A 54,797-nucleotide genomic window follows, 5' to 3' on the forward strand; every position below is an offset into this window, starting at 1 on the left:
CCGCTCCTCGTACTCCGCACGGTTGCCCGCGCATCTGCCGCGCGACGCGGCGCCTGATGCTGTCGCTTTGTCCGCTATTGAAGCAGGTCGTGCTGTGCCGTGCCCACGGCTTTCGGCGCAATGCCCTGACAAACTCGGATGGGCGGTGCCCCGGACGGGCCGTTCTGGGCGTCCTACCGGCCCTCGGCGCGCAGCGCAGCAGCGGCCGCGCACTAGTTTGGTGAGGTGCTGAGCGCCATTGCGATCGTCCCCGCCACGCCGGTTCTGGTGCCCCAACTGGTGGGCGCGGCGGCGGTCGAAGTCGCCGGGTTGCGTGACGCGGTCATTGCCGCCGCGCGCTCGTTGCCGGCGCAATGGCTGGCGATCGGCGCCGGCCCCCGCGACGCGGTGTTCGGGCCGGACTGCGCCGGGACGTTCGCCGGCTACGGCGTCGACGTCCAGGTGGCACTCGGTGCCGGACCCGTGGGGGAGCCGGTTGAGCTGCCGCTGTGTGCGCTGGTCGCCGGATGGATCCGCGGGCAGGCCACACCTGGTGCGGGGATCGAGGTACACGCCTACGCTGCCTCGCACCCGGTCGGCGAGGCGCTGGCCCGGGGCCGCGCACTGCGCGCCCGACTCGAAGAATCCCCGGATCCGGTCGGTGTCCTCGTGGTCGCCGATGGTCTGAACACGCTCACCCCGACGGCCCCCGGTGGCCATGATCCGGACTCGGTTCCGGTCCAACAGCAGCTTGACGACGCATTGGCCACCGGAGACCTTTCAGCGCTGGCCGAGCAGCCCGAGACCGTCCTCGGCCGGGTCGCCTACCAGGTGCTGGCCGGACTGACCGAACCCGAGCCGGGCTCGGCCCGTGAGCTCTACCGCGGAGCGCCGTACGGCGTCGGCTACTTCGTCGGCGAATGGCTGCCGTGACCCGGCCCATCGCGATCATCGGGCCGACCGGCACGGGGAAGTCGGCGCTGGCGCTGGCAGTGGCCGAACAGCTCGGCGGCGAGATCGTGAATGCCGACGCCATGCAGTTCTACCGCGGCATGGACATCGGCACCGCCAAGCTGCCGGTCGCCGAGCGGCGCGGCATCCCACACCACCAACTCGATGTCCTAGACGTCACCGAGACCGCCACGGTGGCCCGCTACCAGCACGACGCCGCAGCCGACGTGGAGGCCATCGCGGCTCGCGGCGCGGTCCCGGTGATCGTGGGCGGTTCCATGCTCTACATCCAGTCGCTGCTGGACGCATGGACGTTCCCCGCCACCGACCCGCAGGTCCGGGCCCGGTGGGAGGCCCGATTGGCCGAGGTAGGGGCGGCCGCGCTGCATGTCGAGCTGACCCGGGTGGACCCCGCGGCGGGGGCGTCGATCCTGCCGACCGACGGTCGGCGCATCGTGCGGGCCCTCGAAGTCGTGGAGCTCACCGGTCAGCCCTTCGCGGCGTCGGCGCCGAGCATCGGCCCACCCCGCTGGGACACCGTGATCATCGGATTGGACTGGGACACCGCCATTCTCGATGATCGTCTGCAGCAGCGCACTGACTTGATGTTCGACGACGGACTGGTCGACGAGGTTCGTGCGCTGATCGGCAGGGGCCTGCGGGACGGGGTCACCGCGGTACGGGCACTCGGTTACGCGCAGGTGCTGGCCGACCTCGATGCAGGGGGAGACGGTTCGGCGGCCCGCGAGCCGACGTTTATCGGCACCCGGCGCTATGTGCGCCGGCAACGGTCCTGGTTCCGGCGTGACCATCGGGTGGTGTGGCTGGACGGCGCGTCCGACCGGCTGGTGCAGGACGCGCTGCGGGTGTGGCGGCACGTATCCTGATCAGGTGATCTTTGCCAAAGGGCACGGCACCCAGAACGATTTCGTGGTGCTGCCCGACCTCGATGCCGCGCTGTCGCTGACGCCGGCCGCCGTGGCCGCGCTGTGCGACCGCCGCCGCGGCCTGGGTGCCGACGGCGTGCTGCGGGTGACGACGGCCGGTGCCGCACAGGCCGCCGGGGTGTTCGAGAGGCTGCCTGACGGGGTCGCGGCCTCCGACTGGTACATGGACTACCGCAACGCCGACGGGTCGATCGCCCAGATGTGCGGCAACGGGGTGCGGGTATTCGCGCACTACCTGAGGGCCTCCGGGTTGGAATCCGCCGACGAGTTCGTGGTCGGATCGCCGGCCGGACCGCGTCCGGTGGTGCTGCACAGCGTCGGCGCCACCACCGCCGATGTCACCGTCGAGATGGGCAAGGCCAATCAGTTCGGGGCGGGGACCGCGGTGGTCGGTGGCCGAAGTGTCAGCGGGCTGGCCGTCGACGTGGGCAATCCGCACCTGGCCTGTGTCGGGTTGACCGAGGACGAGTTGGCCGCCCTGGATGTGGGTGCGCCGGTCTCCTTCGACACGCAGCTGTTCCCCGAGGGCGTCAACGTCGAGGTTCTGACGGCTCCGGTGGACGGCGCCGTGTCCATGCGGGTACACGAGCGCGGTGTCGGCGAGACCCGATCCTGCGGTACCGGCACCGTGGCGGCCACGCTTGCGGCGCTGGCCCACCAGGGTGCCGATACCGGGACGTTGCGGGTGCGCATCCCCGGTGGCGAGGTCATCGTGACGATCACCGAATCCACCAGCTATCTGCGCGGCCCCTCCGTGCTGGTGGCGCGCGGTGAGTTGAGTAATGAGTGGTGGAAGAACTTGGTCACGTGACAACCTGTAAGTACATATGACTCATCCAGAACACCCCGTCACTCCCAGCACCGGTGAGCTTGCCCTCGAAGACCGCGCCTCGCTGCGCCGCGTCGCCGGGCTGTCCACCGAACTCACCGACGTCACCGAGGTCGAATACCGCCAGCTGAGGCTGGAGCGGGTGGTCCTGGTCGGAGTGTGGACCGAGGGCAGTGCGGCCGACGCAGATGCCAGCCTCGCCGAGCTGGCGGCACTCGCCGAGACCGCCGGCTCGGAAGTACTCGAGGGGCTCATCCAGCGCAGAGACAAGCCCGACCCGTCCACCTACATCGGCTCGGGCAAGGCCATCGAACTGCGCGAGGTGGTGCTGGCGACCGGCGCGGACACCGTCATCTGCGATGGCGAACTCTCACCTGCGCAGCTCAACTCGCTGGAGAAGGTCGTCAAGGTCAAGGTGATCGACCGCACCGCACTGATCCTGGACATCTTCGCCCAGCACGCCACCAGCCGGGAGGGCAAGGCACAGGTGTCGCTGGCCCAGATGGAGTACATGCTGCCCCGGCTGCGTGGCTGGGGTGAATCGATGTCACGCCAGGCCGGCGGTCGCGCCGGCGGCGCCGGTGGTGGAGTGGGAACCCGCGGACCCGGCGAGACCAAGATCGAGACCGATCGTCGCCGGATCCGTGAACGGATGGCCAAGCTGCGCCGCGAGATTCGCGATATGAAGAAGATCCGCGACACCCAGCGCAGCCGGCGGCTGTCCTCGGATTCCGCTTCGGTGGCCATCGTCGGCTACACCAACGCCGGCAAGTCCAGCCTGCTCAACGCGTTGACCGGGGCCGGAGTGCTGGTGGAGAACGCTCTGTTCGCCACGCTCGAACCCACCACGCGGCGTGGCGAATTCGACGACGGGCGGCCGTTCGTGCTGACCGATACCGTCGGCTTCGTCCGGCACCTGCCCACCCAGCTGGTCGAGGCGTTCCGGTCCACGCTCGAAGAGGTGGTCGACGCCGACCTGCTGGTGCACGTCGTGGACGGTGCCGACGACCATCCGCTGGCGCAGATCAATGCGGTCCGGCAGGTGGTCAATGAGGTGGTTGCCGAATACAACATCGCTCCACCGCCGGAGTTGTTGGTGGTCAACAAGATCGACGCGGCCACCGATCTCGGGCTGGCCGCGCTGCGGCGTGCCCTGCCCGACGCGGTGTTCGTCTCGGCGCACACCGGTGACGGGCTGGACCGGCTGCGGGCCCGGATGGCGGAGATGATCCCCCCAACCGACGCCACGGTGGACGTGACCATTCCCTACGACCGTGGGGATCTGGTGGCGCGGGTGCACGCCGACGGGCGGGTGGACGCCACCGAACACACCGCCGACGGAACCCGCATCAAGGCGCGCGTACCCATGGCGCTCGCCGCCAGCCTCAGCGAGTTCGCCACCTTCTGATCCAACTCATCGGGAACCGGCCTCAGGCCGCAGGCTTCTTCTCGGTGGCCTTGGCCTGCCTGGCCTTGCTCTTGGCTCCATCTGCCGCGGTGTTCTGGCCGCCCAGCGCCTTGCGCACGGTGCTACGGATTGACTTTGCCACGTTACGCGCCGGGTGGGCGTCACCGGCCCGCAGCTTGGGCCGCTTGGTCTCGGCGGCCTGCGTCTCGGGGGTTGCGGTGTCCTCGGCATCGGTGGCCGTCGTGGCCAACGGGTTCACCTTGAGCACATTGCGTTTGGGCAATTCCGGAAGCTTGGGCGACTTGGGCGGGACGGCCGAGGCGTCCGAAACCTTCACGACGTCCGGCACGTTGGCGGTGTCGGCGGTGCTGGCGGATTCAGTCGGATCGGTCCAACCGGGCAACGGGTCCAGGCCGGGCCTGAGCGCCGCGTTGATCCCTTCGGGGATGTCGTTGATCAGGTCGGCGGCCAGCTTGACCGGATCGATCTTCGGGAGCAGTTGGAATGGTGTCGGCTTGCCGTAATCAGTTCGGTCGTAACCGGTTTCGATCAGGGTCTGAGCCAGGGGCGAGACCAGATCGACGAGCGGGATCACCAGGGCGGACGTGCCGGTCGCCGCGCCCAGGTCGAGGAACGGTTGCATGATCGGCAAGGTCTTGGCCGGCAGCGTGAGGTAGCGCGTGTCTCCATGTACCTGGCAGTGCGTGGCGGCGGTGCAGTTCGCCTGGGCGTTCTCGATCGCGGCCTTCATCTGGTCGGGTGTGTAGCCGTAGGGGATGTCGGTCGGTAAGTCGTCGCCGTCGGGGGCCAGGTAGGTGGGATGGGTGTACTCGAAACCGGCGAGCGCGTTGAGCAGAGCCAGGGGATTGAGCACCCAGGACGGTGCGTCGGCGACACCGTCGTACTGGAGCGCGATGTCGTCGGTGTTGATCACGCCCTCAGGCGCGGTGTCGGTGGGTGTCGGATTGCCGAACGTTGCATCGAGGATCGGGACGGTGCCCAGCGCCGCGAGCCGCTCGAACAACCCGCCGTTGGGCCGGTTCGGGTTGCCGATCACGACGAAGTTGATCCAGTTCGGGATCACCCCACCGTTTTCGTCGGCGAGCTGGCTCTTCACGATGCTGGTGACGGTGGCGCCCTGGGAGTAGCCGAAGATGACGACGGGATGGGCGTCGTCAGGCGCAACCTGGTCGAGTTGGTGATTGAGGCTGCTCACCCCGCTTGCCACCGACACGTTCCATTTCGCTCCGTCGAGGCCGCCCCAACCGGCGAACGGAAACGGCCAGAACTCCGCGATGTAGGGCACCGGAACCGGTGCGCTGCAGCCGCCGTCGCAGTTGCCACTGGTGTCGACGTAATAGGCCACGGCGTTCTGCATGTAGTTCGGCGACTGTGACGGGTCCTTGGTGCCCGTGCCCGGCACGACAAGTGGTGTCGTTGCGACCATCAACCCGACGGCTGCGGTCAGGGCCGTGGTGATGCAGAGCGCGATGGTGGACGCCAGCACCAGAATCGCCACGAGTAGTGGACGGGCTGCCGATTGGACTGTGGCGCGCATTGGAAACCGTCCCCTCCGGCCGAGTCCGATATCGGCACTGTGGGGGATCCTCGCACCGTCGGACCGCGGCCATGCCGAAATCGGCGAACTCGGAGGTTGTTACCGGCGTGAACGGATGACCGGTGGCTCGTGCGCTCGCAACGGCGGCAGAGCGTCGGTGTACTTCTCGATCTGCACCAGGACATGTGCCCCCGTGCAGCCGCGGGCCAGCGAGGAGGTGCCGACATCGTCGGTGAGCACGTTGGGATTGCCGTGCACGCACATCGAATCGGGATCGGCCGGATCGGCCGGGTCGAACCAGGCCCCGGTCGACAGCTGCACCACCGCTGGGCGCAGCCGGTCGTCGATCACCACCCCGGCCAGGCAGGCTCCGCGATCGTTGAACACCCTCACCACGTCGCCATCGGCGAGCCCTCGGTCCGCCGCGTCCGCGGGGTGGATCCGGATCGGTTCGCGCCCTTGCACTTTCGATGACTGACTGGTGGCGCCCCCGTCGAGCTGGCTGTGCAGGCGGGTCGCGGGTTGATTGGCCAGCAGATGCAACGGATAGCGGGCGGCCCGCGGGCCGCCCAACCACTCAGCCGGCTCGTACCAGCGAGGGTGACCGGCGCAGTCGTCGTACCCGAATCCCTCGATGTCGGCCGAGAAGATCTCGATGCGGCCGCTCGGGGTGGCCAACCGGTGCCCGAGTGGGTCGGCCCGGAAATCGGCCAGCAGCGTCAATCCCGGTTCGGTGGGAAGCCGCAATTGTCCCGCGGCCCAGAACTCGTCGAATCCGGGCACCTCGAAATCCAGCCCGGCAGACCACTTTTCATACATGTGGACCAGCCATTCGCGCGCCGTGCGGCCCTCGGTGAACAGCGAGCCGAAGCCGAGCCGCTCGGCCAACGCCGAGAACGTGGTGTAGTCATCGCGGGAGTCGGCATAGGGCTGGGCCAGCGCGGGCATGGCGACCAGGAGCGGGTCGTTGCGCGAACCCGAGTAGTCTTCGCGCTCATACGCAGTGGTCGAGGGCACCACGATGTCGGCATGCTTGGCCATGGCGGTCCAATACGGGTCGTGCACCACGATGGTGTCCACCCGGGACAGGGCCCGGCGCAATCTCGGAATGTTCTGGTGGTGATGGAACGGATTGCCGCCGGCCCAGTACACACACTTGATGTCAGGGTAGGTGAGTTGCAGGCCGTTGTAGTCGAACGGCTGCCCCGGATGCAGCAGCATGTCGGTGACGGCCGCGACCGGGATGAACGTCTGCACCGGGTTCGGCCCCTGCGGCAGCGCGGGCAGGCCGCAGCGCAGCGGCGCCAACCCCAGCTCGTTCATCGACCCATAGCCGTGCCCAAAACCCCCTCCGGGAACCCCGATCTGGCCCAGCATCGCGGCCAGGGTCAGACCCATCCACGGAGCCTGCTCGCCGTGGCGGATCCGCTGCAGCGACCAACTGACCGTGACCAGGGTGCGTGACGCTGCCATCTGCCGGGCGAGTGCCGTCAACTCCTCGGCGGACAGACCGCTGAGGCGAGACGCCCACTGCGGGCTCTTGGCGACGCCGTCGTCACGACCCAGCAGATAGCGTTCGAACCGCTGGTATCCGGTGCAGTACGTGTCGAGGAAATCGAGATCGGCCAGGCCTTCGGTGGCCAGAACATGGGCGAGTGCGAGCATCACCGCGACGTCGGTGCCGGGCACCGGGGCCAGCCATCGGCAGTCACCGTCGACATCGTCGCGCAGCGGGCTCAGCGACACGATCTGTGCGCCGCGTTCACGCATCCGCCGCAGTGCATCGCGGGCCGGATGTGCCGTGGTGCCACCGTGATTGGTACCGGTGTTCTTCAGCGCGACGCCTCCGAAACACACCAGCAGGTCGGTGTGTTCGGCGATGACACTCCAGTCGGTGGAGCGCTTGAACAGGTCGTCGTGGGTCCCTACCACCCGGGGCATGATCGCCCCGGTCGCTCCCAGGCTGTAGGAGTGGCGGGAAAACGTATAGCCGCCAAGCATTTTCAGAAACCGGTGTACCTGGCTCTGCGCGTGGTGGAAGCGCCCGGCGCTGGCCCAGCCGTAGGAACCGCCGTAGATCGCCTCGTTGCCGTGGGTGTCCACGACCCGCCGCAGTTCGCCGGCCAGCAGCTCGGTGAGCTCGTCCCAGGTCACCGAGACGTACTCGCCGGCGCCCCGCTCGGCGCTGGGACCGGGGCCGTCGCGCAGCCAGCCGCGTCGTACCGCAGGTCCGGCGATACGCGAGCGGTGCCGGATCGAGCCTGCGAGGTTGCCCAGCAACGGTGAGGGGTCGGCGTCACCGTCGATCGGGGTGACGCCAGCGATGTCGCCGTCCGCGACGTCCGCAGTGAAGGCACCCCAGTGCGCGAGGCTCATGGGGGACCTGGGCATGACCGGAGTCTACGGGCGATTCCCACCCCTCCCCGCGCTGACCAACCACCCGGTTGGTATAGGTTGGCCCGGAATTCGTAACCAGTACCGGAGGTAACACCATGGGCAGTGTTGTGAAGTACGACCGCACGTTGTTCGAGCCCGAGCACGAGCTGTTCCGCGAGTCATACCGGGCATTTCTGGACCGGCACGTCGCGCCGCACCACGACCAGTGGGAAAAGGACAAGATCGTCGACCGCGGCATCTGGTTGGAGGCCGGTAAGCAGGGCTTTCTCGGGATGGCGGTGCCCGAGGAGTACGGCGGCGGCGGTAACGACGACTTCCGCTACAACACCGTCGTCTGCGAGGAGACCGTGGCCGGCCGCTACAGCGGTATCGGCTTCAGCCTCCACAACGACGTCGTCGCGCCGTATCTGTTGCGGCTGGCCACAGAGGAGCAGAAGCAGCGCTGGCTGCCCAAGTTCTGCACCGGCGAATTGATCACGGCGATCGCAATGACCGAGCCTGGTACCGGCAGCGACCTGCAGGGCATCAAGACCCGCGCGGTCCGCGACGGCGACCACTACATCCTCAACGGGTCCAAGACCTTCATCACCAACGGCATCCATTCCGATCTGGTGATCGTGGTGGCCCAGACCGACGCCGAAAAGGGCGCGCTCGGGTTCAGTTTGTTGGTGGTCGAGCGCGGCATGGAGGGCTTCGAGCGGGGCCGGCACCTGGACAAGCTCGGTCTGGACGCCCAGGACACCGCCGAGCTGTCGTTCACCGACGTCAAGGTGCCGGTCGAGAATCTGCTCGGCGAGGAGGGCCAGGGTTTCGTCTACCTGATGCAGAACTTGCCGCAGGAGCGCATCTCGATCGCCATCATGGCTGCCGCGGCGATGGAGGCGGTGCTGGAGCAGACCGTGCAGTACACCAAGGAGCGCAAGGCGTTCGGCAAGCCGATCGGCAGCTTCCAGAACAGCCGGTTCCTGCTGGCCGAACTGGCCACCGAGGCCACCGTGGTGCGGATGATGGTCGACGAGTTCATCCGTTTGCATCTCGACGAGAAGCTCACCGTGGAGCAGGCCGCGATGGCCAAGTGGTACTCCACCGAGAAGCAGGTGAGCCTCATCGACCGGTGCCTGCAGTTGCACGGCGGTTACGGCTACATGCGTGAGTATCCGGTCGCGCGGGCCTACCTGGACGCCCGGGTGCAGACCATTTACGGCGGCACCACCGAGATCATGAAGGAGATCATCGGCCGCGGTCTGGGTGTCTAGCGGGCCGTTCGGCCCCCCGATTCATCAGGTATCTCGCCCCGAAAAGCCCAATTCTGGGCCGTCAGACCCAGATATTGAGGCTTTTTTGGTCATGATCGGCCACGTTCCTTGGTTATCGTCACGTGCTGACGCAAAGTTGTCCGGGCGGGACATTTCTGAGGAAACTTTGCCGAACGAGCCGGGAGGGCGCATGACTAGGCCGGGAGCGAGGCTGAACGCAGCCGTGTGGCGGTTGGCGGTCGGCCTGCTCGCACTCGTAGTCGCTGCTTTGGTGGTGCCGGCGGTGGCTTCGGCCACCCCGGAGTCAGATGCCGACGCGGCTGTCACCGCCGCCTGGGAGGCCAACGGCGGCGACGGCGGCCCGCTGGGGCCGCGGCAGGGTGGCGTGTACGCGGTGGGTTCTGGCTTCGCGCAGAACTACTCCGGGGGAAAGATGTTTTTCACCCCGGCGACCGGTGCTCATTTCATGCAGGGCGCAATCCTGGACAAATACGAGTCGTTGGGCGGTCCGGCCGACGGCGACATGGGATTCCCCACCATCGATGAGGGCGCCGGGCGTGCCGCCGACAGCCGCAACTCGACCCTGAGCGCGCCGGACAACCCGGTCATCTTCTGGACGCCGTCCACCGGCGCCCGGGTGGTACGGGGTGCCATCAACGCCGCGTGGGACAAGCTCGGTGGCTCCGCCGGAGTGCTGGGCGTGCCCTCCGACGACGAAATGTTCAACGGCGATGTGATCTCACAGAAGTTCACCGGCGGTGAGATTTCCTGGAACCGCAAGACCAAGGCATTCACCACGGAGCCGACGGACCTGGCCGACCAGCTCGCCGGCCTGGACGTACCGTCGGATCCCGCTTCGGCGATCGCCGCCGCGCGTCGCGAGGCAGGCGGCGTGATGGGACCACTGGGAGCCAAGGACGGCGACCAGTATCCGATCGGTGACGGCGGGTTCGGCCAGAAGTACGCCGGCGGCCAGATCTTCTACAGCCCGGCCACCGGAGCCAACGCCATCACCGGTCAGCTGCTCGAGAAGTACGAAAGCGTCGGTGGCCCCGAAGGTGATCTGGGCTTCCCGACCGCCGGCGAGTCCGAGGGCGGGTTGGGTCCCAACAGCCGGATCAGCACCTTCGCCGCTGCCGACAACCCCGTCATCTTCTGGACTCCCGATTACGGCGCGGTGATCGTGCGGGGCGCGATGAATGCGGCCTGGGAGAAGCTCGGAGGGGCGAAGGGCGCATTGGGCGCTCCCATGGCCGACCAGACCGAAGACGGCAGTGTCGTCAGCCAGCGGTTCAGCGGGGGAGCGATCTCGTGGGACCGCGACGCCAACAAGTTCACCACCGAGCCGTCAAAACTCGCGTCAGAATTGAGTGGCCTGCAGGTTCCTGGACTCGGTCAGACATCGGCCTCGGGGCCGCAGCCTTCCGATTCGGACGCCAAGAAGCCGTTCGCCTGGCATTGGAGCTGGTGGTGGCTGATCGCCGTGGTTCCGGTTGTGCTGCTCGCAGGGCTGATCGTGGGGGCCGCGCTGTGGCACCGTCGCCGTGCCGGTGGCGACGACGACTTCGATCATGACCCGTTCGACGATGACTACGACGGCGGACCCGGGGATTCCTACGACGAGGACCGTTACGACGACGCCCGCTACGGCTCGCGTGGGTACGACCACGATGAGTACGGCGATGATCGCGGCTCGGATGCGGCGAGCGGCTATGGGCCGCGCGCTGCCTACGGCGGCGAGGCCGCGACGGCGCGGTTCGCCGGGCCTGGTGAGGAATCGGCAGGGGCGGGGTCTCCGTACGACGGGCCCACCGATATCGCCATCCCGGTCAGTCAATGGGCCGCCCCGCACGGAGCGGCCAGTGGTTACGGGGTGCCAGGCGAGGACGAGGAACCGCCGGAGGATTCCTCGCAACTGGCCGGCCCGGAACAGGGTTTCGACGACTATGGCGATGATGACGACTATGACGATGACGATTTCGAGGACGACGACTTCGACGACGAGGACCTCGATACGCCCATCGACGCCGACTTCGAGGAAGTCGCCGAGGGCGAGGACGTCGACGACATCGAAGCGGAGCTGGAGGACGAGGACGAGGACGAGGGCCTGACGGGCATCGGATCCCTCGGCGGTCCGGTCGGGGGAGAGCGCGGGGCGCAGGGTTTCGCGGCGCTGAGCGGACTGGCGGTGCCGAGCGATCAGGACAACGTCGACACCGCGCCGACCCGCGTCATCACCCAGGCCGAGGCTTACAGCGGTGAGGCCTACGGCAATGAGGCCCACGGCGGTGAAGCCCACAGCGGGCGACATGCCGCCATCGAACTCGACGAGATACCCAGTGCCACCGCCATCCATCTGCCGTTGGAGGACCCACACCGCGCACCGGAGGGCTATCCGATCAAGGCGGACACCAAGTCTGGTCGGTACTGGGCACCAGACAGCAGTGAGTACGACGACGCAGTGGCCGAGATCTGGTTCGCCAGTGAAGAATTCGCCCGCACGAACGGGTTTGTGCGGACGGACTGAGCGGCAGGACCCGGCAACTATCCGGTGCAGCGGGTCCTACCTCCGGTCGGTCAGATCTTGCGGATCACGGTGACGACCTTGCCGAGCACCGCGGCGTCGTTGCCCGGGATCGGGTCGTATGCCGGGTTGTGCGGCATCAGCCAAACCTGACCGCGGGTCCGCTTGAACGTCTTGACCGTGGCTTCGCCGTCGATCATGGCTGCCACGATGTCGCCGTTGTCGGCCACACTCTGCTGGCGTACCACCACCCAGTCACCGTCACAGATGGCGGCATCGACCATCGAGTCGCCGACGACCTTGAGCAGGAAGAGCGACCCTTCGCCGACCAGTTCGCGGGGCAACGGGAAGACGTCCTCGACGGCCTGCTCGGCCAGGATGGGGCCGCCTGCGGCGATACGTCCCAGGACCGGCACGAAGGTCGGTTCGGGTAGCGCGTCGGAGCCGGCCACTTCGGTGGACACCAGCGCGGCGGCCGCCGGATCGTCGGCGGCGCGCACGTCAACCGCGCGCGGGCGATTGGGGTCCCGACGCAGGTAACCCTTGCGTTCCAGGGTGCGCAACTGATGGGCGACCGACGACGTCGAGGTCAAACCGACCGCATCGCCGATCTCGCGGATGCTCGGCGGGTAGCCGCGACTGTTCACCGACGCGCGGATCACATCGAGAATGGTGCGTTGCCGGTCGGTGAGCCCCTCGGCCCGGCGTGGACCCGCGCCGTCCGATCCGGCCGGGCTGTCGGTGTTGCCGTCCCTGCTGCGGTCGTCGCTCATGGGGCCGAATGTAGTCGTTGATCGAACATTAATCAAACATGTGTTCGACGCGTGTTGCGCGCGTGTCTGCTGGTGGGGCGCGTGGACAGGTGATTCCGCGTCGTGCGCGGGGTTGGCGGCCCGAACTTGTCGGTGCCCTGTTCTATCGTTTGGCCACAGTTCGATCACATGTTCTATCCATCGAACACCTGAGCGAGTATGTTCGAACACAAGAGCGAAACCGCCCCACTGAAAGGCAGTCAGATGGCGATCATCGATATCCCCGCGGATAGCCGTTCCCGCGCTGTTCGGGCCGTGCCGCAGTCCCCGCCGCAGCGGTGCCGGGCCCGCGGCGGCGCCGGCACCAGAGGCAGCGCCACCTTCGGTACCGGTACGGCCAGGCCGGTGCGCCGGGTGCAGCGGCCGGCACCCGACCGCCCGTCCGCCGGCGCGGTCCGCTACCGCGGAACCGGAGTGCTGATGTCGCGGGCATCGCATCGCAGTCGGCCCATCACGCCGATGACCACCGTGTTGCTGGCCCTCGTCGCCGCCGGTATCACGGTGTGGCTTGGCCTGGTGGCCCAATTCGGTGGGGTGATGGGGGCCGAGACCCCGACGCCGACCGAGCTCGCGGTGGTCCAGGTGAAATCGGGGGAGACACTGCAGCAGGTGGCGCGCCGGGTGGCCCCGGATGCCCCGGTATCCCGGGTCGTCGAGCAGATCCGTGACCTCAACCAACTCGAATCCGCGGCGGTCGACTCCGGGCAGACATTGCTTGCGCCGGTTGGCTGAGCAGTGGTATGTCTGCTGAATCGTCCTGGCCGGCAGCCACACTGGCCGGTGTCGGAGTGAACACCTACACGCCACTGGACCCGGCGGTGAGTCTCCCGCGCGCATCGCGGGTACGCTCAAGGGCGCTCGAACTAGTTGTCCGGCGGCATGGCGAAGGAGCGGTAATGCATTGTCCGTTCTGCCGTCATCCTGATTCGCGTGTGGTCGATTCCCGCGAGACCGACGAGGGCCAGGCCATCCGGCGCCGGCGATCATGCCCGGAGTGCGGACGTCGGTTCACCACCGTGGAGACCGCGGTGCTGGCCGTGGTGAAGCGCAGCGGGGTGACTGAGCCCTTCAGCCGGGAGAAGGTCATCCGTGGAGTGCGCCGGTCCTGTCAGGGCAGGCAGGTCGACGACGATGCGCTCAATGTTTTGGCGCAGAAGGTCGAGGACGCCGTCCGCGGCCTCGGCACTCCGGAGATCCCCAGCCATGAGGTCGGCCTGGCGATTCTCGGACCGCTCCGCGAACTTGACGAGGTCGCCTACCTGAGATTCGCCTCGGTGTACCGGTCGTTCTCGTCAGCCGACGACTTCGAGCGCGAGATCGAGGCGCTGCGGGCACACCGCGCCGAGGCGTAATTCAGTCCAGTTGGGCGGTGCCGTCATTGACGACGTGGCCGGCCAGACGAACCCAGCCCTCCGGACTCCAGCGGGTCTCGATCACCGAACCCTTCCCCTGGATGATCGTCAGGTCCCGGCTCAGGTAATCCGTCATCCGTACCGCCGCGGCTCCGGTCGCCTCGTCCTCGGGGATCCCCAGGTGCGGGGCGAACGACCTGGCTCGCAGCGTGCCGTGCGCCTTGTCGATCCAGGCCCACAGGTAGTTCTCGTCGGCCTCGGCGAAATCATCGGGCTCGGCGGCGAGCAGTTCGTCGACGGAAGTCAAGTCATGGATTGCGAACTCCGGTGCCCATTCCGAGCGGGCATTGACCGCGGCGCGATCGCCGTCGTATTCCACCTGGATGAGTCCGGCCGGCACCCGCAATGTGTTGACGGGCAGGCCGGTTTCGCGCAGCCACCACGATGCGCCGACCGTGGGATGTCCGGCGAACGGCAGCTCCGCGACCGGGGTGAAGATGTGGGCACTGGCCGAGTTGCCGCCGGGCTGCGGCAGATCGATGAATACCGTTTCGCTGTAACCCAATTCGGTGGCTATCCGTTGGCGATCGCCCGGGGCGACAGTGCTGTTGTCCACCACGCCCAGCGGATTGCCGTGCTTGCCGTCTGAGTCGGTGAATACCCGTAACACGGTGACGTCGATCGCCATCACCCGATGCTACGTCGCGCTGCGTTCGTCGGCGTCCATCGCGTCGAGCACCGCGGTCTGAGTGTCGAGTGATCCGCTCATCGCCGATTCGCTCAACCCGGCGCGCAGCAGACTGCGCAGGTGATCCTGATCGTAGACCGACGGTTCGGTCGAGTCGATGAAGCGTTCGACCACCTCGACGAAGCGTTCGGGATCGTCATGGAAGGGAAAATGCCCGGATCCGGAGAAGATCTCCAACTGGGAACCGGGCATTGCGGCGTGGGCCATCTGAGCATGGCTGACCGGGATGACCGAATCGCGTTCGCCCCAGATCAACTGGACGGGAACGGATTCGGTCAAGTAACAGCGATCCAGCATGGTTACCACCTGGCCACGCCAATCCACGACAGCGCGCAGGGTCCGGGCGAACGCCGCCGATGCCGTCGGCTCCGGCAGATCGGCGAGGATGCGCACCATGTCGGGGATGTCGCGTCCCAGGCCGGTTGTGCCCAACAAGGTGCCTGCCGCCCGACCGGCCAGTTGCAACACCGGCAGCACGAGGGGCAGGCGCAGCAGCGCCAGCGCCTCACTGCCCATCGGGAGTGAGGCGACCCGCAACGCCACGTTGACATCCTTGGTGACCCCGCCGGAGCCCACGAGGATGAGACGCTCCACGAGCTGCGGGAATTGGTAGGCGAACTGCATGGCCACGCCACCGCCCAGCGAATGACCGACCACGGTCACCCGGTCGATGTCGAGCACGGTGAGTAGGTCGCGCATGCCGTTGGCGTAGGCCGCGACCGAGTAGTCCGCACGCGGCTTGTCGGAGCTGCCGTGGCCGAGCAGGTCCGGCGCGATGACGGTGAACCGTTGCGCCAGCGTCGATTGCACGGTGTGCCAGGTGGTGGAGTTGTCACCGATGCCGTGGATCAGCAGGATCGCCGGCCCGGACCCGGCGACTCGGAATGCCCGCCGATATCCGTGGATCGTCCGGTATTCGAGCGTCGGGGTGAGCTCGCGAACAGTCCGCAAATGGGGTTTGCGCTCGGTCATGCTGGTCAACCTCGCCCTCGGCCCGGCGTCGGGCTGTTATGAGTGGTTGTCGCCGTTCGGGAAGCCGTCGCCGAAGCCGTCCCGTCCGTCTTTGTACCTGTCGTCTTTGAACTTGTCACCGGTCTGCTGGGCGAGGAACCGTTCGAACTCGGCTCCGAGCTCGTCACCGCTGGGTAGTTCCTCGTCGCGCGCCAGCAGAGACCGATTTTCCTGTGCGGCAACGAACGCATCGTACTGGCGCTCCAACCCGGTCACCACCTGAGCCACCTCAGCGCTGGCCTCCACCTGCTCGTTGATCTTGCCGTACACCTCGGCTCCAGCCTCGGACAGTTTCTCCAGCGGCAGTTGTAGCGAACCGGTCCGGGCCACTTCGGCCAGCAGCGCCTCGGCGGCCGGCGGGTAGGCCGTCTGGGCCAGGTAGTGCGGCACGTGCACGGTGTAACCCACCACCTCATGCCCGTGCTGGGCCATGCGGAACTCCAGCAGGTTGGAAACGCTCGCCGGAACCTGGACTTCGCCGACCCACGGGGTGTGGTCGGTGATCAGCTCCTTGTCGTTGGCGTGCGCGGTGAGCATGACGGGGCGGGTGTGGGGCACCGCCATCGGAATGGTGCCGAGGCCGATCACCTGTCGCACTCCCAGCTGCTCGGCGAGCAGCCGCACCGCGGTGATGAACCGCTCCCACCGGAGGTCCGGCTCCAGGCCGGCCAGCAGCAGAAACGGTGTGCCCACACCGTCGTGCAGGGCGTACAGGTTCAGCTCGGGTTCCTCGTAGCTGGTGAAATGGTCGGTCTTGAAGGTCATCAGCGGCCGGCGCGACCGGTAGTCGAGCAGCTCGTCGATGGCGAAGGAGGCCACCAGTTCGGTGTCGAGGGTGTCCTTGAGATGCTCGGCGGCCAGTCGGATCGCATGGCCGGCATCGGAGAACCCCTCCAGGGCGTGGATCAGCACCGGGCCGCGGCCATCAGAAGACGACAGCTGTGGCGCCGGGAACTCAAGCTCGTACATGCCGCTCTGGTCGGGCTGGTAGTGCTGGTCGGGGGTGTCGCTGCTGTCGGTCATCTCGCTTCGTCTCCTCGCTGCGGTAGGACGCTGTGACGGCCTACCGCCGTGTCATCTAGTGTCCCGCATACCCGGACCGGGGTTTCGTTCCGCCCCGCTTGTGCGTTCGAACGCGCCGGGCGGGGGTCGGCATTCCGGCGGTTATCTCCGCGATCAGGCAAAATCGTGATGATGCGCGTGACCCGGTTGGCGAAGTTCACAGTCGCGGCGGCCGTGATGGCTGCCGCGACGGCCGCGTGCACCGTTCCGGGCACCACCGCCGGCGGGGCAGCAGCCAACCTCACGACGGCCCCACCGAGCAGCACACCGGCAGCGGCGAGCGCGTTGTCGCAGGCCGGGGTGGAGTCGGTGACCCCGGATCGGCGGGTGGGGGCGTTGTTCCTGGGCGACACCACGACGCATACCTGTAGTGGGTCGGTGTTGGCGAGCCCGTCGTCGGATCTGATCCTCACTGCAGCGCACTGCCTGCTGGACGGTGTCGACACGACGTTCGTCCCTGGTTTCGGTGCGGGCGCCGGTGACACCTGGCACGTCCGTAGCGTGTACCTGGACTCGCGTTGGCTCGCCAACCAGGACCCTCAGGCCGATTACGCGATCGTGCGGGTCAGCGGGGACTCCACCGCGAATCTGCTGGCCGACTCCGGTGGCGGTCTGGCCCTGGGGTCGGCGCCCGCGGCGGGAAGCCCGGTGACGGTGACTGGTTATCCGATGGGTGAGGGCGGCAGCCCAATGGCGTGTCGGGGCGCGACCGAGTCGTCACTACAGGGGTACCCGGCCCTGGCCTGTGCGGGCGTGACCGATGGCTTCAGCGGTGCCCCATGGGTTTCGGGATCGACGGTTACCGGCTTGGTCGGCGGACTCGATGGCGGCGGCTGCGACGACGACGTGTCCTATTCACCGCGCTTCGACGACCGGATCGCCCGCTTGCTGGCCCGTGCCGAGGCCGGCGGGCCCGGCGACGCGGCGCCCGCGGCGCTGGAATCCGACTGCTAGTAGCGGAACCGGTTGAGCGCGCGCAGCTTGTTCATCACGTTGGCCCCGGGTGAACACCGCCCCCGGGTTATCCCCAGCGCAGGGTCCATCCCCAACCGGCCACGACCGCCCGGTCGGGCGGCGGTTCGTGACGGCGCAAGTTGGCACCGTCGGGCCATGACAACACCATCGCCCTCCTCGCCAGAGTTCGACTTCCACCTCAACCGTCCCGGTGCGCTGATCGCCGCACTGCCGGCGGTGCTCGGCTTCGTCCCGCACAAGAGCCTCGTCCTCGTCACCGTCGACCGGGGCGAGCTGGGCTGCGTCATGCGCGCCGATCTGGCCGATGACATGACCGAACGCGTCGAGCACCTGGTCGACCTCGCGGCCACGGCCGGCGCAGACGCCGTGATCGCCGTGGTGGTGGACGACCACAGTAGGGACTGCCGGGTGTGCGATGACCGTTATCGCGACTTGGCGGCGGCGCTGGACCAGGCCCTTGCCGCCGACGGCATCGAGCTCTACGCCGCGCATGTGGTGGACAAGGTGGCCGCCGGTGGATCGTGGCACTGCGCCGACGGTTGTGGCGAACAGGGGTGGGTGGATGACCCGGGTGCTTCGCCGCTGGCGGCAGCTGCGGTGCTGGACGGTCGTCGGCTCTATGCCAGCCGTGACGAACTGTTGCAGGTGATCCGACCGGATCCGGTCGCCAGTGAAACGATGAAACGGCCGTTGGCTCTCGTGGCGCAGCGGCCTGGGTATTCGGATACCCGGCCCGACGCCGAGGTGCGCGGTGATGTCGAGGCCGCGATGCGGGCGGCGGTGCAGGTTGCCGAGGGGGATCGACCTGGTGGTGCCGAGTTGGCACGGTTGGCCGTCGGGTTGGCCGATCCCAGGGTCCGCGACACGCTCTATGCGCTGGCGGTCGGGGAGTGCGCGGAGCAGGCCGAAGCGTTGTGGGCGCTGTTGGCCCGCAATCTGCCGGACCCGTGGCGTGCCGAAGCGCTTGTCCTGCTGGCCTTTTCCGCATATGCGCGAGGTGACGGGCCGCTGGCCGGGGTTTCGCTGGACGCCGCGTTGGAGGCGCGGCCGACGCATCGGATGGCTGGCATGCTCGACACCGCGCTGCAGGCGGGCATGCGGCCGGAGCGGATCCGGGAGTTGGCGGTCACCGGCTATCGGCTGGCCGACCAGCTGGGTGTGCAACTGCCGCCTCGACGGACGTGGCGGCGCCAGGCCGGTTGAGTGGTCAGACCTTCTCGACGCGGACCGCGTGCGCCATGTGATGGGGGAGTTCGACCTGCTCGTGCCCGGGGATCACGATCATCACCCCGCCGTGGTCGTTGGCCTCGACGGTGACCCGCGCATTCGGCACCACGCCGGCATCCTTGAGTCGGCCGATGAGCTCGGTGTCGCCCTGCACGTGTTCGGTGAGCTGGCGGACCACCACGGCGACCGGCAACCCGACCGGGAGTTCGGTGAGCCGGACCAGGCTGACGTCGTCGAAGCCGGCCGCGCCGACGCCGAGGTCCGAGAGGCCCGGGATGGGGTTGCCGAACGGCGAGGTGGTGGGGTTGTCGAGCACCTGCACCAGGCGCCGCTCCACGTCCTCGCTCATGACGTGTTCCCAGCGGCATGCCTCGGCGTGGACTTCCTCCCACGGCAACCCGATCACATCGACGAGCAACCGTTCGGCCAGCCGGTGCTTGCGCATGACGGCGACCGCAAGGGCGCGACCCTTGTCGGTCAGTTCCAAGTGGCGGTCGCCGGCTACATGCAGCAGGCCATCGCGTTCCATGCGTGACACCGTCTGGCTGACCGTCGGACCGCTTTGGTCGAGCCGTTCGGCGATGCGGGCACGCAACGGCACCACGCCCTCTTCTTCCAGGTCGTAGATCGTCCGCAGGTACATCTCGGTGGTATCGACCAGATCGTTCATGCGCGCCTTCCCAGCCCCAACGTCACCGCACAGTCTACCGTTTCCGGCTCTTGAACTGCGGCGCAACATCGGGGCGTCGGGCACCTCACAAAAGGTGGGAAAACCCCAGGCTATGGGGTCTGGAACAGCCTGGCCAGGCCCCGGAAACACCCGGATGTGCGATGTGCCCCGCCGGAAACCGACGGGGCACATCTTCGAGGGAGGTCTAGCTGGCGTAGGAGCGGAGGCGGTCGGCACGCTCGCCGTTGCGGAGCTTGGACATCACTTCACGCTCGATCTGGCGGACCCGCTCGCGGGACAGGCCGAAGAGCTTGCCGATCTGATCCAGGGTGCGGGGCTGCCCGTCGTCGAGTCCGAACCGCAGCCGGATCACCTGCTGCTCGCGCTCGTCGAGCGTGGCCAGCACGTGGCGAATGTCGGTGTGCAGCAGTTCGGAGATGACGGCGTTCTCGGCAGACATCGCGTTCTCGTCTTCGATGAAGTCGCCCAGTGGGGCTTCCTCGTCGGTGCCGACCGGCATGTCCAGGCTCACCGGGTCACGGCTGTGCTCCAGCAGGTCGTTGATCTTCTCGACCGGGATGCCGGACTCCTCGGCCAGTTCCTCGTCGGTGGCCTCCCGGCCGAGGTTCTGGTGCATCTCACGCTTGATCCGGGCCAGCTTGTTGACCTGCTCGACCAGGTGGACCGGGAGTCGGATGGTGCGGCTCTGGTCCGCCATCCCGCGGGTGATGGCCTGGCGAATCCACCACGTGGCGTACGTGGAGAACTTGAAGCCCTTGGAGTAATCGAACTTCTCCATTGCGCGGATCAGGCCCAGGTTGCCTTCCTGGATCAGGTCCAGCAGCGGCATGCCGCGTCCCGTGTAGCGCTTGGCCAGCGACACCACCAGGCGGAGGTTGGCCTCCAACAGATGCCGACGCGCTGCCTCACCGTCGCGGACCACGGCGGCCAGATCGCGTTTACGGTTCTCGCCCAGACGCTTCTTGGTGTTCAGCACGTGCTGGGCGTACAAGCCCGCCTCGATGCGCTTTGCGAGCTCTACCTCATCGGCGGCGTTGAGCAACGCCGTTTTGCCGATGCCGTTCAGATACACGCGCACGAGGTCGGCGGCAGGGCTCTGGGCGTCCAGATCACTGTCGACGCGGCTTGTGGTGGCATTTGCCATGACGGCCTCCTGATCAGCTCGAACTGTCATGATCTACAACGTCGTAGACCCCATGAGAGTTCCCGTTGATCTTCGGATTCATACCCGTTGAGCTGCGGTTTTTCCGGACCGACCTGAGAATGTCCTGAGAATGGCTAAAGAGGCCGCTCAGCTGGGCTCATCGCCGTCGGGCCGCGCTGCGTCCGGTTGCGGTGGCATAAACGGGTCCTTCTGTAACGCCGGCCGCTCCGCGGTGGGGAACAGTGGGATCCGCTCGCCGCGGCCGGCATAACGCCGTGGCTCCTCGGCGCTACGGGGGGGACGATCGTTGGCGATCAGCACCGCCATCCAGGGCAGCGGTATCGACACCGCGAGGATCGCGAGCGAGATGAGCCCGTTCTGCCAGATGTTGTAGGCGACCGCGGCGAGGATGAGCGCCGGGATGCGGAAGGCCATCAGCGTCAGGTACTTCCGGACGCGCTGGCGGTGCTGCACTTCGTAGGCGGGTGCGGCTTTGGTGATCAGAACCGGGCGGGCTTCCTTGCCGAAATCGTCGCCGAAATCGTCGTCGAAACTCAGCTCGTGGCTTTGTTTCATGCCTCTACTGTTCCACACCTGGACCGAGTGGTGGCATGCGGATTTCCCTACGCCCCGCAGCCAGGCACAATAAAACTATGCAGACCCAGACGATCGAGCGCCCGGACACCGACGAACGCGTCGACGACGGGACCGACGATGACACCCCGAAGTTTTTCCACTACGTCAAGAAGAACAAGATCGCCGAAAGCGCGGTCATGGGCACGCATGTGGTCGCGCTGTGCGGCGAGGTGTTCCCGGTGACGAAGTCGGCCAAGCCCGGCTCTCCGGTGTGCCCGGATTGCAAGAAGATCTACGAATCGCTCAAGAAGTAGGTGGCGGTAGCGGCGGCTCAGCCGGCGCGGGCGCAGGTGTTTCTGCCGGTGTCTGAGCGCCGCCGTTGAGGGCTTTGTCCTCCAGCCATCCCCGCAGTCTCCTGGCGTGCGTGTCCGACGCCGGCCACTCCTCTTGTACTGCCGCGTTCAATTCGGCGCCGAGCATGATGGCAAAGCCCAGGAAGAACGCGAACAGCAGAAACGCGATCGGTGTGGCGAGTGCGCCGTAGGTATAGCCCGTGCTCGTGATCCAGGTCAGGTAGATCCTCAGCCCGAATGTGGCGACCAGGAATACCACGGTGGCCAGGACGGCGCCGAGCACCAGGCGGTGCGTCGGAATCGGAGCCGGCAGCGAGACCCGGTACAGCACAGTCACGCCTACCAGCACCGCGAGGAACAACGCCGGGTAATAGCCGTACCGCAGCACGTTGTCCCAGCTTTCGGGGATGTGCTCGGAGATCGCCCGCGGCCCCAGGGCCAGGAGCGGCGCCACCCCGATGGCAGAGACCAGCATGATCACGTACAGGCCCAACGCGTAGAAGCGTTGCCGTACCGGATGCCGCAATGGTGTCTGATCGTGGGCCTCCACGATGGAGTCCACGAAGGCCGATACCGCCGACGACCCGGCCCACAGCGAGATCACGAACCCGACCGACACCACCTCGCCCCGGGCGCCCCTGACGATGTCGCGGATCGTCGGTTCGATGATCTCGTTGACGACGTTGGGGGAGAAGAAGCTGTTCGCCGCGTTGATCAGCTGATCCTGGATCGTCGGCAGCGTGTCCGGGCCGAACAGCGGTGCGATGTAGGCCAGGCTGCCGAGCATCCCCAGTAGCAGGGGAGGCAGTGACAACGCGCACCAGAACGCCGCCTGCGCCGACTCCGAGAAGATGGAATCGTCCCAGCTCTTCGACAGTGTGCGTCGAGAGATGTGCCAGATGTGGTGGCGTGATGGTGGTACTGGAAGTGGCTGGCCAGTCATGACCAGTCAAGCATTACTGACGAAACCTGCTCGTGCCCAGGCGGGTGTCGTCCGGGGGGCGTGTCAGCCGAGATCAGGCGTCGACCGGGTCGACGTGGATCACTGCTGCGAGTTCGATCAGCTTGGCTTCGTGCTCGTTGGCGTGGTGCTGGCAGAACAGCAGCTCGGCGCCTGAAGGCAACTTAGCGCGCACGCGCGCGGCCGCACCGCAACGATCGCAGCGGTCGGCTCTCGTTAGCTCCGGGCTTGTCAGAGTTGCGTTCATGGCTCCTCCGTCTTCTGCTCTGCGCATCTCGGCAAAGGCGCCTCGATTGCGTATGTCTACTCTGTCAGACGTTTTGGATTCCGGCCTTGTTCCCCAGGGGTTCACCGGTGTGTCGTGTCTCACTTGGCCGCCGTGTTGCTGGCCAGGCAGGCTGGCGGTATGCATCCATCGCCGAGTGTCCTGCTTCACTTGTGTAGTGCCGAGGAATGGCAGGCGGCCCAGCGTCGTGGCGAACATCGCCCGGACTCCCTGAGCGTCCAGGGCTTCGTCCACCTTTCAGCTCCTGAGCAGGTGCACCTGCCGGCGAATCGACTCTACTCAGGTCGGGGCGATCTGGTGCTGCTGCACATCGACCCGGCGATGTTGACGGATCCGCTGCGGTGGGAGCCGGGGGTTCCGACGGACCCCGACGCGATGCTGTTCCCGCATCTGTACGGCCCGCTGCCGGTGGACGCTGTGACGACCACCACGACCTATGTGCCCGACGCCGAGGGACGGTTCGCGCCGTTGGCCGGCGACACGCCGTCGTCGTAGAGCGCAGCTGTCCGGGGCGTGAGGTCGTGGTGGGGCCGGCGCCGGCCCACCACGCTCAGTTGGTGTGGACCGGCGTCACCGGAATCCGGCCCGCGCTGGCACCACCGTCGACGGTCAGATCCGCGCCGGTGATGTATGACGACGCATCCGAGGCGAGGAAGGCGACGACGTCGGCGACCTCTTCGGGAGTGCCGACACGGGTCAGCGGCGCACCGGGATGGCCGCCGAGGCCGCGTTCCACCTCGAGGTGGGCGATCATCGGGGTGTCGATCATGCCGGGATAGACGGTGTTGACCCGAATGCCCAACGGGCCCAGCTCGATTGCCGCGACCTTGGACATACCGCGCAAACCCCACTTGGAGGCACCGTACGCCGTGTAACCGGCCAGCCCCTGCACACCCGCCTGCGACGAGATGTTGACGATCGATCCGCCGCCGGCGGCCTTCATCGGTTCGGCGACGGCCTGCATGCCCAGGAAGGCGCCGATGAGATTGACCCGCAACATCTGCTCGAATCCTGCGGTGTCCTGCTCGGCCAGTGGCACCACCTTGCAGATGGCGGCGTTGTTGACCAGCACGTCGACCCGACCGAACTCGCTGATCGCGGTGTCGACGGTGGTGCGCCAGTCATTTTCGTTGCCGACATCGTGGCGGACGAAGCGGGCGGCGGCGCCGATGGACTCGGCGACCCGCTGACCCTCCTCGACGAGGAGATCGGTCAGCACCACCTTGGCACCCAGCGCGGCGAACAACCGCGCCTCGGCTTCACCCTGCCCGCGGGCGGCCCCGGTGACGATTGCGACCTTGCCGGACAGGTCGACGCCGGCCATCAGTCGTTGTCCTGGTCGATGCCGGTCAGCATGAGTTCGGATACGCGGCGGGGGAATTCGGTGAACTTCGCCATCGGAATGATGCTGCGCGGCAGGATGACGTGGCGGCGGTTGTTTTCGATGGCGTCGGCGATAGCCTCGGAAACCACCACCGGGTCCAACTGGTCGCGCGGAATCATCCGCCACCGTATCGATCGCTCGATGGTGCGCCGCGCCGGGCCGAATGCGCGGATGTGGTCGATCATGTCGGTTTTGACCTCGCCGACCTGCACGAGCGTGGTGCCGACCGGCTTGCCCCGCAACTCGCCGCGGATACCTGCGGTGAAGTGGCTCAGCCCGGCCTTCGACGTGCCGTACAGGGTCAGTCCCGGCCCCTGGGAGATGGCGCCCATCGAGGACACGTTGACGATGTGGCCACGCCCACGCCCGACCATGCGAGGTATGGCCTGGCGGCAGAGGTCCATCGGCGCGGCCAGGTTGACCTGCAGGAGGTTACGAATCTGCTCGGGGCTGACCTGGTGGAACCGGCCGACGTGGTCGATACCAGCGTTGTTGATCACGATGTCCACCGGGCCGTCGGCCTCGACCCGGTCAAGCAGTGCCTCGACGGCGGCCGGATCACCCAGGTCGGTCGGGTAGGCCGTGCCGCCGATCTCCTTGGCGAGCAGGTTGAGCGACTCGGCGTCACGCGCCACCACGGCGACGTCGACGCCGCGCGCGGCAAACACCTCGGCGATGCTCTTGCCCAGGCCGCGGCTCGCGCCGGTGACCAGAGCGCGGGAGTTCCTCAGCTTCATGGGTTGCCTTTCAGTGGATTTGAGGTGTGGTCTTGTTGTTCAGTTCGGGTCGTTCAGGGCGTCGCGGACGACGGCGCACACGTCTTCGGTGGCCTCGGCCGCGGCGGGAAGATGGTCGGCGAGGTTGAAGAACCCATGGAAGCCGCGCTCGTAACGCCGGACGCTCACTTTCGCCCCGCTGGCGGCAAGCATGCGGGCATACTCCTCGCCCTCTTCGCACAGCGGATCCAGGGCTCCGGTCAACACGTGCGCATCCGGAAGTCCGGTCGTATCACCGAGAATCGGCGATGCCGACACCTCGGCCTGGGCGCCGCTGGCGCCGAGATACTGCGAGGTGAACCACTGCATGTGCTCAGCCGTCAGCACCCCGCTCTTGGTGTGCGGGCTGGACAGCGACGACTTGCGACGCTGATCCACAACCGGGTAGATCAGCACCTGGAATGCGATGGCCGGGCCATCGCGGTCCCGGGCTGTCATCGCGACCACGGCAGCCAGATTGCCGCCCGCGCTGTCGCCTGCGATCACGAGCCGGGCGGGGTCACCGCCGAGCTCGGCGGCATGGGAAGCCACCCATTCGGTTGCCGCCCAGGCGTCTTCGACCGCGGCAGGATAAGGATGCTCGGGAGCCAGCCGGTAGTCGACCGAAACCACGATTGCGCCGATGCCGTTGGCGAGCCTGCGGCAACACGAGTCGTGTGAGTCGAGATCACACAGCACGAATCCGCCGCCGTGGAAGTAGACGAGGACGGGCAGGCCGGCGTCAGGGTTGGTGCCGGAGTCCGCGGGGTCCAGCGGATGGTAGATCCGCACCGGAATGTCGCCGGCGTGCCCGGGGATGGCACGGTCTTCGACGTGGCCCACCTGCATGGGCCAGGCCGGACGGCGGCTGGCCTTGAGCCTGGCCCGCACCTCCGCAGCCGCCGCGATGGGATCACTGCCGCCTTCGAGAATGGGGGCGAACGCGTCGCCCATCCGGCCGGCGACCTCACGCTTCATGGTGTCGTCTTGGATACCTGAGTCGCTCACTTGGAACCCCCGGTCAGTTCGCCGCGCAGCACCTTGCCGGTGGCGTTGCGGGGCAGCTTGTTCAGGAACTCGACGTCCCGCGGAATCTTGTACCGGGCCAGGTTTGCCCGTACGTAGTCCTTGATCTCATCGGCGCCCAGGGTGGCCCCGTCGGTCAGCACCACGTACGCGTTGAGCCGTTGACCGAAATCTTCGTCACTGACCCCGATCACCGCCACCTCGTCGACCTCGGGATGGCTGGTGATCAGGTTCTCGACCTCCAGCGGGTAGACGTTCTCGCCACCGCAGATCACCATGTCGTCATCACGGCCGTCGATGTAGAGTCGGCCCGTGTCGTCGAAGTGGCCGACGTCGCCGCTGCTCTGCAGCCCATCGATCGACTCTTTGGTGCGGCCGTCGGTGTAGCCGGCGAAGCTCACGTCGCTGCCGGCGAAAACCCGTCCGATCACACCCGGTTCGGTGATCTCATGGCCCGCCGAGTCGTACAGGCGGACCGCGCATCCGACGGGGGCCCGGCCCGCGGTGCGCGGATCGTGCTTCAGATCTTCGGGCATCGCCACGGTCATGACCGCGAGTTCGGTTGAGCCGTAGAGGTTGTAGAGCACCGGGCCGAACTCGGCGAGGGTGCGCTTGACGAGGTCGGGTGGCATGGCCGAGCCCGAGACGAAGATGATCTTCAGCGACGACGTGTCGTAGCTGTCGCGAACATCCTTGGGCAGAGCCAGGATTCGCTGCAGCATCGTGGGTACCACCACGAGTACGTCACAGTGGTGGTTCTGGACCGCGCGCAGCGTCTCTTCCGGGTTGAACTTGCGGCGCAGCACCAGGCGGTTGCCCAGCGCCAGCGACAGCACCGCCTGGCCGAGCCCGGTCCCGTGGAACATCGGTGCGGCGAGCATGCAGGTCTGGCCGCGGCGGCGCGGCACCCGGTCCAGCAGCTGAGCGGAGAACAGGGGAGAGGTCTTGCCGCGCGGGGCGCCCTTCGGCGTGCCGGTGGTGCCGCTGGTCAGCAGCGTCATGCCGCCCGGCTTGGCGGGTGCGGCCACCGGGGCCGGCGAGGTAGCGGCGATCAGACCCTCCAGTGAACCCTCGACATCGGCTGTCGAGCGCTCGTCGGTCCAGGCCAGGAAGCGGCGCACGCCCGGATCGATGGCGCTGACGAGGTCGGTGAACTCCTCGTCGTGGATCAGCACGTCGACCTTTTCGCGGGCCGCGACGTCGGCGAACTGTGGCTTGGCGAATCCGGTGTTCATCAGCAGCAGCTGTGCCCCGACCTTGCCTGTCGCGGCCAGGACGGTGACCAGGCCGCGGTGGTCCCGGCACAGCGCCGCGATGACCGAGCCTGCACCGATACCGCGTGAATTCCACGCCCGGGCAAGGGCATTGACCCGGTCGTTGAGTTGCGCGAACGTCACGTCGCCCCATTCGTCGGTGATGGCGATGGCGTTGGGATCGCGGGTGGCGGCGCTTTCGATGACGGCGGCGAAGCCGCCGAACTGGCGGACCAGCTTTGCCTGCCGGATCCCGTCGCCCGCTCCACCGGACAGGCCGGACTCACGCAGCACGGCGATGCTGCGGGCGATCACACGGAACCGGTTGGCCCTGGCGGCGAGGCTGGATGTGCGCGGATTAGCTCGCTTCATGCCGCAAACGGTAGGTCGCACCGGGTCGGCAGCGGGTCCCGAAGTCTCGCTGGGCGGGACAGCTTGTCTACTCGGACACACGATTGGATAAGAGTGATGGCAGCCACAGAAAGAGCCGTATCGGCGGTGAGGACAAGCGAGGTTGAGAATGCGGCGTTTGAAGGGCGAGGACAACAGCTTCCTGGCATGGGAAAGCTCCGTCCAACCGCAGCACACGATGAAGGCTGTCGTGCTCGACCCGAGTCGGATGAGCGAACCACTCACGTTCGAGCGAGTCAAAACCGCTGTGCAGGGCTGGGTCGATCAGATCGAACCGCTGCAGTGGCAGTTGCTGTCGCCGCGGGTGGGGTTCGGCCGGCCGTGGTGGGTGTCGCGGCCGCAGATCGACATCGAGCACCACGTCCAGCGGACCACTGCACCCGCTCCCGGCGGTGACGAGGAACTCGCCGCGACCATCGGCGAGATCTTCGAGGTGGCGCTCGACCGCGACCGGCCGGCCTGGCAGCTGTGGTACGTCGAGGGCCTCAAAGACGGCCGCATCGCCCTGGTGCTCAAGATTCACCACGCCGTCGCCGACGGCACCGCATCGCTGCGGCTGCTGGAAACCCTGTACAGCACCGATCCGGCGACCCCGCTCCCGCAGCCGGGGCGGACACCACTGCGGAACGAACAACGACCGGCACCGTGGGTCTGGTGGCCGCTGGTGCTGCGTCATCAGATCGCGGCACTGGCCCGTTTCCCCGGCATCATCGCCCGCACCGCGGCCGTCACCGGGGTGATCCGCCGCCGGCAGAAGGCCGGAAAGCCCGGTTACGCCGAAGCTTTCGCCGCACCGGCCATGCCGTTCAACGAACCGTTCTCGGCCAGCCGCCGATTCGCCTACCGGCGCTGCGACGTCACGGAGATCAAGCGGGTGTCGAAGGCTTTCGGCGTCACCATCAACGATGTCTTCCTGACCATCTGCGGCGGAGCCCTGCGGGACTACCTGGCTGAGAGCGGGCAGGCCAACGACGAGAGCTTGACCGCCGTCGTGCCCGTCTCGATGCGCCCGACCGACACCGAGGCCGAGTGGGGCAACAAGGTGGCGCGATGGAACGTCGACCTCGCCACCCACATCGCGGACCCCGTGGAGCGACTCAACGCGGTCGCATCGGCGACCCGGGCCGCACGCGAGGTGCAGGCCGAGCGGGACGCCTGGCTGCAGCATGACTGGATGGAGTACTGGCCGTTGTTCTGGTTGTACTCGCGAGTGCTGCCGATCCTCGGGGCCAAGATGAAGCGCCGCCCGATGTTCAGCCTGATCGCGTCAAACATGCGCGGCCCGCAGGAAACGCTGTACTGGGGCGGTGCGCCGATCGAGCAGCTGATCTCGTCCGGGCCGATCGTGTTCCCGATGGGGCTGAACTTCACCGGGTGGAGCTACCGCGACGAGATGGCGATCTGCGTGCTCACCTGTCGTGATCAGGTGTCGGACCCGTACGGTATCGCCGACCGGGTGCCGCAGGTCCTGGCCGAGTTGTCGGCGCGGGCGGACTCAGCTGCGAGAGGGATCCCGGAGGTGAATGCCGGCTCAGCCGGCGGCGACGCACCGGATCGTCAGGCGGTATCCGGCTAGGACGTCGAGCCAGAGGCGGGCCACCGGGTCCGTGGCGTCGAGCGCGTGGCGATTGCCGCTGCTCAACAGTTGGTCGGCGGCGTTGCGCGCGCGGGTCACGGCCTGGCGCAGTGCGGTCACCGCGCCGTCGGCGTCGGCGCTCAGCGCCACGGTGAGTTGCAGACGTGCGGCGTCGATGTCGGATGCCGCCCTGGCCACCAGCACCGCCGAGGCGGTCAGTTCGGTGGTGTCCTCGCTGCCGTATGAGGTGGCCAGCCGCCGGCGGACCTGCCCGACGTGCGCCTGCCACACACCGGACGCGGCGCCGACGACGACGGCGGCCTGTCCAGCGCCGGCAAGGACCCGGTAGGGCGGTGGCGCATCATCGAATTCACCGGTGTCCCAAGAATTGTCATCGGATGGCGAAAACACGGAGCCCTCGTCGACAACCACGTCGGACACCGTGACGTCGCCGATACCGGCCGCGTCCACGCCGCGCCGGTCACCGTCGCCGTCCACCTGCACCACGCCGCGACGGAGCAGGACATACCGAACGGAACCCTCGTCGAGGGCACTCAGCAGCAGCCAGTCCGCGACGTGGGCACCGGTCACCGATTCCCAGCGGCCGGTCAGCCGAAACTGCCCGGCCTCGGCGGTCAACCGTCCCGACGGTTCCGCACCGGTGGTCACCAACGCACCGGCATCGGCGCTCCACACCCGTTGGGCGGCACCGTCGCCGAGGCCGGCCACGGCGTAGGCCGCGGTGTTGACGGCCGCGGCGAACCACCCCGCCGACCCGTCACGCTCGGCGAGGTCGGCCACCGCCGCGACGTATTCGGCCGGCGACACCGCGCGTCCGCCGTATCGGACCGGCTGCAGCAACCGACCCGATTCCGAATCACGCACGACGGCAATCGATTCAACGGTCGAGACGGTGGGATCGACGCCGGGTGCACCGGGCGGCTCGGCCATATGACCTCCTGGGAGGGGCGACGAATGGTATTCACGATGGTGACACACCGGACGGGCTGGATAGGGCGGCGACGATGACGCAGAATGTGCGCGGCGCGGTGCGCCAGGCACTGCCGGCGATCGCCGCGGCGGCAGCCGATGTCGACCGCACCGGGGCCGTCGACCCCGCAGTGATCACCGGCCTGCATGATGCGGGTTTCTTTGCGATGCTGCGGCCCAAGGCGTTCGGGGGGATCGAAGCCGACCCGGCCGAGTACCTGGCGGTCACCCGTGACCTGTCCGCAGCGTGTACCTCCACGGGGTGGCTGGCCGGTTGGTTGGGTGTCAACACCTGGCATCTCTCGCTGTTCGATCACCGTGCCCAGCGCGATGTGTGGGGCCGGGATCCACGGACCTTGCTTTGTGAGTCGTATGCCCCGACCGGTCGGCTCGAACGCGTGGGTGACGCATTCCGGTTGTCGGGCCGGTGGAGCAGGTGCACCGGCATCCTGCATTCGTCGTGGCTGATGGCCGCCGCGGTGCTGGTCGGTGAGGACGGTGCGGCCCAGGATTTCCTGGTGGCACTGGTACCGCGGGAGAACTACGACGTGGAATCGACGTGGAACAGCGTGGGATTGCGCGGTATCGGCGCGCACGACGTCGTCGTCTCGGGTGCGGTCGTGCCGCGGTACCGCACGTTCGGCTGGGTCAGCGGTGAGCAGCTCAGCACACTGGCTCCGCTGTACCGGTTGCCGCAACCAACCATGTACACCCACACGGGCACGGTTCCACTGCTCGGCGCCGCCGAGAACATTCTCGCCGCGTTGCGGCCCCAGGCCGGTTCGTCGGTCGATCCGGTGGCCATGGCGTGCAGTGACCTCGAACTGTCGGTCGCCCAGATCGAACGCAACCTCGGCGATCTCATGGATTGTGTGCGTGCCGACCGAGCCCCGGACAGCGACCTGGTGCTGCGATCACGCCGGGACCAGGTGCTGGCCTCCGAACGTGCCGTCGCGGCGATCCGGACATTCATCGCGCACTCGGCTGGCCGCGATGCCGGGGACCCGCTGGTGGAACGGGTGTGGCGCGACGTCCAGACCGCGCAAACCCATGTCGCGAGCAATGTGGAGCAGGTGCTGGCACTGGTCGGTCGGCACTCGTTCGGCATGGAGGTCGACGAGATCCTCTGGTAGGCGGGCGTCTTCAGACCCACGCGTCGGAGGTCAGCGTCCGCAGCACGCGCGACAACAGGTTGTCGGTGGCCTGCGCCTGGGACGGGGCCGCCGACGCGGCATCCCGGCCGGCGCCGAGTTGCTGCGAGACGTGCCGGGCCGCACGGATCACGAACGGTGCGGTCCGCTGCAGGCGGTGCAACGGCACCGCACCGGTCAGGGACAGGCCCGCCACCTCGCCGTCGGCCGAGCGAAGCGGGGCCGCCACGCTGGTCAGTCCGATCGCCAGCTCCTCGTTGTCGTACGCCAGTCCGTGCCGCGAGCGGATCCGGGCCAGTTCCCGGTGCAGGGTTTCCAGATCGCCGATGGTGGACCGGGTGGACCGGGTCAGCCGCGGCCCCAGGACGGCGTCCACCTCCTCGGCGGGAAGCTGGGCCAGCATGGTCTTTCCCAGGGCGCTGGCGTGCGCGGGCGTGTGCCCGGCGACGCGGGTGGGCACCACAGCACTGTTGCGACCGGCCACCTTGTCGAGGTAGACGACGTCGCCGCCGAAGAGCACCCCGAGGTGCACCACCAGTCCAGTGTCGGCATGCAGGCGGGACAGGGTCGGTGAGGCCGCGCTGCGCAACTGCGAGTGGTCGACCATCCCGGTCACCGGCAGCGGGGAGGCGGCCAGCGCATAGCCGTCGGGCCGGTGCTGTAGGAGCCCCGCGCTGTGCAACTGTTTGAGAATCCGGTGCACGGAGGAGCGGGGCAACCCCGTGCGGCCGGCGATCTGATCCAGCCGCAGGTGCCTGCCGGGTTCATCGAAGGAGTTGAGGATCAGCGCGACACGATCCACCATGGACACGGCCGTGTCACCCTGTTCGGGGCGTGGTCGTGATGTTGCGTTGCTGGTGGATGCCGGCACTGCGCCCCCTGGGAGACGTCGAACACTGAGGCCCCCACAATCTCACTCAGCGAGATCCTGACGCAAGCGTGAAGGTGCGGTACCTCACCATGGTGGTCACACGCGATACGCGCGACAAGGGAGTTTTGGATGCGTGGTGTTGAAATGACCAGGGATGTTCTGGACGGCATCAACGAAAATGCCGATCGGATACAGGCACTCGGACCCGCCAATGAGAAACTCGGCCGGCTCGACAGTCGGGCGGTCGAGGCGCTGCGCGAGTCCGGGGTGATGCACATGCTGCAGCCCGAGGAGTTCGGCGGAATCGAGACCCATCCGGGTGACTTCGCCGAGGCCGTGCTCGAGATCGCCCGGCTGGACGGGGCGGCAGGCTGGGTCGCCGGTTCTGTCGGTGTGCCGCCGTGGGCATTGGCCTCGGCCCACCGGCGCCTGCGCGACGAGGTGTGGGAGGCCGATTCCGACGTCTGGATCGCCTCGGCGCACGCGCCGGCCGGCGTGCTCCTGCCCGTGGACGGCGGCTACCGGCTCTCCGGTGAGTGGCGATCGGTCGCGGCCATCGACCATTGCGAGTGGGTTGTCGTCGGCGCCCGTGTGGTCGGTATGGGCGACGTCGACGGACTCGGGTATTCGCTTGTGCCGCGGGAAGATCTGCGCATCGACGACGAATCCTGGAATGCCATCGGATTGATCGGCACCGGAAGTAAGAACATCACGATTTATGACGTGTTCGTCCCCGCGCATCGGCTGCTCAACCACAACAGCATCGTCGACGGTACTGCGGCAGGGCATGCGGGTCTGCGCAATCCCATCTACCACATTCCGCTCAGTACCATTGCGCCGCTGGGAATCACGGCTGCGGTGATCGGCATGGCCGAGGGCGCACTGGCCCACCATCTCGAGGCGGCCGGCACGGCCGGCCCGGTCGAAGAACACGCGGCCGCCGAGATCAGGGCGTCGCGACTGGTGCTGCTCGACACACTCACGACGTCCTTCAACCGGGTGCTGGACGGGCCGATCGACACGGGGATGCGGGCACGTGCACGCCGCGACCAGATCGCCGCGGCCCGCCGGGCGGTGCGGGCGATCGATGAGATCGTCTGTCACTCAAACGTTGACGCCCTGCGCCGCGGCAACCCGATGCAGCGGTTGTGGCGGGACGCCCACGTCGGTCTGGCAACGGTGGTCACCGAGTCAAAGGTGGTTTCGCCGTGACCGAACGGCACGGCGAAAAATGGTGGGCGGCGCGAAAGATCAGCGCCGCTCACCATTTTCGTTGCTCGTGATCAGTTGCTCGTGATCAGGCGTGGGTACCGCCGTCGATGCGGATCTCAGTGCCGCTGATGAACGCGCCGTCGTCGGACACCAGCATCGCGATCACGCCGGCGACCGCAGACGGGTCACCCATCCCCGCTCCGCCGGACTCCAGGGTGGTCGGCATGATCGGTGACAGTTTCGCGAACAACGACCAATCGCTGTCGGCGGGAACGAGTCCGGGCGTTGAGTCGGTGATCCCGGATTTGATGCTTCCCGGCGCCACACTGACCGCCCGCAGACCCTGCTTGCCGTACTCCAGGGCGAGGGCATGGGTCATCGCCTGGATGCCACCCTTGCTGGCCGCGTAGGCCGCCATGTAGGGATGGGCGAACGCCGCCGAGGTCGAACTGAAGTTCACGATGACACTCTGTGGATTCGCCAGCAGCGCCGGAAGCGCCTCGCGGATCACCAGGAATGTCCCGGTGAGATTGACGCCGATGATCTGGTTCCAGGCCGCCAGGCTCATCTCGTGGGTGTGCACCGCGCGCAGCATGCCCGCGGCGTTGACCACCGAGTCGAGGCCGCCCAGCGTCTCGACTGCGGTGCGCACACCGTCGACCACCGATGCCTCGTCGGCGATGTCCATCGTCAGCACCGTGAGCCTGTCAGCGGTGCCGGCCTGCTGCGCACTCTGCCGGGTGGCGTCCAGCCCATCGGCGGAGATGTCGGCACTCACCACTTCGGCGCCCTCGTCGAGCAGTCGCAGCGCGGTGGCCTGTCCGATGCCGGATCCGGCGCCGGTCACCAGGATCCGGCGGCCCTCAAGTCGATTCATGACGATCACTGTCCCATCACGTATTTCACGGTCGGACCGGCGGTCCAGCCGCCGTCGACGGCGATCTCGGCGCCGGTGACATAGGAGGAGGCGTCGGACAACAGGTAACCGATCGCGCCGGAGATCTCGTCGGCCTCACCGACGCGGCCCATCGGGGTGTTGGGGTAGTTGCCCTCGCCCGGTGTGATGCCGACCTGCGCGGTCATCGGCGTATATGTCATGCCCGGATGCACCGAATTCACCCGGATGCGGTCGGGTCCCAGTTCGACGGCGGCGATCTTGCTCAACCCGCGCACGCCCCACTTGGAAGCGCCGTAGCCGGCCGTCAGCGCCAGGCCCATCAGGCCGGCCGCCGAGGAGATGTTGACGATGGAACCCCCGCCCGCGGCGCGCATCGGGGCGATGACCGCCTGCAGGCCGTTGAAGACCCCGACCAGGTTCACCTCGAGCACCGTGCGGAAATGGTCGAGCGGCTCGTGCTCGATGAACTGGCCGGTCGAGATGCCCGCGTTGTTCACCAGGCCGTTGAGTTTGCCGAACTCCGCCAGGGTGAGCTCGACAGCGGACTGCCACTGCGCCGCGTCGGTCACGTCGAGGTGGACATAGCACGCGTTGCTGCCCAGCTCGGCCGCCAGCGCGGCGCCGTCGTCATCGAGCACGTCCGAAATCACCACCTTGCCGCCGCGTGCGACGACGTGCCGAGCGAACGACGCGCCGAGGCCACGGGCGCCGCCGGTCACGATCGCTACGACATCCGACAAGCTGTCCGAATCTGCTTGCATCCCAACAATTTCCTTTCAGGGTAAACCTGGGCTGGAATCAGTGTGTCGATCCTGGCCGCAGCACCGCCGGTGTATGAACGCAACGATATTCGTCGCGGTGACGGCATGGCGGAAAGTCTCATTCAGCGGGAATGGGTGGGGCAGTGCTGCGACGATGCTGGGACTGCCTCGTACCGGTGAGTGAGACAACGGCTGTCAGCTGCGCTCGCCGGTTCGTAACGTGACGCACCGAACATTGAAGCGAAAGGCATCGATAGTGACAGCGCAGCCAGCTCCGTCGGATACCGCCGAAAAAAACACCACCGCGGTGGATGTCGTCGTGGTGGGAGCCGGTTTCGCCGGGCTGTACGCACTGCATCGCCTTCGCGGGCAGGGCCTTTCGGTCCGGGTATTCGAGGCCGCTGACGGCGTGGGCGGTGTCTGGTATTGGAACCGCTATCCGGGCGCCCGGTGCGACGTCGAAAGCGTCGACTACTCCTACTCGTTCGACAAGGACCTCGAACAGGAGTGGAACTGGACCGAGAAGTACGCCACCCAACCCGAGATCCTGGCGTACCTCAACCACGTGGCCGACCGGTTCGACCTGCGGCGTGACATCTCGTTCGAGACCCGGGTGACCGACATGGTGCTCGACGAGAAGACGATGCGCTGGGAGGTTCGCACCGACCGGGGCGACGTGGTCTTCGCACGCTTCTGCATCCTGGCGGTCGGGCCGCTGTCGAATGCGAACATCCCGGCGATCGAGGGCCTTGATTCGTTCGCGGGCGACGTCTACCACACCGCGCACTGGCCGCACGAAGGCGTTGATTTCACCGGCAAGCGGGTCGGCGTGATCGGCACCGGATCTTCCGGCATCCAGGCGATCCCGCACATCGCCAAGCAGGCCGAAGAGCTCTTCGTCTTCCAGCGCACCCCGAACTACAGCGTGCCGGCCGGCAACATTCCGCTCGACGATGAAACGCGCGCCGCCCAGAAGGCCGGGTATGTCGAGCGGCGCAGGCTCTCGATGCTCAGCGGGGGCGGCTCACCGCATCAGCCTCACCCCGAGTCCGCCCTGGACGTCTCCGCCGACGAACTGCGGCAGACTTACGAGCGGCGCTGGGAACTGGGCGGGGTGTTGTTCTCCAAAGCCTTCCCGGACCAGTTGGTCACCATGGAGGCCAACGACACCGCCCGGCTGTTCTGGGAACAGAAGGTGCAGGCGGTGATCGACGATCCGGCGGTGGCCGACGTGCTGATCCCGAAGGATCATCCGATCGGCGCAAAGCGAATCTGCACCGACGACAACTACTTCCAGACCTTCAACCGGAACAACGTCTCGTTGGTGAATCTGCGGGCGACGCCGATCGAGCGGATCGACGCGTCGGGTATCGACACCACCGATGCGCATTACGACGTGGATGCGTTGGTGCTGGCCACCGGATTCGACGCCATGACCGGTTCGGTTCAGAAGCTCAACGTGGTGGGCCGGGGCGGTCGAACCCTGAACGAGGCGTGGGCAGAAGGGCCCGCGACCTACCTCGGTCTCGGTGTCCCGGGCTTCCCGAACCTTTTCAACATCGCCGGTCCGGGCGCCCCCTCGGTGCTGGCCAACATGGTGCTGCATTCGGAGCTGCACCTGAACTGGGTGGCCGATGCGATCGCCTACCTCGACGCCCAGGGAGCTCCGGCGATCGAGGCCCGCGAGGACGCCGCAGCCGAGTGGGTGGCCGAATGCACTCGACGTGCTGCCGGAACGCTCATGCCGCAGGCCAATTCGTGGTACCTCGGGGCGAACATCCCGGGCAAGCCGCGGGTGTTCATGCCGTTCGTCGGCGGCTTCGGCGTGTACGGCGAGATCATCGCCGACGTCGCGGCAGCGGGCTACAAGGGCTTCGACATCCACCAAGATCTGACCGCCTAGCGGTCCCTGCGGGGGCCGGCTGCTTCGGGCGCCGGCCTCCGACACAGGGGTCGGTCAGCCGTCACGGTCCAGCGCCGCTCGGATGTCGGCGCACACCTCCCGCCTGGCGGTACCGGCCAGGGTCAGCGCCGGCATGGTCATGAACCCGTGGATGGCGCCGGGGTAACTCCGGTGCACCACCGGAACACCCTGGGCCGCAAGCACTTCGGCGTAGTCTTCGCCTTCGGAGTGCAGCGGGTCGAAACCCGCGGCGATCACCACCGCGGCCGGCAGCCCCGACAGATCCGCCCGCAGCGGCGATGCATGGGGGTGGCTGCGGTCGCCCGCATCCGGCACGTACTGGTCCCAGTACCACGCCATGGCGGCGCGGGTGTTGTAGTACCCCGCCTCGAACCGGCGGTAGGACTCGGTGTCGAAGTCCGCGGCGATCACCGGATACAACAGTGCCTGGCACGCGATGTCCGGACCACCGCGATCGCGAGCGAGGATCGCGGTGACGGCGGCGAGATTTCCGCCCGCGCTGTCGCCCGCGACGACAATCTGAGACGCGTCGGCGCCGAGTTCACCGGCCGTACGAGCGACCCAGCACAATGCGGCGTACACGTCGTCGGCCGCGGCAGGCCACCGCGCTTCGGGTGCCAGCCGGTAGTCGACGGACACCACCACCGCACCGATGCCGTTGCACAGGTCCCGGCACAGATCGTCGTGGGTGTCGAGGTCGCAGAACACGAATCCACCGCCGTGGGCGAACAGCACCACGGGTGCCGGGGCACCGGAAGGCGTTTCCGGCCAGTAGATCCGGACGGGAACATCGCCCTCGGGCCCCGGTATCGTCCGCTCCTCGACCGCGCCGATCGGCTGCGGACGGTCCGATGCTCGATACCGGGACCGCACGGCGGCCCTGGCCTCGGCGCCGCTCATCGTCTCGACGGCAGGGAAACCGGTATTCAGTACGGGCAGCAGTTCTGCGATTTCCGGATCGACTTTCATCTCCGCCTGTTCGTCGAGTTGTCCGTGCACGGCAACGGGACCTTTGGCTCACCAAACCACGCCGGCGCCGGCCCTGGTCCGGGTGTTCCGCGCAGCGGGACTCACGGGATCCGGCTCTCGGCCAGCACGATTGAGGCTGGTCTTGTACCGCTGAGCGGGACTGCGGGCCCCGGTCGCACCGCGAGTGTGGACCATCACATGGCCTGGCCCAGTGAGGCGATCGACACACCGGAGACGGCGCTCGGCGAAATCCACAGTCGGGGAGTCGCATTCGGCCGGGCAACCTGAGCCGCCGCCACGGCGTGCTCGACAACCTAATAGATGGAGAGGAAATGGACCGACATAGCAAGTTCGACAACGGCTCCGTACCCGCTGTACGTCGTCGTTCGAGAACGGCATGGAGAGGCCTTGGCATCCTGCTGACTGCCTTCGGCTTCTTCGTGATGTCTGTGCTGCCCGCATGGGCGGCTGAGAACATGCGGGTCACTTTCGTGCGGCACGGTCAGTCCGCGGGCAACACATCGGGGAACATCGACACCTCGACGCCCGGTCCGTCGCTCACCCCGCTGGGGCAGGAGCAGGCCCAGGCAGTGGTCGACAAGCTGGGGGACAACAACTACGACGCCATCTACGCGTCGCAGATGATCCGTACCCAGCAGACCGCCGAACCGATGTCGGCCTATCTGGGTCTGCCGATACAGGTGCTCCCCGGCCTGCAGGAGATCGAGGCAGGCGACTACGAGGGCACGCCCGAGAGCGGTGCGCTCGACGGTTATCTCAAGGCCCCGATCGCCTGGGCGTTCGCCGGTCAGCTCGGGGCGCGTATCCCGGGTTCGATCGACGGCAATGAGTTCGACAGTCGCGTCGAGGGCGCGTTGAAGACGATGTACGACAAGGGCGACCGCAACGTCATCGTGTTCTCGCACGGCGGCACCATGATGTTCTGGACCATGATGAACGCCAAGAACCTCACGCTGGCGGAGAAGGGCATGCTGCTGAGCCAGCACGCGCTGGGCAACACCGACTACGTGGTGATCGAGGGCAATCCCGAGGACGGCTGGGTACTAACGGACTGGAACGGCCAGCGGTTCAGCCCTGAGCCGACATTCGGGCACGAGGTCGGGCTTCAGATGCGGACGCTGACCCGGCAGCTCGAAGCGGCCATGAAGCAGGTCACGGATTCCTTTGCCACCGGTGACGTGATCAAGGTTGCGACGGCGATCAACCGCAGTGTCGCCGATGCGGCGTCCTCGGTGACCAAGTTCAACCGCGCGATCAATGACGAGGTCATCAAGCGTGTCGACAAGTTCATCGGCGAGGCCCGCAATCCGGATCCCGGTCCGGCGTCGGAGCTCACGGACAAGGTGTCCGACATGGGCAAGGTGTCCGACTCCAAGAGCATTGTCCCGAACTTCGATTCGGCCAAGGACATGCTCAAGTCGCTGGCTGCTCCGGTGGCCGACCCGAAGGATGCCTCGGATTCGGAGGGTTCCGATCGCACCAGCGTGGCCCGGAAGGTGACCTCCGCGCTACGGGGCAACGGTGCCACCGACCTGACCGCTGGCAACTTGGTCAGGCCTGGAAAGGCGTTCGCCGACGTCAAGCGCACTCGCGAGCAGGTTCGTACCGCGGTTTCCGATGTCACCGACGAGCTCAGGTCCACGGTGAAGTCCTCGGTCGCCGGCATCAACGACGCCACCAAGAAGATGTCCGAGAGTGTCGGCGCGCCAAGCGCTTCGCGTGCCGCCGCCGGCTCCGACAAGGCATCGTCCGACTCTGACAGCAAGTAAGAAATCGGCCCCCTCCGCCAGGCGGAGGGGGCCGATCTCGTTGTCTGTCTCGGCTACGCGAGAGGACTAGTCCAGGTAGTCGCGCAGCACCTGGGAGCGGCTGGGGTGGCGCAGCTTGCTCATGGTCTTGGACTCGATCTGACGGATGCGCTCACGCGTGACGCCGTAGACCTGGCCGATCTCGTCGAGCGTACGGGGCTGGCCGTCGGTGAGGCCGAACCGCAGCCGGACGACGCCGGCCTCGCGCTCGGACAGCGTCTCCAGCACGGACTGCAGCTGATCCTGCAGCAACGTGAAGGACACGGCGTCGACGGCCACCACGGCCTCGGAGTCCTCGATAAAATCACCGAGCTGGCTGTCGCCCTCGTCGCCGATGGTCTGGTCCAGCGAGATGGGTTCACGCGCGTACTGCTGGATCTCCAGCACCTTCTCCGGCGTGATGTCCATTTCCTTGGCCAGCTCTTCGGGCGTGGGCTCGCGGCCCAGGTCCTGTAGCAGCTCACGCTGGATACGGCCCAGCTTGTTGATCACCTCGACCATGTGCACCGGGATACGGATGGTGCGGGCCTGGTCGGCCATGGCGCGGGTGATGGCCTGACGGATCCACCAGGTGGCGTACGTCGAGAACTTGTAGCCCTTGGTGTAGTCGAACTTCTCGACCGCGCGGATCAGGCCCAGGTTGCCTTCCTGGATCAGGTCCAGGAACGCCATGCCGCGGCCGGTGTAGCGCTTGGCCAGCGACACGACCAGACGCAGGTTGGCTTCCAGCAGATGGTTTTTCGCACGGTCGCCGTCACGGCAGATCCACTGGAAGTCGCGTCGCACCTGAGTGGTGAGCTTTTCGCCCTTCTCGGCGAACTCGGCCATCTTCTGGGTGGCGAACAGCCCGGCCTCGATGCGCTTGGCGAGCTCGACTTCTTCCTCGGCGTTGAGGAGGGCAACCTTGCCGATCTGCTTGAGGTAGGCGCGGACCGAGTCGGCCGAGGCCGTCAGCTCGGCGTCTTTGCGTGCCTGCCGCAGTGCCTCGGACTCTTCCTCGTCCCAGACGAAGTCGCCGGAGGCCTTGTCCTTCTCGGACGGCTCGGGATGCTCTTCTTGTGCCTTGGCCGCCTTGCCCGTAGCCGGTGCGGCGGGCTTGGCGTCCTTGTCTTCCTCGTCCTCGTCGTCGCCGGACTCCTCGACGTCATCGTCGGTGCCGAGCTCATCGTCGAGCTCGAGGTCGGTGTCTTCGACGTCGAGCTCCTCGCCCGGACCTGCCTCCAGGTCGTCGGTGGTCTCCACATCGTCGTTGACGTCCTCGGGCTTGCCCGCCGCGGCCTTCGTGGCCTTCTTCGCGGGCGCCTTCTTGGCAGGGGCGCGCTTGGTGGCGGCGCCGCCCTCGGCCTTGGCCGCGGTGCTCTTGACTGCCCGCTTGGCCGGGGCCTTCTTGGCGGGAGTCTTGGTAGCGGTGCGCTTCACCGGCTCTTCGGTCGCCGGGCTTGCTTTTGTCGCTGCCACGTACACCCTTTCGGTCTCACGTAATTCTCGGTGGATATGGGCATACTCCACCGAAAGTGTCTGCTATCGAATGTTGGCGTTCTTATCGGCTGGGATATTCACCGCTATTCGGTAGGCGGCCGCCGAGGACCATTGTAACGACAGTGTGGGAGTTCACCGTGCCGAGCGGCAAATTTCGACACCGGACCAGGCCGATGCGGCAAAGTTACCCGGCGGTAGCTTGCGCGCCGGCGGGCCACGGATCCTCACTGGCCATGGCCGCGCCCACGATGCCGGCGGTGTTGAGCAGCGTGGCGGGCACAATCGGGGTTCGGATCTTCAGCAGCGGTAGCCACTTGTCCGACTTGCGGCTGATGCCCCCGCCGGCGATGAACAGGTCCGGCCAGATCGCGTTCTCGATGGTCACCAGAACCTTGTTCACCTCTTCGCTCCAGCGCGCGTAACTCCACTCCTTGCGCTCCTTGACCGACGACGCTGCGCGGTGCTCGGCTTCCTTGCCGTCTACCTGCAGGTGACCAAACTCGGTGTTGGGCAACAACACACCGTTGTGGATCACTGCCGAGCCGATGCCGGTGCCGAAGGTCAGGAGTACCACGACACCGGAGTTGTCCTTGCCCGCCCCGTAGTGTTCCTCCGCCAGACCCGCCGCGTCGGCGTCGTTGAGCACGCGCACCGGCAGTCCGCCGAGCGCGGTGCTGATCACCTCGGAGGCGTTCACGCCGATCCAACCCTTGTCGACATTGGCCGCGGTCCGCACGATGCCTTCGGTGACCACCCCCGGGTAGGTGACGCCCACCTTGCCGGTCCAGCCGAACTCGGCCACCACCGCAGCCACCGTCTTCGCCACGGATTCCGGGGTGGACGGCTGCGGCGTGTCGAGTTTGAACCGCTCGCCGACGAGTTGTCCGGTGTCGAGGTCGACGATGCCGCCCTTGATCCCGCTGCCGCCGACGTCGACACCGAATCCGCGGCGTTGGGGCGGCGCGGTGGGAACCGGATCTGCGGCGGGCGCGTCGGGTGCGGTCATGGGTGCTCCTTTGTGGGACAGGCAGTGAGGAGGCTGTCGGACAGCGTGAGGGACAAACCAAGGCGCGCCCCCACCCTAGTAGTTCGCCAACGCCCGCGCGTGCGGTCGGCCATCCCCTGGAAGCGACTTTTCGGTCAGAAGGTGTTGCGATAGAGCCGTGACCGACAACAGTTTCGATGCTCCCGCACTGAGGGTGGTGGCCGAGCAACTCGCCACCGAAGCCGCAGAGTTCGTCGCGCGCCGGCGCGCCGAGGTGTTCGGCACCGTCGCGAATCCCGACGGTGCCGGGGTACGTGACGATGTCCGGACTGTCAGATCTAAGAGCACCCCGACCGACCCCGTCACGATCGTCGACACCGAAACCGAACGATGGCTGCGCGAGCGGCTGGCGGTGTTGCGGCCGTCAGAGGCGATCCTGGGGGAGGAGGAGGGCGGTCAGCAGGAGGGCCGTGACGGACTGAGTTGGGTGATCGACCCGATCGACGGCACGGTGAACTTCGTCTATGGGATCCCGGCCTATGCGGTGTCGGTGGCCGTGCAGTACGACGGCCGGTCGGTGGCCGGAGCCGTGGCGAATGTGCCTGCCGGTGAGGTGTACTCGGCCGCCCTCGGGCACGGCGCGGAGGTGGTGCGGGCCGGGGTGCGGACGCCGCTGCGGTGCAGTGCCGTCGAGAAACTGTCGATGGCGCTGTTGGGTACCGGGTTCGCCTACGATCCCGCCCGGCGAGCGAGGCAGGCCGGTGTACTGGCCCGGGTCCTGCCCGCCGTGCGCGACGTGCGCCGCATCGGCTCGTGTGCGCTCGACCTGTGCATGGTCGCCGCAGGCAGGTTGGACGCCTATTACGAAGAGGGTGTCCAGGTCTGGGACTGGGCCGCGGCGGCGCTGATCGCCGCCGAAGCCGGTGCGACGGTGTGGTTGCCGGACGCTCCCGGTGCCGAGTTCGTGGCGGCGTCGGCGCCGGGTGTCGCCGACGTCCTGCACGACGCGCTAGCAGGTGCCGGTATGGATCTTTGACAGCAGCGCGGAATCCGACGGGGCAGTGGCGTCGGGCCGCAGGCTGGCCAGCACGGCCTTGATGTCATCGTTGCTGGTGAGTTCGCTGAACTCGGTGCCGAGCGCCAGATCGACTGTGGCGTCCGGCCTTTCGTCCTGGAACAGTTCGGTGCACGGAGCCACCAGCCATACCGCTGCGGCGGCGGCACGGCCGGACGGGCCGAACCGGATCTGGCCCTGGCATTCCAGCCGGGTGTTGGCGTAGATCGGGTCGTTTGCCGCCTCGGGTTGGGCAAAGCCCAGATCGCGCAGCGCTCCGGCCACCTCGCCCGCCTGGCCGCCCTGGCCACTGGCGTTGAGCACCCGGATCCGGGTCTCGGCCAGCGGTGCCGGCGTGACTTCGGTCATCGCCGAGTTGGCCACCTGCTCGCCGAGCTTGGGGGCTGCCGGATCGGCGGCCGGCGGCGGGTTGTTACACACCGTGGCCTCGTGCACGTCTGTCGGTTGGTTGAGCGCGATGATCCACACGATCATCGTCACCACCGCAAGTGCGACGAACAACACAATGCCGGGAACGAAACTGCGCCGACGGAACGGTCGACCGTGACGGTCGAAGGCGGCTCCATCGGTGATTTCTGCGACCACACCTGCACTCTAAGGGCAACCGCGTTCGCCGACGCAGCAGAGCTCAGACGGTATTGTGAGGTAAATCACACTGAAACGTGTGGCAATACGGGCACGAATCATTTGGGGAATGCGTTCGACGCTGGTACAAAGCTCTGCTGCAAGGTAAGGGAGGGGACACAGACGATGGCTACCGACTACGACGCTCCACGGCGTTCCGAAGCAGACGAGGTTTCTGAGGATTCGCTCGAGGAGCTCAAGGCGCGGCGCAACGAGGCACAGTCCGCGGTGGTGGATGTTGACGAAACAGAAACTGCCGAGTCGTTCGAGCTGCCGGGCGCAGACCTGTCCGGCGAGGAATTATCGGTACGGGTGGTCCCGAAGCAGGCCGACGAATTCACCTGCTCCAGCTGTTTTCTGGTGCATCACCGGAGCCGGCTGGCAAGCGAGAAGAACGGGGTGATGATCTGCACGGACTGCGCCGCCTGATTCGCGGCTCAGCCGCTGCAACTGGATTCGCGGCTCAGCCGCTGCAACTGGATTCGCGGCTCAGCCGCGGAGCGCAGCCAGGACGCGATCCGGATGCCTCGAACTGATCAACCAGTACGGGGTGGGGTCATCCGGATCGTCGAGCACCACCAGGACCATCGGGCCCACCCACGCCCGGTGCACGACGTAGGCAGCGGGATCGAGCTGGCGGCCGAGTGCGGCGGACTTCGCGGACCGCGGCACCTCCGCGGCGCGGGAGATGACGCTCGTCGGCAGGTGTGCGTCACCGATCCACAACTCGGTGTCGTCCTCCCCGTCGCGGACCACCTTCAATTCGGTCTTGCTGAACCACATCAGCACGGCCGCCGCCACGCCGAAGAGCAGCACGTACGGCAACCATGCCGGAATGGCCGGAGCAGCCAGGCCGATCTCGAATGCGATCACTCCTGCCAGCACCGCAGCGGGAAGCGACCACCACCACGGCACCCACAAACGTTCGCGGTAGTGAACGCTTTGGGTGGTTGCGCGCGTGTCTGACACGCGGCTCAGAGTAATCTGTGACGTCGTGTCCACCTCTCTGGCGGTCGTCCGATTGGACCGCGAACTACCGATGCCCAGCCGGGCGCACGATGGTGACGCGGGCGTAGACCTCTACAGCGCGCGCGATGTCGAGCTGGCCCCCGGGCAGCGGGAGCTCGTGCCCACCGGCGTCGCGGTAGCCGTCCCGCACGGAATGGTGGGTCTGATCCACCCACGCTCGGGTTTGGCTGCACGCGTGGGTCTTTCGATCGTCAACAGCCCGGGCACCATTGACGCCGGCTACCGCGGCGAGATCAAGGTTTCGCTGATCAACCTCGATCCCGACACGCCGATAGTGATCAACCGCGGTGACCGGATTGCCCAGCTGCTGGTTCAGCGGGTAGAACTGCCCGAGTTGGTCGAGGTGACCTCGTTCGACGAGGCGGGCCTGGCTGACACCTCCCGTGGCGACGGCGGCCACGGTTCCTCCGGCGGACATGCGAGTTTGTGATGGCATTCGGAAAACGCAAGAACGATGCGGCTGATGACAAGGCTGATCAGAACGATGGCGTGCGGGTCGAGCAGCCGGCGCCGGCAGAGCCGGCTGACGAGGACCGCGACGAGGACTGGGCTGACGACCAGGGTCCGTTCGACGTCGAGGACTTCGACGACCCCGCCGTCGCGGTGCAGGGCCGGCTCGACCTCGGCTCGGTGCTGATCCCCATGCCCGACGGCGGCCAGGTGCAGGTTGAGCTCAACGAGGCCGGGGCGCCGAGTGCGGTATGGGTGGTGACCCCTAACGGGCGGTTCACCATCGCCGCCTACGCCGCGCCCAAGAGTGCCGGCCTGTGGCGTGAGGTGGCCGGTGAGCTTGCCGAGTCGCTGCGCAAGGACACCAGCTCGGTGGCCATCCAGGACGGCCCATGGGGCCGCGAGGTGGTCGGTGTGGGTAATGGCGGTGTGGTGCGGTTCATCGGCGTCGACGGCTACCGCTGGATGGTGCGCTGCGTCGTCAACGGCGCTCCGGAAACCATCGACGCGCTGGCTGACGAGGCACGGGCGTCATTGGCTGACACCGTGATTCGTCGCGGGGAGACACCCCTGCCGGTACGCACGCCGCTGCAGGTGGAGTTGCCCGAGCCGATGGCTGCCCAGCTTCGTACCGCGGCGCAGCAGGCCGCGATGCAGCAGGCCGCCCAGCAGGTCGCTTCGGCGTCACAGGCCCTGCCGCAGGATCAGCCGCCGGCCGAGCCGGCGGCGCGGCGCAGTGTGCAGGGCTCGGCGATGCAGCAGCTGCGCACCATCACCGGCGGCTGAGGCCCCGCCTCAGCTTGCGACGGTGTCGCTGGCGGCCTCCCGCAGGGCCGCCACACATGCGGCGCCCAGTACGCCGGTTTCGAGCCCCATCTGTTCGAGCGTGACCGAGCGCAGCGCTGCCTGCGGCGCGGCGGCCACCCATTCGTAGCCGACCTCGGCCGGGTGCACGGGGTCGTCGGTTGCCACCGCGACGCCCATCGGTATCCGAAGCTGTTCGAGTTCGGCACTGCCGGGTGCGCGGTAACCGGCCGCTTCCTCCATCGCGTCGGGCAGAGTGGGCCACTGGCCGACCCAGGAGCGGGCCAGTTCGTCGGCCAGCCACGGCGGGCTGGAAGCCCGCATCTGCGCCACGGTGGCCGCCAGCCCGTCCCGGCGCAGCAGATCCGCCGACTGCCGGGCCAACAGCGCGGCGGGGGCATGCTGGGAGGTGCCCGTCCACGGCGGCAGAGCGGCCAGTACTGCCACGGCCCGGCCGGGATGGTCCAACGCCCACCGCACTGCCACGACGGCCCCGATGGACACCCCGCCGACCGCGATGGGGCCCGACCGGGCGGCGTCGTCCAGCGCCTGCAGGTAGCCCTCGACGAGCCGGTCCGGAGTCGGCGGCGGGGTCACCACCAGCGCGCCGGCGGCGTGCAGCGCATCGGAAAATGCCCGGTAGACGTAGTTATCGTCGGACCCGGTGCCGGGCAGTAGAACGGTTGGGACACCGCGCAGGATGACGCTCATCACATGATCGTGCCTGCCCGGTCAAATCGTCGGCGTGCCGACCCGCGCCCCACGTGGCATTCGGTGAACAAGAGGTCTACGGTGGCGTTGGTTGGGCGGATTCACAGAGGATCCGCAGAAGGTCAGGAGAGGCCATGGCTACGGCCGAAGGGTATCTGCGCCGGCTTACGCGACGCCTGACGGAAGACCCCGAACAGCTTGATGTCGAAGTGCTCAGCGATGACGCCGCCAACACCGGCGCGCTGAAGGCCATCGACGCCCAGCGCGGCCAGGAAGTGACGATGGTCGGCACCCTGCGCAGCGTGGAATGTAACGGCAAGGGGTGTTCCGGCGGCATCAGGGCCGAGTTGTTCGACGGTACTGACACGGTGTTGCTGGTGTGGCTGGGACAACGCCGCATTCCGGGCATCGAATCCGGTTGCACGCTGAGGGTGCACGGCCGGGTGGGCAAATTGGAGAACGGCGCCAAGGCGATTTACAACCCCCGCTACGAAATTCAGAAGTGAGTCAGGCCGACCAGAACACCGGCGACGCATCTCAACCCCCTGAGAGTGATCCGGCGCTGACCCCTGCCCACGGCGGCGGACGTGCAGTGCTGGACCAGATGGGCGGCATCAGCGGCCTGATCTATTCGTCGCTGCCGGTGCTGGTGTTCGTCCCGGTGTCCACGACGTTCGGGCTGATGCCGGCGATTGTCGCCGCGCTCGGCGTGGCGACACTGATCCTGATCTGGCGGTTGATCCGCCGCGACTCCGTTCAGCCCGCTGTGTCGGGATTCTTCGCCGTGGGCGTCAGCGCCCTGATCGCCTACGTGGTGGGCGAGTCGAAAGGCTATTTCCTGCTTGGCATCTGGAGCTCGCTGGTCTACGCCGTGCTGTTCGGGGTGTCGGTGATCATCCGGCGCCCGGTGGTCGGCTATATCTGGGGCTGGGTGAACACCCACGACCGCGCTTGGCGCGATGTTCGTAAGGCGGTGGTGGCATTCGACATCGCCACCCTCACCTGGGTAGCGGTGTTCGGGTCGAGGTTCCTGGTGCAGCAGTATCTGTACGACGCCAACGAGACGGGCTGGTTGGGCTTCGCGCGCATCGCGATGGGCTGGCCGCTGACCGCCGTCGCCGCGTTGGTGACCTATCTGGCCATCCGGGCTGCGCAGCGGGCCGTACACGCCGACGACGCGGTTCAGAGCGCCGACGGCTCCGACTGTGCCGGAGCGCCGTCTTAGCGCGGCGCCGCACGCAGCAGCAGCTCGCGCAGTTCGTCCTCGGACTCGGTGACGGCGACGAACAGTAACTCGTCTCCACCCTCAAGAGGATCGTCGGATTCGGGCACGATCACCCTCGCTCCGCGCAGGATGGTCACCAGTGCGGTGTCGCGGGGCAGCTCGAGCCGCTTGACGGGCTTGCCGCCCCACGGGGTGTCGTCGGGCAGCGTGATCTCGACCAGGTTGGCCTGTCCCTTGCGGAACTCCATCAGGCGCACCAGATCGCCGACCGCGACGGCCTCCTCGACGAGCGAGGCGAGCATGCGCGGCGTCGACACCGCCACGTCCACCCCCCAGTTCTCGTCGAACAGCCACTCGTTGCGGGGATCGTTGACGCGGGCCACCACCCGCGGAACCGCGAACTCGGTCTTGGCCAGCAGGCTGACCACGACGTTGACCTTGTCGTCACCGGTCGCCGCGATCACCACATCGAATTCCTCGAGCTTGACCGACTCCATCACGGTGAGCTCACAGGCATCGCCCAGCCGCCAGTGCGCGGCCGGGATGGCATCGACGTCGATGTGGCTGGGGTTACGTTCCAGCAGCGTCACGTCATGGTTGTTCTCAAGCAGCTCGCGGGCGATGGAGCGGCCCACGGCCCCGGCCCCGGCGATGGCAACCTTCATCAGTGAGACTCCACGTCGTCGCTCGGTGGCAGTGCCGCGATGGCCAGCGCCTCGGCGACGTGTCCGGACACCGCGGCCATGTACACCTGATCGCCGGCCTGGATCACGGTCTTGGGTTCGGGCAGATACCCGTTGCCGAACCGGATCATGAAGGCCACCCGGCCGCCCGTCGCGGCCTCCAAGTCGGTGACCAGGTGCCCGGCCCAATCCTGGTGCAGCGGAAGTTCGGCCACGCCCACGTTGCCCGACGGGTCCCGCCACTTGGTGGTCTCGGTCTCCCTGGTCAGCACGTTGAGCAGACGATCGGTGGTCCACGGAACAGTGGCCACGGTGGGGATGCCCAGCCGCTCGTAGACCGCGGCACGCTTGGCGTCATAGATACGCGCCACCACGCGCTCGACGCCGAACGTCTCGCGGGCCACTCGGGCCGAGATGATGTTGGAGTTGTCGCCAGAGGACACCGCGGCGAACGCTCCGGCCTCCTCGATGCCGGCGCGCAGCAGCACGTCGCGGTCGAAACCCATACCGAGCACACGTTCACCGGCGAACTCCGGCGAGAGCCGGTGGAAAGCGGTGCTGTCCCGGTCGATGACCGCGACCTCGTGGCCGATGCGGGCCAGGCTGTCTGCGAGGGACGCACCCACCCGGCCGCACCCCATGACGACTACACGCACCCGAAGGTCCTTTCCGGTGGCAGAGGAGGAGCGCTGTTGCGCTTATCCGTTGCACTCGAACGCTACAGCTTTGTCACGTCTTTTCTCCTTCGGGCTTAGTCTTGGCTCTCGTGTCCAAGCTTTCGACGGCGACGCGCCGTCTGGTCCTCGGGCGGCCGTTCCGCAGCGACAAGCTCTCTCACACCCTGCTGCCCAAACGGATCGCCCTGCCGGTGTTCGCCTCCGACGCGTTGTCGTCGGTGGCCTACGCACCGGAAGAGATCTTCCTGGTGCTCTCGGTGGCGGGGCTGACGGCCTACTCGCTGACGCCCTGGATCGGCCTGGCGGTGGCCGGCGTCATGCTGATCGTGATCGCCAGTTACCGGCAGAACGTGCATGCCTACCCGTCCGGCGGTGGTGACTACGAGGTCGTCACCACGAACCTCGGGCCGACCGCGGGACTGACGGTGGCCAGTGCGCTGATGGTGGATTACGTTCTGACCGTTGCGGTGTCGATGTCGTCGGCGATGTCGAACATCGGCTCGGCGGTGCCGTTCGTCGGTCAGCACAAGGTGTTGTTCGCGGTGGTGGCGATCCTCTTGCTGGCCTCGATGAACCTGCGCGGGCTGCGGGAGTCGGGCACGGCGTTCGCCATTCCCACCTACGCGTTCATGATCGGCATCTACATCATGCTGGGCTGGGGTCTGTTCCAGATCTATGTGCTGGGCCATCCGCTGCGGGCGGAGTCCGCCGGTTTCGAGATGCATCCGGAACACGGCGAGGTGCTCGGTTTCGCGCTGGTGTTCCTGGTGGCGCGGGCGTTCTCCTCGGGCTCGGCAGCGCTGACCGGTGTCGAGGCGATCAGCAATGGTGTGCCGGCATTCCGGAAGCCCAAGTCACGTAATGCGGCAACCACCCTGCTGCTGCTCGGGGTGATCTCGGTCACGCTGTTCATGGGCATCATCATGTTGGCCAAGGCCACCGGGGTGAAGATGGCGGAACGCCCGCACGAGCAGTTGATCGGTGCGCCGCCGGGGTACCACCAGAAGACGCTGATCGCCCAACTCGCCGATGCTGTGTTCCACAACTTCCCGGTAGGCCTGTACCTGATCGCCGGGGTCACGGCGCTGATCCTGATGCTGGCCGCCAACACTGCCTTCAACGGATTCCCGGTGCTCGGGTCGATCCTGGCCCAGGACCGGTTCCTGCCGCGACAGTTGCACACCCGGGGTGACCGGCTGGCGTTCTCCAACGGCATCCTGTTCCTGGCCTTCGCCGCCATGGCATTCGTGGTGGCGTTCCGCGCCGAGGTGACGGCGCTGATCCAGCTGTACATCGTCGGCGTGTTCGTGTCGTTCACGCTCAGCCAGATCGGCATGGTCCGGCACTGGACCCGGTTGTTGCGCACGGAAACCGATCCGGCGGTGCGGCGGAACATGATGCGCTCGCGCGTCATCAACGCGATCGGACTGACCGCGACCGGTTCGGTGCTGGTGGTCGTGGTGGTGACCAAGTTCCTCGCCGGTGCCTGGATCGCGATCCTGGCGATGGGCGCCCTTTTCGTGGTCATGAAGCTCATCCACAAGCACTACGAGACCGTGGCCCGTGAGCTCGAGAAGGAGGACGAGGACGCGGGCGACATCGTGCTGCCGAGCCGCAACCACGCGGTGGTCCTGGTCTCGAAGCTGCACCTGCCGACCAAGCGGGCGCTGGCCTATGCGCGAGCGACCCGGCCGGACGTGCTGGAGGCGATCACGGTGAGCGTCGACGACGCCGAGACCCGCGCGCTGGTGCACCGGTGGGAGGACAGCGATATCAGTGTGCCGCTGAAGGTGATCGCCTCGCCCTACCGTGAAATCACCCGGCCGGTACTGGATTACGTCAAGCGGGTGACCAAGGAATCTCCGCGCACGGTGGTGACGGTGTTCATCCCTGAATACGTGGTGGGGCACTGGTGGGAACAGGTGCTGCACAACCAGAGCGCGTTGCGGCTCAAGGGCCGGCTGTTGTTCATGCCCAATGTGATGGTGACATCGGTTCCGTGGCAATTGGATTCATCGGAGCGGTTGAAGGCGCTGCAGCCTCGAGTCACCCCGGGTGATGCGCGCAGGGGATTCCTGGAATGACGGAACTGACACTTACCACTGGTCCGGCCGCCAATGGCGGCAGTTGTGTGGCCCGCCACGACGGCCGGGTGGTGTTCGTCCGTTACGCGCTGCCCGGTGAGACGGTGCGGGTCAATGTGCTCGACGAGCGCGGATCGTATTGGCACGCCGAGGTTGTCGAGGTCATCGATCCGTCACCGGACCGGGTCGATTCGTTGTGCCGTATCGCCGGCGTGGACGGTGCCGGGTGCTGCGATCTGGCATTCGCCGAGCCGGGCGCGGCGCGGCGACTCAAGGGCTCGGTGGTGGCCAACCAGTTGGCGCGGCTGGGCGGATTCACCTGGCGCGATGAGCAGCGCGACGACCCTGCCGTGGCCGAACCGGTGGGTGCCGGCGAGGTTCGTGGCTGGCGGACCCGGGTGCGGCTGGACACGACCGGCGACGGCCGGGCCGGATTCCACCGCTATCACAGCGCCGAGTTGGTCACCGAACTCGACTGTGGACAACTGCCTGCCGAGCTGACCGACGGATTGGCGGAGATGCGTTGGACCCCAGGGGCGCATGTGCATGCGGTGCTGGACTCCGACGGCCGCAGACACGTCGTGCAGTCGGGTCCCAAGGCGATCGGCCGTAACGGCAGCCGCGGGGTCGCTCCCAAAAATGCCACGCGCGTAATCGAGGGCGATTACGAGGCGGTGCAGCGCATCGGCGGGCGGCAGTGGATGCTGCCGGTGACGGCGTTCTGGCAGGCCCACCGTGGCGCAGCGGCCCTCTACAGCGGGCTGGTGGCCGATTGGTCGGGGCTGCAGCCAGGCATGACGGCATGGGATCTGTACGGCGGTGCCGGGGTGTTCGCCGCCGCGCTGGCCGAACAGGTCGGGCCGGACGGACGGGTGCTGACCGTCGACACGTCCCGCGGAGCGTCGCGTGCGGCGCGCACTGCGCTAGCCGACCTGCCCTGGGTCTCGGTGGTCACCGATTCGGTGCGTCGGGCTCTGTCTGCGCAGTCGGGACGCCCCGACGTCGTGGTGCTCGATCCCCCGCGCACCGGCGCCGGCCGCGAGGTGATCGACGCTCTGGCGGCCACCGAGGTGCCGAGGGTCATTCACATCGGCTGTGAGGCCGCGTCCTTCGCCCGTGACGTGGGACTGTATCTGCGGCATGGTTACGCCGTGGAGGAGTTACGGGTGTTCGATTCCTTCCCGCTCACCCATCATGTGGAGTGCATCGCGGTGCTGACGCGCTGACGGTGTTCACCGGTGCCTGCGCCGCAGGTTCGGGTTGTACGGCGTCGGGTCGATGTCAGGACTGCGACCTTCGACCAGATCGGCGAGCAGGCGCGCCGATCCGCAAGCCATGGTCCAACCGATGTGACCGTGTCCGGTGTTGTAGTACAGGTTGTCGTGGCTACCCAGGCCGATCAGCGGCGGCCCGTCCGGCGTCATGGGGCGCAGCCCGGTGCGGTACCGGGCGTTGCTCCAGTCGATGGCGCCGGGGAACAGCTGATCGCCCGCGGCAATGATGCCGGCGTAGTCCGCGGGGGTGAAACTGCGGTCGTAGCCGACGAATTCGGCCGTGGCCGACATGCGGATATCGCTGCCGAACCGGGACCAGGCCACCAGGGAGCGCTCGTCGATTCCCCCGACCGTAGGAGCGTGGTCGGGGTCCTTGACCGGGGCGGTGAGGGTATAGCCCTTGGCCGGATAGACGGGTATCCGATGTCCGAAGGTGCGGGTGAGCAACGGGCTGGCCGCTCCGGCGGCCAGCACGATGATGTCGGCGCGGATGTCGTCTCCGGTGGTGCTGGCCCTGGTGATGCTGGAGCCGTCGGTGGTCAGCCCGGTGACTGTGGTGGACAGGTGGAACCGCACGCCGAGGCGGCGGCACCTCTCGGTGAGGGCGCCGGCGAACAGGTGCGGGTCTCCGGTGGCGTCGGAGACGTCATGGATGGCGCCGGCGAAGGTGGCGTGGCTGTGCCGCAGCGCCGGCTCCACCTCGGCGATCTGGTCCGGGGCCAGTAGCTGCTGCTGGCGGCCGTGATCTTGCAGGAACGCCGAATTGCGCTGGGCAGCACGGAATTCAGCTTCTTCGCGGTACAGGTAGAGCACGCCGCCGGCGGTATGCCAGAACTGCAGGTCTTCCCGCTGGGACAGTTCATCAAGCAGTCGCTGGCTGTAGCGAGCCAGCTCGAGTTTGGCCAGGGTGTTGGTGCGGGACCGTGATGGCGGACATTCCCGCAAGAACCTCACCCCCCAGCGGATCAGGTCGAAGTCTGCCCGCGGGTGCACCCTGATCGAGGTGTCCGCGCCGAACAGCGACCGCAACAGCATCCCCGGTGCGCTCGGCGATGCCCACGCGTAGGAGTGACCGGGGGCGATCAGCCCCGCGGAGCTGTCGGAGGTGTCGGCGGCGACTTCCGAACGGCTGTCGTAGACCTCGACGTCGTGTCCGCGCTCGGCCAGGGCATATGCGCTGGCCACACCGACCACGCCGGCCCCGATGACGGCGATCCTCATGATGGGCTTTCCTCAGATTCCTTGTCCCGCACCACTTGCTGCAGGTAGAACCGCCAGCCCAGGAAGCCGACCCAGAGTGTGACGACGATGACGAGCAGAGGCACGCCGTAGAACAACAGATTGATCATCATGCGGGTTCTCCTTGGGGGACGAGGCAGGGCTGACGCCGTCGCGGATAACGATGAGAGGTAGCGGCGGCGACCACGGCGAAGACCACCAGGTTGGCCAGTACGCCGGGGATGAGTCCGTCAGCCAGACCGAACGGGGCCTCCAGACCCCACTGCCAGATTCCGGTGACCAGGGCGCCGGCGGCGATTGCCGACAGGGCTGCCGGCGTCGAACGGATGCCGAACAGCACCGCGCCGAACAACGGAACGATGATGGTCGGGGCCCACAGTGCGTAGCTGTAGAGCAGAGCG

Annotated in this window: 56 protein-coding genes (1 of these 56 running past the window's edge); 25 read left to right on the forward strand and 31 right to left on the reverse strand. The window is 67.2% G+C overall.

Annotation, left to right across the window (positions count from 1 at the left end; translation table 11 throughout):
• Window positions 1–225: 225 nt before the first annotated feature.
• Genes HBE63_RS08110 through hflX form a run of 4 tightly spaced genes read left to right on the forward strand, consistent with a single transcriptional unit; the run spans window position 226 to window position 4,114 of the window.
• Complete coding sequence (locus HBE63_RS08110) at window positions 226–912, forward strand: hypothetical protein (RefSeq protein WP_166904295.1); 687 nt, start codon at window positions 226–228, stop codon at window positions 910–912.
• Window positions 900–1,817 (forward strand): tRNA (adenosine(37)-N6)-dimethylallyltransferase MiaA, encoded by a 918-nt coding sequence (miaA, locus tag HBE63_RS08115; RefSeq protein ID WP_166904296.1) that lies wholly within the window; start codon window positions 900–902, stop codon window positions 1,815–1,817. The genes HBE63_RS08110 and miaA overlap by 13 nt, the downstream gene beginning before the upstream one ends.
• A gap of 4 nt (window positions 1,818–1,821) precedes the next feature.
• On the forward strand, window positions 1,822–2,688 hold the full coding sequence (gene dapF, locus HBE63_RS08120; RefSeq protein WP_166904297.1) for a diaminopimelate epimerase: 867 nt from the start codon (window positions 1,822–1,824) through the stop codon (window positions 2,686–2,688).
• Between the two features lie 16 nt (window positions 2,689–2,704).
• Entirely contained in the window at window positions 2,705–4,114 is a 1,410-nt protein-coding gene (gene hflX / locus HBE63_RS08125; RefSeq protein ID WP_166904298.1) for a GTPase HflX, read from the forward strand.
• A 22-nt stretch (window positions 4,115–4,136) separates the two neighbouring features.
• Here the strand turns inward: hflX and HBE63_RS08130 are convergent, their stop codons facing one another.
• On the reverse strand, window positions 4,137–5,672 hold the full coding sequence (locus HBE63_RS08130) for a PE-PPE domain-containing protein (RefSeq protein ID WP_166904299.1): 1,536 nt from the start codon (window positions 5,670–5,672) through the stop codon (window positions 4,137–4,139).
• 99 nt (window positions 5,673–5,771) lie between these two features.
• Complete coding sequence (locus tag HBE63_RS08135; RefSeq protein ID WP_166904300.1) at window positions 5,772–8,063, reverse strand: molybdopterin-dependent oxidoreductase; 2,292 nt, start codon at window positions 8,061–8,063, stop codon at window positions 5,772–5,774.
• A 101-nt stretch (window positions 8,064–8,164) separates the two neighbouring features.
• On the opposite strand from HBE63_RS08135, the gene HBE63_RS08140 reads away from it, so the two are divergent.
• Together HBE63_RS08140 and HBE63_RS08145 are read left to right on the forward strand one after the other, a co-directional pair.
• On the forward strand, window positions 8,165–9,325 hold the full coding sequence (locus tag HBE63_RS08140) for an acyl-CoA dehydrogenase family protein (RefSeq protein WP_166904301.1): 1,161 nt from the start codon (window positions 8,165–8,167) through the stop codon (window positions 9,323–9,325).
• A gap of 190 nt (window positions 9,326–9,515) precedes the next feature.
• On the forward strand, window positions 9,516–11,852 hold the full coding sequence (locus tag HBE63_RS08145; protein WP_166904302.1) for an LGFP repeat-containing protein: 2,337 nt from the start codon (window positions 9,516–9,518) through the stop codon (window positions 11,850–11,852).
• A 50-nt stretch (window positions 11,853–11,902) separates the two neighbouring features.
• Here the strand turns inward: HBE63_RS08145 and lexA are convergent, their stop codons facing one another.
• Entirely contained in the window at window positions 11,903–12,622 is a 720-nt protein-coding gene (gene lexA / locus HBE63_RS08150; protein ID WP_166904303.1) for a transcriptional repressor LexA, read from the reverse strand.
• A gap of 243 nt (window positions 12,623–12,865) precedes the next feature.
• On the opposite strand from lexA, the gene HBE63_RS08155 reads away from it, so the two are divergent.
• Both HBE63_RS08155 and nrdR read left to right on the forward strand, forming a co-directional pair.
• Window positions 12,866–13,393 carry a LysM peptidoglycan-binding domain-containing protein gene (locus HBE63_RS08155; RefSeq protein ID WP_243858557.1) on the forward strand — a complete coding sequence of 176 codons (528 nt, stop codon included), beginning with the start codon at window positions 12,866–12,868 and terminating at the stop codon, window positions 13,391–13,393.
• A 164-nt stretch (window positions 13,394–13,557) separates the two neighbouring features.
• Entirely contained in the window at window positions 13,558–14,013 is a 456-nt protein-coding gene (nrdR, locus tag HBE63_RS08160; protein WP_166904305.1) for a transcriptional regulator NrdR, read from the forward strand.
• A gap of 1 nt (window position 14,014) precedes the next feature.
• Here the strand turns inward: nrdR and HBE63_RS08165 are convergent, their stop codons facing one another.
• Genes HBE63_RS08165 through HBE63_RS08175 form a run of 3 tightly spaced genes read right to left on the reverse strand, consistent with a single transcriptional unit; the run spans window position 14,015 to window position 16,795 of the window.
• A complete protein-coding gene (locus HBE63_RS08165; protein ID WP_166904306.1) occupies window positions 14,015–14,701 on the reverse strand; it encodes a PhzF family phenazine biosynthesis protein in 687 nt (228 codons plus the stop codon).
• A gap of 9 nt (window positions 14,702–14,710) precedes the next feature.
• A complete protein-coding gene (locus HBE63_RS08170; protein ID WP_166904307.1) occupies window positions 14,711–15,733 on the reverse strand; it encodes an alpha/beta fold hydrolase in 1,023 nt (340 codons plus the stop codon).
• A 36-nt stretch (window positions 15,734–15,769) separates the two neighbouring features.
• Complete coding sequence (locus HBE63_RS08175) at window positions 15,770–16,795, reverse strand: proteasome assembly chaperone family protein (protein WP_166904308.1); 1,026 nt, start codon at window positions 16,793–16,795, stop codon at window positions 15,770–15,772.
• A 171-nt stretch (window positions 16,796–16,966) separates the two neighbouring features.
• Between HBE63_RS08175 and HBE63_RS08180 the strand changes: the two genes are divergently transcribed.
• Entirely contained in the window at window positions 16,967–17,788 is an 822-nt protein-coding gene (locus tag HBE63_RS08180; RefSeq protein WP_371814937.1) for a serine protease, read from the forward strand.
• Between the two features lie 156 nt (window positions 17,789–17,944).
• Complete coding sequence (locus tag HBE63_RS08185) at window positions 17,945–19,012, forward strand: DUF4192 domain-containing protein (RefSeq protein ID WP_166904309.1); 1,068 nt, start codon at window positions 17,945–17,947, stop codon at window positions 19,010–19,012.
• Between the two features lie 4 nt (window positions 19,013–19,016).
• Here the strand turns inward: HBE63_RS08185 and HBE63_RS08190 are convergent, their stop codons facing one another.
• From HBE63_RS08190 to HBE63_RS08200, 3 genes are all read right to left on the reverse strand, one after another.
• Entirely contained in the window at window positions 19,017–19,706 is a 690-nt protein-coding gene (locus tag HBE63_RS08190) for a metal-dependent transcriptional regulator (protein ID WP_166904310.1), read from the reverse strand.
• 205 nt (window positions 19,707–19,911) lie between these two features.
• Complete coding sequence (locus tag HBE63_RS08195) at window positions 19,912–20,871, reverse strand: sigma-70 family RNA polymerase sigma factor (protein ID WP_166904311.1); 960 nt, start codon at window positions 20,869–20,871, stop codon at window positions 19,912–19,914.
• 147 nt (window positions 20,872–21,018) lie between these two features.
• Window positions 21,019–21,447 carry a DUF3099 domain-containing protein gene (locus HBE63_RS08200; RefSeq protein WP_166904312.1) on the reverse strand — a complete coding sequence of 143 codons (429 nt, stop codon included), beginning with the start codon at window positions 21,445–21,447 and terminating at the stop codon, window positions 21,019–21,021.
• Window positions 21,448–21,524: 77 nt separating this feature from the next.
• On the opposite strand from HBE63_RS08200, the gene HBE63_RS08205 reads away from it, so the two are divergent.
• Window positions 21,525–21,761, forward strand: a complete 237-nt coding sequence (locus HBE63_RS08205) for a DUF3039 domain-containing protein (protein ID WP_044517849.1) — start codon at window positions 21,525–21,527, stop codon at window positions 21,759–21,761.
• Here the strand turns inward: HBE63_RS08205 and HBE63_RS08210 are convergent.
• Window positions 21,751–22,743 (reverse strand): YihY/virulence factor BrkB family protein, encoded by a 993-nt coding sequence (locus HBE63_RS08210; RefSeq protein ID WP_166904313.1) that lies wholly within the window; start codon window positions 22,741–22,743, stop codon window positions 21,751–21,753. The genes HBE63_RS08205 and HBE63_RS08210 overlap by 11 nt on opposite strands.
• 73 nt (window positions 22,744–22,816) lie before the next feature.
• Window positions 22,817–23,008: a hypothetical protein gene (locus HBE63_RS08215; RefSeq protein ID WP_166904314.1), complete on the reverse strand. Its 192-nt coding sequence runs from the start codon at window positions 23,006–23,008 to the stop codon at window positions 22,817–22,819.
• Between the two features lie 159 nt (window positions 23,009–23,167).
• Between HBE63_RS08215 and HBE63_RS08220 the strand changes: the two genes are divergently transcribed.
• Window positions 23,168–23,542 (forward strand): DUF952 domain-containing protein, encoded by a 375-nt coding sequence (locus tag HBE63_RS08220; protein ID WP_166904315.1) that lies wholly within the window; start codon window positions 23,168–23,170, stop codon window positions 23,540–23,542.
• Between the two features lie 55 nt (window positions 23,543–23,597).
• Here the strand turns inward: HBE63_RS08220 and HBE63_RS08225 are convergent, their stop codons facing one another.
• Genes HBE63_RS08225 through HBE63_RS08240 form a run of 4 tightly spaced genes read right to left on the reverse strand, consistent with a single transcriptional unit; the run spans window position 23,598 to window position 27,837 of the window.
• Window positions 23,598–24,371, reverse strand: coding sequence for a glucose 1-dehydrogenase (locus tag HBE63_RS08225; protein ID WP_166904316.1), 774 nt, complete (start codon window positions 24,369–24,371; stop codon window positions 23,598–23,600).
• On the reverse strand, window positions 24,371–25,168 hold the full coding sequence (locus HBE63_RS08230) for an SDR family oxidoreductase (protein ID WP_166904317.1): 798 nt from the start codon (window positions 25,166–25,168) through the stop codon (window positions 24,371–24,373). Before HBE63_RS08230 ends, HBE63_RS08225 begins: the two co-directional genes overlap by 1 nt.
• Window positions 25,169–25,207: 39 nt before the next feature.
• The gene (locus HBE63_RS08235) at window positions 25,208–26,194 is read right to left on the reverse strand and encodes an alpha/beta hydrolase (RefSeq protein ID WP_243858558.1); all 987 of its coding nucleotides are present in this window, start codon (window positions 26,192–26,194) and stop codon (window positions 25,208–25,210) included.
• Window positions 26,191–27,837: an AMP-binding protein gene (locus tag HBE63_RS08240; RefSeq protein ID WP_166904318.1), complete on the reverse strand. Its 1,647-nt coding sequence runs from the start codon at window positions 27,835–27,837 to the stop codon at window positions 26,191–26,193. Before HBE63_RS08240 ends, HBE63_RS08235 begins: the two co-directional genes overlap by 4 nt.
• Before the next feature lie 148 nt (window positions 27,838–27,985).
• Here HBE63_RS08240 and HBE63_RS08245 point away from each other — a divergent pair, with 148 nt between their 5' ends.
• Complete coding sequence (locus HBE63_RS08245; RefSeq protein ID WP_243858559.1) at window positions 27,986–29,452, forward strand: wax ester/triacylglycerol synthase family O-acyltransferase; 1,467 nt, start codon at window positions 27,986–27,988, stop codon at window positions 29,450–29,452.
• On the opposite strand, the gene HBE63_RS08250 is transcribed toward HBE63_RS08245, so the two are convergent.
• A complete protein-coding gene (locus tag HBE63_RS08250; RefSeq protein WP_166904319.1) occupies window positions 29,408–30,403 on the reverse strand; it encodes a hypothetical protein in 996 nt (331 codons plus the stop codon). The genes HBE63_RS08245 and HBE63_RS08250 overlap by 45 nt on opposite strands.
• Before the next feature lie 74 nt (window positions 30,404–30,477).
• Here HBE63_RS08250 and HBE63_RS08255 point away from each other — a divergent pair, with 74 nt between their 5' ends.
• Window positions 30,478–31,575, forward strand: coding sequence for an acyl-CoA dehydrogenase family protein (locus HBE63_RS08255; protein ID WP_166904320.1), 1,098 nt, complete (start codon window positions 30,478–30,480; stop codon window positions 31,573–31,575).
• A 10-nt stretch (window positions 31,576–31,585) separates the two neighbouring features.
• Here the strand turns inward: HBE63_RS08255 and HBE63_RS08260 are convergent, their stop codons facing one another.
• Complete coding sequence (locus tag HBE63_RS08260; RefSeq protein ID WP_166909537.1) at window positions 31,586–32,398, reverse strand: IclR family transcriptional regulator; 813 nt, start codon at window positions 32,396–32,398, stop codon at window positions 31,586–31,588.
• 210 nt (window positions 32,399–32,608) lie between these two features.
• Between HBE63_RS08260 and HBE63_RS08265 the strand changes: the two genes are divergently transcribed.
• On the forward strand, window positions 32,609–33,676 hold the full coding sequence (locus HBE63_RS08265) for a hydroxylase (protein WP_166904321.1): 1,068 nt from the start codon (window positions 32,609–32,611) through the stop codon (window positions 33,674–33,676).
• Window positions 33,677–33,761: 85 nt separating this feature from the next.
• Here HBE63_RS08265 and HBE63_RS08270 read toward each other — a convergent pair whose 3' ends face one another.
• Both HBE63_RS08270 and HBE63_RS08275 read right to left on the reverse strand, forming a co-directional pair.
• A complete protein-coding gene (locus HBE63_RS08270; protein WP_166904322.1) occupies window positions 33,762–34,553 on the reverse strand; it encodes an SDR family NAD(P)-dependent oxidoreductase in 792 nt (263 codons plus the stop codon).
• A gap of 5 nt (window positions 34,554–34,558) precedes the next feature.
• Window positions 34,559–35,335 carry an SDR family oxidoreductase gene (locus tag HBE63_RS08275; protein ID WP_166904323.1) on the reverse strand — a complete coding sequence of 259 codons (777 nt, stop codon included), beginning with the start codon at window positions 35,333–35,335 and terminating at the stop codon, window positions 34,559–34,561.
• Between the two features lie 256 nt (window positions 35,336–35,591).
• On the opposite strand from HBE63_RS08275, the gene HBE63_RS08280 reads away from it, so the two are divergent.
• Entirely contained in the window at window positions 35,592–37,238 is a 1,647-nt protein-coding gene (locus tag HBE63_RS08280) for an NAD(P)/FAD-dependent oxidoreductase (protein WP_243858561.1), read from the forward strand.
• 54 nt (window positions 37,239–37,292) lie between these two features.
• Here HBE63_RS08280 and HBE63_RS08285 read toward each other — a convergent pair whose 3' ends face one another.
• Window positions 37,293–38,228 (reverse strand): alpha/beta hydrolase, encoded by a 936-nt coding sequence (locus HBE63_RS08285; protein ID WP_166909541.1) that lies wholly within the window; start codon window positions 38,226–38,228, stop codon window positions 37,293–37,295.
• Between the two features lie 332 nt (window positions 38,229–38,560).
• On the opposite strand from HBE63_RS08285, the gene HBE63_RS08290 reads away from it, so the two are divergent.
• Window positions 38,561–40,018 carry a histidine phosphatase family protein gene (locus HBE63_RS08290; RefSeq protein WP_243858562.1) on the forward strand — a complete coding sequence of 486 codons (1,458 nt, stop codon included), beginning with the start codon at window positions 38,561–38,563 and terminating at the stop codon, window positions 40,016–40,018.
• 66 nt (window positions 40,019–40,084) lie between these two features.
• Here HBE63_RS08290 and HBE63_RS08295 read toward each other — a convergent pair whose 3' ends face one another.
• Window positions 40,085–41,515: an RNA polymerase sigma factor gene (locus tag HBE63_RS08295; RefSeq protein WP_166904324.1), complete on the reverse strand. Its 1,431-nt coding sequence runs from the start codon at window positions 41,513–41,515 to the stop codon at window positions 40,085–40,087.
• Between the two features lie 205 nt (window positions 41,516–41,720).
• Window positions 41,721–42,542: a polyphosphate--glucose phosphotransferase gene (ppgK, locus tag HBE63_RS08300; RefSeq protein WP_166904325.1), complete on the reverse strand. Its 822-nt coding sequence runs from the start codon at window positions 42,540–42,542 to the stop codon at window positions 41,721–41,723.
• 157 nt (window positions 42,543–42,699) lie between these two features.
• Between ppgK and HBE63_RS08305 the strand changes: the two genes are divergently transcribed.
• Entirely contained in the window at window positions 42,700–43,557 is an 858-nt protein-coding gene (locus HBE63_RS08305; protein ID WP_166904326.1) for an inositol monophosphatase family protein, read from the forward strand.
• Here HBE63_RS08305 and cei read toward each other — a convergent pair.
• Entirely contained in the window at window positions 43,531–44,181 is a 651-nt protein-coding gene (cei, locus tag HBE63_RS08310) for an envelope integrity protein Cei (protein WP_166904327.1), read from the reverse strand. The two genes, HBE63_RS08305 and cei, sit on opposite strands and share 27 nt — an antisense overlap.
• 165 nt (window positions 44,182–44,346) lie before the next feature.
• Between cei and HBE63_RS08315 the strand changes: the two genes are divergently transcribed.
• Window positions 44,347–44,649 carry a DUF4193 domain-containing protein gene (locus tag HBE63_RS08315; protein WP_029111033.1) on the forward strand — a complete coding sequence of 101 codons (303 nt, stop codon included), beginning with the start codon at window positions 44,347–44,349 and terminating at the stop codon, window positions 44,647–44,649.
• Between the two features lie 60 nt (window positions 44,650–44,709).
• Here the strand turns inward: HBE63_RS08315 and HBE63_RS08320 are convergent, their stop codons facing one another.
• The gene (locus HBE63_RS08320) at window positions 44,710–45,189 is read right to left on the reverse strand and encodes a DUF3093 domain-containing protein (RefSeq protein ID WP_166904328.1); all 480 of its coding nucleotides are present in this window, start codon (window positions 45,187–45,189) and stop codon (window positions 44,710–44,712) included.
• A gap of 25 nt (window positions 45,190–45,214) precedes the next feature.
• On the opposite strand from HBE63_RS08320, the gene dut reads away from it, so the two are divergent.
• Both dut and HBE63_RS08330 read left to right on the forward strand, forming a co-directional pair.
• Window positions 45,215–45,679 carry a dUTP diphosphatase gene (gene dut, locus HBE63_RS08325; protein ID WP_166904329.1) on the forward strand — a complete coding sequence of 155 codons (465 nt, stop codon included), beginning with the start codon at window positions 45,215–45,217 and terminating at the stop codon, window positions 45,677–45,679.
• Window positions 45,679–46,485, forward strand: a complete 807-nt coding sequence (locus HBE63_RS08330) for a DUF3710 domain-containing protein (RefSeq protein ID WP_166904330.1) — start codon at window positions 45,679–45,681, stop codon at window positions 46,483–46,485. Before dut ends, HBE63_RS08330 begins: the two co-directional genes overlap by 1 nt.
• A 9-nt stretch (window positions 46,486–46,494) precedes the next feature.
• Here HBE63_RS08330 and HBE63_RS08335 read toward each other — a convergent pair whose 3' ends face one another.
• Window positions 46,495–47,214: an alpha/beta fold hydrolase gene (locus HBE63_RS08335; RefSeq protein WP_166904331.1), complete on the reverse strand. Its 720-nt coding sequence runs from the start codon at window positions 47,212–47,214 to the stop codon at window positions 46,495–46,497.
• Between the two features lie 134 nt (window positions 47,215–47,348).
• On the opposite strand from HBE63_RS08335, the gene HBE63_RS08340 reads away from it, so the two are divergent.
• Entirely contained in the window at window positions 47,349–47,720 is a 372-nt protein-coding gene (locus HBE63_RS08340) for an OB-fold nucleic acid binding domain-containing protein (RefSeq protein WP_166904332.1), read from the forward strand.
• A 98-nt stretch (window positions 47,721–47,818) separates the two neighbouring features.
• Window positions 47,819–48,439 (forward strand): DUF3159 domain-containing protein, encoded by a 621-nt coding sequence (locus HBE63_RS08345; protein ID WP_166909544.1) that lies wholly within the window; start codon window positions 47,819–47,821, stop codon window positions 48,437–48,439.
• Here HBE63_RS08345 and HBE63_RS08350 read toward each other — a convergent pair.
• The 3 genes from HBE63_RS08350 to HBE63_RS31870 all read right to left on the reverse strand — a co-directional run bounded on the left by HBE63_RS08350 (window position 48,436) and on the right by HBE63_RS31870 (window position 49,950).
• A complete protein-coding gene (locus HBE63_RS08350; RefSeq protein WP_166904333.1) occupies window positions 48,436–49,104 on the reverse strand; it encodes a TrkA family potassium uptake protein in 669 nt (222 codons plus the stop codon). The two genes, HBE63_RS08345 and HBE63_RS08350, sit on opposite strands and share 4 nt — an antisense overlap.
• Window positions 49,104–49,778, reverse strand: coding sequence for a TrkA family potassium uptake protein (locus HBE63_RS08355; RefSeq protein ID WP_166904334.1), 675 nt, complete (start codon window positions 49,776–49,778; stop codon window positions 49,104–49,106). Before HBE63_RS08355 ends, HBE63_RS08350 begins: the two co-directional genes overlap by 1 nt.
• Before the next feature lie 73 nt (window positions 49,779–49,851).
• Window positions 49,852–49,950: a hypothetical protein gene (locus tag HBE63_RS31870; RefSeq protein ID WP_371814938.1), complete on the reverse strand. Its 99-nt coding sequence runs from the start codon at window positions 49,948–49,950 to the stop codon at window positions 49,852–49,854.
• On the opposite strand from HBE63_RS31870, the gene HBE63_RS08360 reads away from it, so the two are divergent.
• Both HBE63_RS08360 and HBE63_RS08365 read left to right on the forward strand, forming a co-directional pair.
• Entirely contained in the window at window positions 49,919–51,883 is a 1,965-nt protein-coding gene (locus HBE63_RS08360) for an APC family permease (protein ID WP_371815016.1), read from the forward strand. The two genes, HBE63_RS31870 and HBE63_RS08360, sit on opposite strands and share 32 nt — an antisense overlap.
• On the forward strand, window positions 51,880–53,109 hold the full coding sequence (locus tag HBE63_RS08365; RefSeq protein WP_166904336.1) for a class I SAM-dependent RNA methyltransferase: 1,230 nt from the start codon (window positions 51,880–51,882) through the stop codon (window positions 53,107–53,109). The genes HBE63_RS08360 and HBE63_RS08365 overlap by 4 nt, the downstream gene beginning before the upstream one ends.
• 6 nt (window positions 53,110–53,115) lie before the next feature.
• On the opposite strand, the gene HBE63_RS08370 is transcribed toward HBE63_RS08365, so the two are convergent.
• The 3 genes in view from HBE63_RS08370 to HBE63_RS08375 are tightly spaced (each overlapping or abutting the next) and all read right to left on the reverse strand, a layout consistent with a single transcriptional unit that may run on beyond the window.
• Window positions 53,116–54,378 (reverse strand): D-amino acid dehydrogenase, encoded by a 1,263-nt coding sequence (locus tag HBE63_RS08370; protein ID WP_166904337.1) that lies wholly within the window; start codon window positions 54,376–54,378, stop codon window positions 53,116–53,118.
• Window positions 54,375–54,509: a hypothetical protein gene (locus HBE63_RS31695; protein ID WP_256367923.1), complete on the reverse strand. Its 135-nt coding sequence runs from the start codon at window positions 54,507–54,509 to the stop codon at window positions 54,375–54,377. Before HBE63_RS31695 ends, HBE63_RS08370 begins: the two co-directional genes overlap by 4 nt.
• A protein-coding gene (locus tag HBE63_RS08375) for a sodium:solute symporter (RefSeq protein WP_166904338.1) crosses the window boundary here: on the reverse strand, window positions 54,506–54,797 show its final stretch. It continues 1,133 nt past the right edge of the window; only the last 292 of its 1,425 coding nucleotides appear in the window; its start codon lies off the right edge, out of view; its stop codon occupies window positions 54,506–54,508. Before HBE63_RS08375 ends, HBE63_RS31695 begins: the two co-directional genes overlap by 4 nt.

This window comes from Mycobacterium sp. DL440, from assembly GCF_011745145.1.
GTDB lineage: Bacteria > Actinomycetota > Actinomycetes > Mycobacteriales > Mycobacteriaceae > Mycobacterium.

What these genes read in the sequence shown, in the direction of transcription:
- HBE63_RS08180 (WP_371814937.1), top strand. Translation starts at nt 16,967, where the DNA reads ATGCGCGTGACCCGGTTGGCGAAGTTCACAGTCGCGGCGGCCGTGATG.
- HBE63_RS08245 (WP_243858559.1), top strand. Translation starts at nt 27,986, where the DNA reads ATGCGGCGTTTGAAGGGCGAGGACAACAGCTTCCTGGCATGGGAAAGC.
- HBE63_RS08155 (WP_243858557.1), top strand. Translation starts at nt 12,866, where the DNA reads ATGGCGATCATCGATATCCCCGCGGATAGCCGTTCCCGCGCTGTTCGG.
- HBE63_RS08170 (WP_166904307.1), bottom strand. Translation starts at nt 15,733, where the DNA reads ATGACCGAGCGCAAACCCCATTTGCGGACTGTTCGCGAGCTCACCCCG.
- HBE63_RS08200 (WP_166904312.1), bottom strand. Translation starts at nt 21,447, where the DNA reads ATGAAACAAAGCCACGAGCTGAGTTTCGACGACGATTTCGGCGACGAT.
- HBE63_RS31695 (WP_256367923.1), bottom strand. Translation starts at nt 54,509, where the DNA reads ATGATGATCAATCTGTTGTTCTACGGCGTGCCTCTGCTCGTCATCGTC.
- HBE63_RS08275 (WP_166904323.1), bottom strand. Translation starts at nt 35,335, where the DNA reads ATGCAAGCAGATTCGGACAGCTTGTCGGATGTCGTAGCGATCGTGACC.
- nrdR (WP_166904305.1), top strand. Translation starts at nt 13,558, where the DNA reads ATGCATTGTCCGTTCTGCCGTCATCCTGATTCGCGTGTGGTCGATTCC.
- ppgK (WP_166904325.1), bottom strand. Translation starts at nt 42,542, where the DNA reads ATGACCGCACCCGACGCGCCCGCCGCAGATCCGGTTCCCACCGCGCCG.
- HBE63_RS08220 (WP_166904315.1), top strand. Translation starts at nt 23,168, where the DNA reads ATGCATCCATCGCCGAGTGTCCTGCTTCACTTGTGTAGTGCCGAGGAA.
- HBE63_RS08175 (WP_166904308.1), bottom strand. Translation starts at nt 16,795, where the DNA reads ATGACCGACAGCAGCGACACCCCCGACCAGCACTACCAGCCCGACCAG.
- HBE63_RS08190 (WP_166904310.1), bottom strand. Translation starts at nt 19,706, where the DNA reads ATGAACGATCTGGTCGATACCACCGAGATGTACCTGCGGACGATCTAC.
- HBE63_RS08240 (WP_166904318.1), bottom strand. Translation starts at nt 27,837, where the DNA reads ATGAAGCGAGCTAATCCGCGCACATCCAGCCTCGCCGCCAGGGCCAAC.
- HBE63_RS08230 (WP_166904317.1), bottom strand. Translation starts at nt 25,168, where the DNA reads ATGAAGCTGAGGAACTCCCGCGCTCTGGTCACCGGCGCGAGCCGCGGC.
- HBE63_RS08345 (WP_166909544.1), top strand. Translation starts at nt 47,819, where the DNA reads ATGGGCGGCATCAGCGGCCTGATCTATTCGTCGCTGCCGGTGCTGGTG.
- HBE63_RS08135 (WP_166904300.1), bottom strand. Translation starts at nt 8,063, where the DNA reads ATGCCCAGGTCCCCCATGAGCCTCGCGCACTGGGGTGCCTTCACTGCG.
- HBE63_RS08255 (WP_166904320.1), top strand. Translation starts at nt 30,478, where the DNA reads ATGACGCAGAATGTGCGCGGCGCGGTGCGCCAGGCACTGCCGGCGATC.
- lexA (WP_166904303.1), bottom strand. Translation starts at nt 12,622, where the DNA reads ATGAGCGACGACCGCAGCAGGGACGGCAACACCGACAGCCCGGCCGGA.
- HBE63_RS08165 (WP_166904306.1), bottom strand. Translation starts at nt 14,701, where the DNA reads ATGGCGATCGACGTCACCGTGTTACGGGTATTCACCGACTCAGACGGC.
- HBE63_RS08330 (WP_166904330.1), top strand. Translation starts at nt 45,679, where the DNA reads ATGGCATTCGGAAAACGCAAGAACGATGCGGCTGATGACAAGGCTGAT.
- HBE63_RS08370 (WP_166904337.1), bottom strand. Translation starts at nt 54,378, where the DNA reads ATGAGGATCGCCGTCATCGGGGCCGGCGTGGTCGGTGTGGCCAGCGCA.
- HBE63_RS08365 (WP_166904336.1), top strand. Translation starts at nt 51,880, where the DNA reads ATGACGGAACTGACACTTACCACTGGTCCGGCCGCCAATGGCGGCAGT.
- HBE63_RS08210 (WP_166904313.1), bottom strand. Translation starts at nt 22,743, where the DNA reads ATGACTGGCCAGCCACTTCCAGTACCACCATCACGCCACCACATCTGG.
- HBE63_RS08335 (WP_166904331.1), bottom strand. Translation starts at nt 47,214, where the DNA reads ATGAGCGTCATCCTGCGCGGTGTCCCAACCGTTCTACTGCCCGGCACC.
- HBE63_RS08350 (WP_166904333.1), bottom strand. Translation starts at nt 49,104, where the DNA reads ATGAAGGTTGCCATCGCCGGGGCCGGGGCCGTGGGCCGCTCCATCGCC.
- HBE63_RS08285 (WP_166909541.1), bottom strand. Translation starts at nt 38,228, where the DNA reads ATGAAAGTCGATCCGGAAATCGCAGAACTGCTGCCCGTACTGAATACC.
- HBE63_RS08340 (WP_166904332.1), top strand. Translation starts at nt 47,349, where the DNA reads ATGGCTACGGCCGAAGGGTATCTGCGCCGGCTTACGCGACGCCTGACG.
- HBE63_RS08265 (WP_166904321.1), top strand. Translation starts at nt 32,609, where the DNA reads ATGACCAGGGATGTTCTGGACGGCATCAACGAAAATGCCGATCGGATA.
- HBE63_RS08145 (WP_166904302.1), top strand. Translation starts at nt 9,516, where the DNA reads ATGACTAGGCCGGGAGCGAGGCTGAACGCAGCCGTGTGGCGGTTGGCG.
- HBE63_RS08185 (WP_166904309.1), top strand. Translation starts at nt 17,945, where the DNA reads ATGACAACACCATCGCCCTCCTCGCCAGAGTTCGACTTCCACCTCAAC.
- HBE63_RS08290 (WP_243858562.1), top strand. Translation starts at nt 38,561, where the DNA reads ATGGACCGACATAGCAAGTTCGACAACGGCTCCGTACCCGCTGTACGT.
- HBE63_RS08260 (WP_166909537.1), bottom strand. Translation starts at nt 32,398, where the DNA reads ATGGTGGATCGTGTCGCGCTGATCCTCAACTCCTTCGATGAACCCGGC.
- miaA (WP_166904296.1), top strand. Translation starts at nt 900, where the DNA reads ATGGCTGCCGTGACCCGGCCCATCGCGATCATCGGGCCGACCGGCACG.
- hflX (WP_166904298.1), top strand. Translation starts at nt 2,705, where the DNA reads ATGACTCATCCAGAACACCCCGTCACTCCCAGCACCGGTGAGCTTGCC.
- HBE63_RS08215 (WP_166904314.1), bottom strand. Translation starts at nt 23,008, where the DNA reads ATGAACGCAACTCTGACAAGCCCGGAGCTAACGAGAGCCGACCGCTGC.
- HBE63_RS08195 (WP_166904311.1), bottom strand. Translation starts at nt 20,871, where the DNA reads ATGGCAAATGCCACCACAAGCCGCGTCGACAGTGATCTGGACGCCCAG.
- HBE63_RS08250 (WP_166904319.1), bottom strand. Translation starts at nt 30,403, where the DNA reads ATGGCCGAGCCGCCCGGTGCACCCGGCGTCGATCCCACCGTCTCGACC.
- HBE63_RS08270 (WP_166904322.1), bottom strand. Translation starts at nt 34,553, where the DNA reads ATGAATCGACTTGAGGGCCGCCGGATCCTGGTGACCGGCGCCGGATCC.
- HBE63_RS08130 (WP_166904299.1), bottom strand. Translation starts at nt 5,672, where the DNA reads ATGCGCGCCACAGTCCAATCGGCAGCCCGTCCACTACTCGTGGCGATT.
- HBE63_RS08205 (WP_044517849.1), top strand. Translation starts at nt 21,525, where the DNA reads ATGCAGACCCAGACGATCGAGCGCCCGGACACCGACGAACGCGTCGAC.
- HBE63_RS08140 (WP_166904301.1), top strand. Translation starts at nt 8,165, where the DNA reads ATGGGCAGTGTTGTGAAGTACGACCGCACGTTGTTCGAGCCCGAGCAC.
- HBE63_RS08225 (WP_166904316.1), bottom strand. Translation starts at nt 24,371, where the DNA reads ATGGCCGGCGTCGACCTGTCCGGCAAGGTCGCAATCGTCACCGGGGCC.
- HBE63_RS08315 (WP_029111033.1), top strand. Translation starts at nt 44,347, where the DNA reads ATGGCTACCGACTACGACGCTCCACGGCGTTCCGAAGCAGACGAGGTT.